Here is a 57,671-nt window from a genome sequence, read left to right as displayed (position 1 = left end):
AGCTTTTGGAGCTTTACCGTCAGCTGTTTTTGTGATTTTATAGTAAAGACCTGATTCAGTTTTTTGCATACCAGCTTTTAGGTTTTCCACCATTTTCTCCTGGTTAGCTTTGAATTCTTCTTCTCTTTTCTTCTTTTCAGCCTCTTCTTTAGCGATAAAAGCTTTATTATTTTCTGCGATTTTAGCTTTTCCTTCATTGAAAGTTTTAGCTGCATCGTAGTGTTTGTATTCATCACCTTTGCTGAAAACAGAAACTTTTTCTAAAACGATATCAGTTTTAGGTTTATCCTGGGCTCCTTTTTCAACGTTAGCAATAGCATCAATTACATCGTTTCCTTTTACTACTTTTCCGAAAATTGTGTGTCTTCCGTCTAACCAAGGTGTAGCAACTTCAGTGATGAAGAACTGAGAACCGTTGGTATTTGGTCCTGAGTTTGCCATAGAAAGAACACCTTTCCCTGTGTGTTTAAGGTCGTTTCTTTCGTCTTCGAATTTATACCCAGGATCTCCCATTCCAGTTCCCTGAGGATCACCTCCCTGGATCATGAAATCTTTGATTACTCTGTGGAAAATAGTTCCGTCATAGTAAGGAACTCCTTTAGCCTTAGCTTTGTTGTCGATTTTCCCTTCTGCAAGACCGATAAAGTTGGCTACAGTTACTGGTGCTTTCTTGTCCTCAAACTTTACAATTAAGTTACCTTTTGTAGTTTGAAGATTGGCATAAAGTCCGTCATTAAGACCTTCGTAAGTTTCTTTGTCTACGTTCATTTTTTTATAAATTGGGGTACAACTCATCAGCGAAATACTTGCCGCTGCCAGAATTATATTCTTGTTAAACAATTTCATGTATTTATAAAGCTTTTAATTTTATGATTAATGGAATGTCGTTGTCTATTTTTTTTTCGTCTCCGTAAGTTCCGTAGGCTAAAGAAGACGGTACCAAAAGAGTTACTTCCTCTCCATCATGTATAAAACGCAAAGCGTTCTCCACTGCTCTCAGTTCATCAAAGTGCCCGAATCTGGCATCTCTTCTCTCAAATGGCTGATCATAGATTTTAGTCTGGTCAAAATCATACAGATCATAAGAATAAGAAATCAAAGTCTCATCTTTCCTTTTTTCTCTCTGATCATAGCCTTCCACCGTTACCCAATAATTAAGCTGCGTAGGATAATACTTCACAGACTGACCGCTGATCCAATCCTGAATCTGCCCTCTTTCTATGACATTCAAATTTTTCATCCTGTTCTTAGAAACATCCAGATCTTTTTGGCTTAAAACACCGCCTACAGGAGGATGGGCCGTCTGTGCATTTCTGTTGCAGCTCAACAGGCTTATGGCTGATATGAAGAGTATTTTTCTCATAAACTTTTGCGAAAATACACATTTCGTGAATCAATTACAAAACTTGACACAGAAATATGTGAATGTTGTAAGGTATTGATCTCCGCCGAAACGCTTCGTATATTTTACACAAATACATAGATACGAAAAAGCCGGGGAAAACCCGGCTTTCATATCGTTATATCAACACTATTATACTGTTTCCAAAGCGTGATCTACCATCACTCTCCATCCGAACGGATCTTCAGAAAGGTTGTTTTGAAGGTCTACCAGATCTTTCTTAAGAAGAGCTGCATAGCTTTCTTCATCAGATAATCTTGGAAGCTCAAGTTTTTCACCTTGATATCCTAACGCCTGGAATTGAGTGGTTACTACAGCTGTACCTACTCCCCATACTTCTTTAAGCTCACCGTTCTTTAAAGCTTCAATAACTGTTTTCACAGGAATCGGCTCTACTTTTACTTCAATACCTCTTTTCTTAGCTAGCTGGATAAAGCTGTCTCTTGTTACTCCGTCAAGGATCTTTTCAGATGTTGGAGGGGTATAAATGGTATCGTTAATTCTTACAAATACATTCATTGTACCACTCTCTTCGAAATATTCGTGAGTAGCATCATCTGTCCAGATGATTTGCTCATATCCTTCTTCAATTGCTAACTGAGTTGGATAGAAAGAAGCAGCATAGTTCCCTGCAGCTTTTGCAGAACCTACTCCTCCGTTTGCAGCTCTCGAATAGTGATCGGAGATTTTCACAGATACCGGCTCAGAATAATAGCTCTTTGCAGGTGTTGCAACAATGGCAAACATATATTTATTAGATACTCTTGCTTTCAAAGCTTCTTCAGTAGCAAAAATCAAAGGTCTGATATAAAGCGACATTCCTTCCCCCTGTGGAATCCACTCTCTGTCAATATCTACCAAAGCTTTCAATCCGTCTAAAAACATTTCTTCAGTCACTTCCGGCATGGCAAGACGCTTCGCTGACTTGTTGATACGTTCAAAATTCTTTTCAGGCCTGAAAAGGAAAACCTGCCCGTCTTTGTCTTTATAGGCTTTCATACCTTCAAAACAAGCTTGTCCATAGTTTACTCCCATCATGGCTGGGGTAAATGGAATCGGACCGTAAGGAACTAATTTTACATCACCCCATTTTCCGTTTTCGTACTCACAAATGATCATATGATCAATAAAAGTACCACCAAATGAAAAATTGTTAGGGTCAAATGTAGAAATTCTGGAGTTTTCAGTTTTTTGAATTATCATTTTTTAAAATTTTTACGATGTTCTACAAATTTAACATAATTTTCTAAATATAAAAATTTTAGAGTAAATTTGACAAAAAAATAGCTTGAAAAGAGAAATAAAGACCACCAACGACGGTAGCAAAACATTGTTTATCAATGATTTAAATGAAAACTACCATTCTCATCACGGAGCCCTGCAGGAAGCCGAACACGTGTTTATTAAAAATGGACTAAATTTAATAAATGATTGCGAAATTAATATTTTAGAACTCGGTTTTGGAACAGGTTTGAATGTTTTGGTAACAATTAATGAATATTTAAAAACTGACAAAAATCATGTCATCAATTATTTTTCGCTCGAAAAATACCCCATAAATGAATCCGAAGTTAAGGATTTGGCTTACTTTGAACTTTTCGATAACCCTGAGTTTAAAAATATTTATCAGAAAATTCATCTGGCAGATTGGGAAAAGTCAGTAGAAATCATTAGTGGATTCAATCTAAAAAAGATAGAATGTGACTTTTTCGACCTGAAAGACATTGACTTGCCAAAAATCAACCTTGTTTATTTCGACTGTTTTGGAGCCCGAGTACAGCCAGACTTATGGGAAAAGCCATTATTTGAACTCGTTTCTGACAAAATGGCCATTAATGGATTATTAACCACCTACTCTTCTAAAGGCAGCGTAAGGAGAATTCTTCAGGAATTAAATTTCCAGGTGGAGAAAAAACAGGGACCTCCGGGAAAAAGAGAGATGATTAATGCAATTAAATTGTAACATGGAAGCTTGAGGACAGAAGCTGAATGGTTAGAACCAGCTGCTTAATTAATTTTGATTTTTTATTTTAATAATAATCAATTAAGATACGTTGAGCAGTATTATTAAAAATAGATCGTATTAACTTCCAGCTCCATACTTCCTGCTTCCAGCTTTTTCTCAACAAAATTCCTTACATTAGCTATACAAAATATTATACATTATATATATGATAGATAAGATCAACATTAGAGTGTATGCGTGTGCGGTAAAAGACAAACAAGTTCTGACCCTATTTGAAGAATATGCCGGCGAACCTTTAATGAAATTTCCGGGCGGCGGATTGGAATACGGTGAAGGAGTACTGGAATGTCTGCATCGTGAGTTTGATGAAGAACTGAATGTAAAGATCAATATTCTGGAACATTTCTATACTCAGGAAAACTTTCTGGTATCCCGTTTCAAAGAAAATGAGCAGCTTCTTACCATATATTATATAGTAGACATCCTCAACGAGGAAGACTTTATTATTTTGGATCCCTGCATTGAAAAAACAGAATGGATTGATATCGACAGGCCAGACAATCCTTTTCCTCTGCCAATAGATAAAATTGTATTCGATAAATTAAAAGAAAAATTCCTGTAAGATGACTTACAGGAATTTATATTATTTCTTTACTTTAAAATCATTGGCTCCGGGATAAGGTTGCAGATAGCCTGAGTTCCAGTTAGATTGCAGTAATGATTCTATAAATTCATCACTTCTGTTAGTGTGAGGATCATAACGTTCTTTCAGATCAATATCAGCCATTTTTCCCTTTACATTCCACCAGAAAGCACTCCATCCTCCTCTTAATTCTTTGATAATTTCAAATACATTTTTTCCGGTTGCCCTGTTCATCAGCTTTGCAAAAACCTGTCCTTCGGTAGTAGTAAGATCTCTTAGTTGCTTTTCATATTGATCTGCAAGCATATTCTGTCTTTCTCTTACAAACTTTCTTTTGGCCTTGCTGTCCAGATCAGTCATATCTTTCTGGATATCCCTGTACTGCTGCAATGCGGTAACAAATAACGGATATACCCTGTAAAGTTTTTTATTCAGAAAATAATAGTAATTCTTATCCAGCTGGTTATTAAATCTCGGTTTATTCACTAAAACCAACTCATCCAATACAACTACAGGCTCCCCATTGATTTCATACACCTTAATCTTCTGCTGTTCGTCATAATAATACTTATTGCCAAATTCATCCACTTTCAGGGATTCAGGCGGATATTGGTTGAGTGGTTTTGCCACTATACCATCCTTCTGGCCAAAAACACTGACCCCAAAAAAGAAAACAAAAAGGCAGATAATCTTACTAAAATTCATTATTTTTACACTTATAAGAAGAAAAATTAAACGCAAAAATCATTCCTTTTTATGAAATTTGAAAAGAAATCTTTGAAATTTTTAGAGAAATATTTAAACACTTCATCACCAACAGGTTACGAACATAAAGGACAGGAAGTCTGGATGGACTACATCAGACCCTATGTGGACAAAATAGAAGTAGATCATTACGGGACCTGCTATGGGATCATCAATCCGGAAGCTGAATTCAAAGTAGTGATTGAAGCCCATGCTGATGAAATTTCGTGGTATGTCAATTATATTACGGATGACGGATTGATCTACGTGATCAGAAACGGAGGCTCTGATCAGACGATTGCTCCTTCAAAAGTTGTGCATATCCATGGTGAAAACGGAATTGTAAAAGGAGTATTCGGATGGCCGGCTATTCATACAAGAACCAATCAAAATGAGCCTACTCCAAAAATCGAAAATATCTTTATCGACTGTGGTGCTACTTCTAAAAAAGAGGTGGAAGAAATGGGGATCTATGTAGGATGTATGATTACTTACCCGGATGAATTCTTTGAAATGAACGACAGATATTTTGTCTGCAGAGCCCTGGACAACAGAATCGGGGGTTTCATGATTGCTGAAGTTGCGAGACTTTTAAAAGAAAATAAGAAATCTATCCCGTTCGGACTTTATATTACAAACTCTGTACAGGAAGAGGTAGGTTTATATGGAGCAGATATGATCGCTGATACCATCAAACCGAATATTGCTATTGTAACCGATGTTACCCACGATACTACCACTCCGATGATTGAAAAGAAAAAAGAAGGAGATCAGAAATGTGGAGCCGGGCCGGTTGTATTCTTCGCACCAAGTGTTCATCATACCATCAGAGAACTAATTATTGACACTGCAAAAACCAAGAAAATTCCTTTCCAGAGAGCTGCAGCCAGCAGAGCTACCGGAACTGACACAGATGCCTTTGCCCATTCTAACGGCGGCGTACCAAGTGCTTTAATTTCCTTACCTTTGCGTTATATGCATACTACAGTTGAAATGGTATCTAAAGAAGATGTAGGTAATGTGATCAAACTTATCTATGAAACAGTTCTTAAGATCAAACCGGAAATGAAACTGAAGTATCATTAATAAAAATGAGAAACGTCTTTTATCATCTGATCCGGAAACCAACTTTTATATCGGTTTTAACAGCTGTCTTTTTTAGTTACATCATTTTTTTAGCTGTATATAAAATATTTGATCCTCCCAAAATAGGGTCGGCATATAATATGATCCTTGAGATGTTGGTAATTGTCAGTATTGTGCCTTTAGGATTATTTATAATTGACAGATTATTAGTTATTAAAATTAACAATATCAAATTAACAATCATGGAGGCTATTGTATTGGGAGGTATTTCCCTGTATTATTTTTTGGTTGTTAATCCATTTTAAAGAAAGAAATCTAAGTAAAAGTATAAAAAGTAAAAATGAAAACGAAGCTTATTGCTCCATCCCTATTATCGGCAGACTTTGGGAATCTGCAAAGAGACATTGAAATGCTGAACAATTCTCAGGCCGACTGGTTCCACATTGATGTCATGGACGGAAGATTTGTTCCTAACATTTCTTTTGGTTTTCCGGTAATGAAAACCGTTCAGCAGCATGCTAAAAAATTTGTAGATGTTCACCTGATGATCGTGGAGCCTGAAAAATATGTTGATGAATTCATCAATCATGGTGCTGATCTTGTTTCTGTACATTATGAGGCATGTACTCATCTTCACAGAACCATTCACCACATTCAGAGTAAAGGAGCAAAAGCTGGTGTTGTTTTAAACCCTTCTACTCCGGTATTAATGCTTGAAGACATTATTGCAGATGTGGATCTTGTATTGTTAATGAGTGTAAATCCAGGATTTGGAGGACAGAAGTTCATTGAAAATACCTACAAAAAGATTGCAGAAACGAAAGATCTGATCTTGAGCAATAATTCAACAGCGCTTATCGAGATAGATGGTGGAGTAAATCTTGACAACGCTTCTAAATTATTTGAAGCCGGTGCTGATGTTCTTGTTGCAGGAAATGCTGTTTTCTCAGCTGAAAGTCCGGAAAGAACAATTGAACTTTTAAAGATATAAAAGAATCAAAATACTAAACAAAAGGCAGCCAATGGCTGCCTTTTCTCTTGTTTGGAAATTTAAGTCGTCCTGGTTATAATCTTTTTTCAATGTATTGAAAATGCTTAAAATTGTCTTACTAACTACACAAAGATCCGAATAAAACCATACGTACACATCCGTAGAAATACTTAATTTATTAGTAAGTATTTTCACTTAATCCATTATATTTTCATACTTCTCTGTTCCAGATACAGGCGCAGACCACAAAAATGATAGAAACTACTGAAAATACAGTTCTTATATTATTCAAAAAATTCCATCTGTTTTCAAAATTATCCCGCAACTGCCTGATGGCTTCTGCTGTAGAGCCGGATATATCAAACTTATCCAAAGCATCATTCATCGGAACATTTCCGGCAACGGTTACTCCAAAAACACCAATCAGATAAGCTAGAGTAGCCAACAGGAGAAAAATAAAGACAGGCTGCTGCCCCCGGAACAAAAACGTAGATAAAGGAAGAAGAATAACTGTTCCCATAAAGCTCATAAAGAAAACAGGGTTCAGAATTTCGCGGTTGATATTCTGCATCGCTTTGAGATATTCTGTATCAGAAAGTTTTCCCAGGCCGAGAACAACGGAACACGAATAAGCATAGAAAAGTCCTCCTATCAGAGCAGTAAGGACGGCGGTAATGATCAATATTAATGTTGTCATTTTCATATATTTTGATTTTGGTTATCAGAGAATAGAATTAATAAGGATTCCATTTTTTAATAATATTCTGGGCTGTAAGGATCATTTCGGAGTCCCAGTTTTCTGTTTTAAAATAATGAAAATCCTGATCTTTGACAGTTTCCACTTCTGCATTATTATAAAGAAGCCTTGTAAGTTTCGACTGTTCTTCATACAAAAGCAGGTCTTCCAAAGGTTTCTCCGGAAGTTTCATTTCCTTTTTACACCAATTGCTTTTTTCTTTCAATTTCAAATCTGAAGTTTCAATTATTGTTCTCACTTTATTAAAATCTTCCAGAAAATTATTTCTTTCTTCTTCCGTTTTTAAAGTATGCCCGAGTCTTTCAATAATAATATATTCCAGATTTGGACATTGCGCCATGACTGAGGGAAAAACTGAAAGAATTTCTTCAGGAATAATATCATCATGAGTATCCCTCCTCACCTGCTTCTTTCCATATACACTCTCTTGCCAGCTTCCTCCTGAAAGATGAATTTCTTTTACCTTATCCAAAGGATATAAGTCAATTATCTCCTGCATTCCTGCTTCGAAATTACAGGATTGGCAGTAAATATTATGAAGATCAAGAATCAGAAAGCCGTTTGTATCTTCCGTCAGCTGATCAAGAAATATTCCCTGTTCTTTAACATCTTCTATGGAAAATGAAAATGCCAGATTTTCTATTCCTACAGGAATATTTACAGTTTCCTGAAGTCTGTATAATCTGTCTTTTCCTATTTGTAAAGTTTTGGAATGTAAAGATACCGGCAACGGCACTCCCTGATGGAAATTCTCAGTATTCATGAAGCCAAAATGTTCCGTTATATGGTTGTATTTGCGCAGACTGACTTCTTCTTTAAGTTGTTTCAGCCATTCTTCCTGTCTTTCCGTCCATCTCGCATCAAACAAAGAATAATAAACACCATGTCCTATTAAGCGGCTATTTTCAGCGTAGAAATTCAACAGATCCCGAAGCCACTCCGGTTCATGGGTATGATAAAGAGTATCAAAAGACCATTCCATCACTTCGATAGAATTATTCTGCAACAATGGCAAAATAGCAGAAACAAAATCTGCCTCTGCCATCATTGATACTCCTAACATTGGCTTTCTCATCTTCTACCCCATTCCGCAAGCCGGACAGCCATGCCCACGGAGTACAAGTGTATCTTTTTTAACAACAGGCTTGGGTGTTCCTGGTTTTTTCTTATCCACCGTATCTGTAGAAGTGGCTTTCTTTACTTTTTTAACTGGCTTTCCGGTTTTACCTTCCGGCTTAGTAGTCTGTGCGGAAACACCTACCGCTAATAAACTCGCCATTAATATTGCTGGAATTTTCATAATTTCTCTTTCAGATGAATTTTACAATAAACGTTCCATTTATAAAAATACAATAATAAGAAACGTTTTGATAACAATTATCAGTAAATATTAGAAACTATTCTATACTATAATGCTTTCTTTATCTATATTTAATGGTAAAATAAATCTATATATGAAAAGTAGTCTGATTAAAGCTGTTTTCCTTGGATTAATATTATCTGCACATAGTATTGATGCACAGGTTCAGACAGTTGACAACAGCAAAAAAATGGAATGGTTTAAAAATGCAAAACTGGGTGTTTTTATTCATTGGGGAATCTATTCCGTCAATGGAATCTCGGAATCATGGTCCTTCTTCAATAATTATATTAATCACGAAAATTATATGAAGCAGCTGAATGGTTTTTCAGCTTCAAAATATCAACCGGAACAATGGGTCAATCTTATTAAGGAATCCGGAGCAAAATATGCTGTCATTACAACCAAACACCATGACGGAGTTTCATTGTGGGACTCAAGAGCAGAAAAGGCCACAACCATTCCTAAAAATTCTCTTGCCAAAAAAGATGTTTTAAGTCCATTTGTTTCTGCGCTTAAAAAATCGGGATTGAAAACAGGCCTTTATTTCTCATTGCCGGATTGGAGCCATCCTTATTATGACATCAATACCAGGACAAAAAAACGCTACGAACTTAAAAATGATCCAAAGCGCTGGCAGAATTTTATAAGCTATTATCAAGGTCAACTCAATGAGCTTTCTACCCAATATTCTCCGGATCTTCTTTGGTTTGATGGCGACTGGGAACATACTGCTGAAGAATGGAAAGCTTCTCAAACCCTGGATTTACTCAAGAAATACAATTCCAATATCATCATTAATTCAAGGCTTAACAATCACGGAGATTACGATACTCCTGAACAGGGTATTCCCGTAGTTCCGCCACAAAATCCATATTGGGAGCTTTGTTACACCATGAATGATTCGTGGGGATATCAGCCTTTTGACAAAAGTTATAAGACACCCAATATGATTGTAAGAACACTGGCAGACGTTATCAGCATGGGAGGAAATCTTCTTCTTGATATAGGTCCCAAACCAGACGGTACCATTCCCGAAGAACAAATTGAGATTTTAAAAAACCTGGGGAGATGGACCTCCAAAAATGAACATGCCATCTATGAAACCACCCGTGGAATTCCTTTTGATAATTATAAAGGGAAATCTTCTTTGTCAACCTCTAAAAAATCTTTATTCCTATATCTGGAAGAAACAAAAAATTTTGCGAAAATTTACGGATTGGCAACCAGACCTCTTTCAGTAAAAATAATCGGAGAGCCATCTGCTGTTGTCAAAAGGGATTATAACGCTGAAAAAACACTGACACTGAATTTCACCCATGTAAAATTTGACAAAGATGTCACTGTGGCAGAAATTACTTTCGACACACCTCCTGTATTTCTAAAAGATTTTAAGAAAGAGGAGCATCCGCTTCCCGAAATACTGGAAAACAAAAATACTCAGGAAGCAGCCTATGATATTGCCAATGCGCTGAACTATGATCAAAATTTACTTACACAGGACGGCCTTACCAGTGATGGCCTTGAGATGAAAATAAAAAAAACGTCTAAAACAAATCCGGAAACTATAGAATGGATAAGCAAACATGCAGAGGCTTTATTTGAAACAGGAAAAGGTCTTCCGTCTGGTCATTACTCAGGAATGAGCGCTCTGTCAAAAGACCAACAGACTCTTTACCTTTTTGTGGAAGGAGTACCTACCGGCCCTGTTGCTCTGAAAGGGATAAAAAATAACATTGCCAGAATAAGAATCGTAGGAGAAGGCAGCATGCTTAATCATACGATCTATAATAAACTTTACTGGAGTGACCGCCCAGGAATTATTTATATTGATATTCCCAAAGAAAGACTGGATAAACAAATGACGGTGATTGCAGTTTTGCTTAATAAACCTGTTGAACTGTACAGAGAAAATGTGGGAGCCATTGAAAATAACCTTTAATCCATATAAAAACAAAATCCGGAGAAATTCTCCGGATTTCTTATTTTGTAAGATGATTTTCTTAGAAAATCTCTCTTCCTGAAAAATGGAACTGAGCTTCGATTAATGCATTCTCGTCAGAATCTGAACCATGAACAGCATTTTCTCCGATACTTCTTGCAAACATTTTTCTGATAGTACCTTCTGCAGCTTCTGCAGGGTTAGTAGCACCAATTAATGTTCTGAAGTCTTCAACTGCATTGTCTTTTTCTAAAACTGCTGCAACGATAGGACCAGAGCTCATGAATTCTACCAATTCTCCATAAAATGGTCTCTCAGCATGTACTTCATAGAATTTTTTTGCATCAGCAACTGTAAGCTGAGTTAATTTTAAAGCTTTGATCTTAAAACCTCCTTCAGCAATCTTACCCAATATAGCACCGATATGTCCGTCAGCAACAGCATCAGGCTTAATCATAGTGAATGTAATGTTAGACATAAATGTATATTTTTTTAATGGCGCAAAATTACAAAAAATATCTTTGATTTTTATTTTAATTTTTTTTTAACATAAAAATAACTTTTATTAAGAAATTGTAACACAAACTTTGGCACAGTAATTGTTTATTCTATTGCGATTCTCATGTTTAATTTGAGTTTTCATGGTTATTAGTTTTTACCCAGCTTCGGCTGGGTTTTTTATTTTCAAAAAATAGCATTATTTTTTATTAATTATATAATTTTACAATTAATATTGGATCATATTTAATGATTTTCTCCATTTTGTTTCAATTGGTGAAATAATTTCATTTTCTGAAAATCCAATTATTTGATGGCCCAAAATGTGACAAAAGTGGAGTTATCTGCCAAAACTGTAAAAGTGAAAAGTAGAGTTATCTAAAAACGAATATTTTTTTATTTAAAAATCAAAAAAAATAATTACTAGAAATAAAACATCCAGAATACATTAAATTAATCTTTAAAAAAATAATAACAGTAAATATTATCCTGTAATAGTAAGAAAGCACCTTTGCCAAGGTTTAACATCTTGATAAGGGTATCATTTTCAGTAATTTTTAAAACAGAAAAGAGACCATCCGCAGACAGCCTCTGTATTTCTAACAAAATATGTACTAAAAAGGTTTTATTAATTATTTTTGGGAGGCTTCTTCTGCTTCATCCATCAATTTAATATAAGTTGCATAGCGGGAATGTTGAATCTCGCCTGTTTCAAGAGCATCGATAACGGCACATTTCGGTTCATTGATATGAAGACAGTTGTGAAATTTGCACTCTTCTCTCTTTTTGAAAATTTCAGGGAAATAATGCTGCACTTCTTCTTTTTCAATATCAATCATTGCAAATTCACGGACTCCCGGAGTATCAATAACGTTTCCGCCAAAATGCCAAAAGTGCATCTGGGCAAAAGTTGTTGTGTGCTTTCCTTTCAGATGCGTATCAGAAATCTCAGACGTCTTCAAATTCAGTCCTGGCTGCAAAGCATTCACTAAAGTAGATTTTCCACAGCCTGAATGGCCAAAAAACACCGAGGTTTTATCTTTAAGAATTTCCTGAAGCTGATCCAGATTCAATTTCGAATAGGAAGAAATTTCCAGGGTATCATATCCAATTTCCTGATATAAGAATTCAATGTCTTTTACAATTTCAATTTCTTCTTCGTGTAAAACATCAATTTTATTAAAAAGAATCAGTGGGGTAATGTTATAGGCTTCACAGCACGCCAGGAACCTGTCCAGAAATCCTAAAGATGTTTCAGGATGTTTCAGGGTAAAGATAAAGCATGCCAAATCAATATTGGAAGCAATAATATGAGCTTCTTTTGAAAGGTTTACAGATTTTCTGATCAGATAATTGGAGCGTGGTTCTATTTTTGTGATCCAGGCTATATCATCCTGCTCCAGTTGAAACTCAACAAAATCTCCTACAGCAAGTGGATTGGTAAGTCTGGTTTTTATTAATTTGAATTTCCCCCTGATTCTGGCCTCGAAAATTTTATTTGTTTCCAATTCCAAAACCTGGTACCAACTGCCTGTAGATTTAATGATTTTTCCTTTCATAGATAATGCTGGTGCAAATATACGCAATTAGGGCTTAGCATTCAGGAAATAGGTTTAAAAACACATGTTTCAATTGCCCTACATACTGATGACTAAGCCCTGATTTATTTTTTTTCTGAATATATAGTAAAAATGATGCTTCTCTTACTATTATCCATAATTTATCTTTCGATCATAATATTATTCTGAACTTCAATAGATTCTTCGTGAATCGCTTTGAATACTTTTTCAATAAACTCCTGAGACATTCCTGTTTCTTTTGCTTTTTGAGTTGCATATTCCGTGATTACTTTCCAACGCTCAGGCTGGAAGATCGCGATGTCATTCTCTTTTTTAAGCTTACCGATTTTCTCAGAAATTTTCATTCTTTGAGAAAGAAGTTCAATTAACTGGAAGTCAAGATCTGAGATCAAAGTTCTGTGTCTTCCCATCTCTCCTTCAAAACCTGCAAGATTAGAGCTTCTCACTTTCAGATTTCCGATAAGGTCTGCAAGAACTTCAGGGGTAATCTGCTGGGAAGCATCACTCCACGCTTCATCAGGATTGCAGTGAGATTCAATGATTGCTCCCTGGTATCCTACGTTAAGGGCTTCCTGTGTAATATCTGCAAGACCGGTTCTGTTTCCGCAGATGTGAGAAGGGTCGATTAACATTGGAATATTTGGGAACTGGCTCTTGAAATCAAGGGCAATCTGCCAGTTTGGATTGTTTCTGTATTTTGTTTTCTGGTAGGTTGAAAATCCTCTGTGAATGACTCCCAGGTTTTTAATATCCTGTCCTAAAAGTCTCTCCAACGCTCCGATCCATAATGCAAGATCCGGATTCACGGGGTTTTTCACGAATACAGGTTTATCAGTCCCTCTTAAAGCCATTGCAATTTCCTGTACTGTAAATGGATTCACTGTAGAACGCGCTCCGATCCAAAGAACATCAACGTCTGCTTCTAAAGCTGCAAACACGTGGTGTGCATTAGCTACCTCAGTTGCTGTTTTAAAACCATATTCTTCTTTTACCTTTTTCAGCCAGTTCAAACCGATCACTCCTACTCCTTCAAAACCGTTGGGTTTGGTACGGGGCTTCCAGATGCCGGCACGGAAAACTGATACATTAGCATTGGATTCTTTAATTCTCCTGGCCGTTTCAAGCATTTGAGCTTCACTTTCCGCGCTGCATGGTCCTGCAATCATTAGAGGCTGTGTAAGCCCATCGATCCACTCATTTTTTAAATCATTTAAATTCATTATTCTAAATTTTTATTGTTTTTTTATATTAATTATTCATTGACAGCAATAGCCCTTTGGATTATAAAATTTAATTTATAATTCTTTTCAAAAAATGCCGTTCAAAATTGTTTAAAGGAATCAGGAAAATAATAGGGCTCTACTTCTCCTGTATTTTTTGGAAAGAAATTCAGTTAACAGTACCAATAAAATCGGTAATACGTTCTGAAATTTCTATAATAAGAAGCAGAAAAACTAAAATAACCGCTAAAAAAGTAATTAGCGGGTGCAAAGAAAGACTGATATGTTTTAGTCAATTTTTCCATTTTATTCTGGAAATGTCTTTATTTAGCGTTTCTGGTTGTAATTTGTTTTTGTCAAAAATTTATTTTCGACAGAAATATTTGACAAATATATAAAAATTATGTCAAATCAAACTTCATTAAATCATCAAGATCTTTCAAAAGTGGATTTTTTTCTATAAATTTTTCAAACATCTTTCTTTTCGTCACCACCTCAATCTTCAGATTTTCAACGTCTCTGACGTATTCTACCTCGATACTATGATTCTGAATTTTTCTTTTAAAATGATTAAAAAATTCTCCACTTATTTTATCAAATTCTACTTTTGCAGAATCTGAAGGGAATAAAACTTTGATTTTATGCTCTTCAGCTTTTACCAGTTTGAAGGTCTTTACGGCATTAAATACAAAATTATTTTTTACCTGAAGCTGTTTAAGCATAATTTTCCATTCCATCTGCAGGTCTGTGTCTGTAAAATGGTTCTGCGGAAGATGATCAGTTCTTACCACAACATCTTCTGTGGTTTCTACTTTATCTTCTTTATTCAAAAAGGAATTGATGCTGAAACCGGAAGAAATTCCCGGTCTTGATAACGGTTTGTTTGTTTTTGTCACTGAAACTTCCTGAACTATCTGGGAAGCTGCAGGTTGTGATTCTGCTTTAACTTCTTTCTTTTCCGGAGCTTTTTCCGGCATCTTTACCTCCTGTTTCTCACTGAGAAACGGGGCCAGTATCAGGAATTTTTTTTTTTAGTATCGCCTAAATTAGCTGTCAGTGAAGCCAGCTGCATTAATGCAATTTCAACCGTAAGTCTTGGGTTTTTTGAATTCTTATAATTAATATCCGCATGATTACAGATTTCAATACCGTCGATAAGCTGCTGGGCGGCCCATTTTTGGCCTTGCTCTACAAATTTGGCCTTGGTTTTCTCTCCTACTTCAATGAGTTCCATGGTGGAAGCATTCTGCGCCATCATCAGATCTCTGAAATGATTTCCTAATCCGGCAATGAAAATATGAGGATCAAAACCTTTCTTTACAATCTCATTGAAGGCGAAAAGCACGTCAGGAATTTTGTTTTCCTTGGCGAGATCCACGATGTTCAGATACTGATCATAGTCCAGAATATTGAGTACTTCAGCGGCTTTTGCCAGGGTAATATTTTTCTGGGAGAAGGTAGAAAGTCTGTCGAAGATAGAGAGCGCATCTCTTAATGCACCGTCGGCTTTCTGAGCGATCAGGTACAATGCATCATCTTCATACTGGATATTTTCTTTTTGGGCAATGTTTCTAAGATGATTCTGAATGTCTTCAATGACAATTCTTTTAAAGTCATAGATCTGACAACGGGATAAAATTGTTGGAATAATTTTATGTTTCTCCGTTGTTGCCAAAATAAAAATAGCGTGAGCAGGCGGTTCTTCCAGCGTTTTAAGGAAAGCATTGAAAGCGGCAGAAGACAGCATATGAACCTCATCAATGATATATACTTTGTATTTACCAACCTGAGGTGCAAAACGTACCTGATCTATAAGTTCTCTGATATCATCTACAGAGTTATTGGATGCAGCATCCAATTCATAGATATTGTAAGCAAAGCCGTCTTCTGAAACCGAGCCATCTTTCTCATTGATCTTTCTTGCAAGAATTCTGGCACAAGTAGTTTTACCCACACCACGAGGACCGCAAAAAAGTAATGCCTGAGCTAATTGACTTTCTTCAATTGCATGTTCTAAAGTATCCGTAATATGGGATTGTCCTACAACCGTATCAAACTCCTGAGGACGATATTTTCTTGCAGATACTATAAAATTTTCCATTGGTCAAAAATAAGAAATATAGTTTTAATTTGAAAATTAAAAGTTTTCAAATATCAACAAAAACATATTTCTGTTCAAATCGGAAAACTTTTAACCCTTACTTTTTTTTACTGTATGCAAAGTCAATCAACTCAACGATAGCGCCTTCAATCTCTTTTCTACCTTCTTCAGTTTTCAGGTCAATACCGCAGAACTTGTTTGCGTTATATCCTGTATAAAGGTTAAGATAGTAAGCACCGGAAACAATAAGAGCCATAATTGCTCTATGTCTTGTTGCTACTCCTTCACCAAAGTAAGGATCTGAGATGTTTCCAAATAAAACTTCTCCTACTTCTTCACGTTGTTCAACTAATTTCTTAAGAATAGGCTTACTTTCTGAAAGTTCCCAAAGGATAATCTTCTGAAGTTCTTTATTTTTCTTCAGGTTTTCGAACTGGTTTAATACCACCATTTTAGTAAGTTCGTGCCCACCGTCTGAGAAATCCATATCAACGTCCTGGTTGACCTGGCTCCAGTAATCCTGAGATTTGATATACTCATCGATCAGTTTATCAGTACTTCCAAAGTACTCGTAGATCAATTTTTTATCAAATCCGGCAACGGCAGCTATCTTGCTTACTTTTAGTCCGGAATATCCTTTTACTCTTAAAATTTTACCAACTGCAGCAAGCAGTTTCTGCTTTGTTTTTTCTTTGTCCCTAATGGGGCCCTGCACTACTTTTCTAGGCATAATTATTATTTTTTCGCAATATGCAATTTTTTATTAATATCATCAAACGCATTAAGCGTTTTGTCGAGATGTTCTTTTTCGTGTCTTGCCGTTACACTCATCCTGATACGTGCATCTTTTCTTGGTACAGCCGGGTAAAGAATCGGATTGGTATAGATTCCTTTTTCTATTAGTAGTTTTCCGGCTTCTCCTGTTACATAGGGATCTCCAATTTTTACGGGAATAATTGCAGAGCATGTAACGCCTGTATCTAATCCTAAGTCGTCAAGTCCTTTTTTGAAATAATTGATATTATCCCAGAGTTTTTCTCTCCAGATAGGTTCTTCGTCAATTAAATCAATGGCTTTAACGATTCCGGCGGATGATGGTGGAGCTGTAGCTGAGAAGATCTGCTGGCGGGAATGGAATCTGATGAATGCAGCTATTTTTTTATCTGCAATGACATATCCTCCCAGATTTCCAAATGTTTTGCTGAATGTACCTGTGATGATGTCTACTTTATCCAATAACCCAGCCTGTTCCAAAGTACCTCTTCCGGTTTCCCCAAGGATGCCGACACCATGTACGTCGTCTACCATCAGAAAGGCATTATACTTTTTCACAAGGTCATAGATCTCATTAATACGGGAGGTATCACCATCCTGGGAATACACTCCGTCCACAATAACGAGTTTCGTACGGTACAGATTTTCAGATACCTTCAAAATGTGTTCCAAAGATTCCAAATTATTGTGAGGAAATGTTTTTTTATTGGTAAAAGCACATCCTTCATGCACACTGGCGTGTACAGCCATATCTAAAATAGCAAGATCTTCTTTCTGCATTAAACATTGTAAACTCGCACTATTGGCGGTGTAACCTGTTGTAAATACTACAGCCTCATCTTCTGTTCTTTTAAAGAAGCTTGAAATTTTCTTTTCTAAAGCATTGTGGTAGTCAAAATATCCACCGATAAGAGGAGTTGCTCCTGTACCGGTACCATATTTTTCTATTCCCTCAATAGCAGCTTGTTTTACTTTAGGGTGCTGCGTAAACCCTAAATAATCACTGGATACAAAACTAACAAATTCTCTGTTGTGGTTTGCAATATTTACATTCAGTATTGCATTGGTCCCTGAAGTATTCTTCAGTCTGTAATTCATGTGTCCATTAGACTTTACATAGTCCAAATATTCATAAAAAATTTCAGCCCTTTGAGCCATATCATTGTCTGGTATATTCTCAAAGTCTTTGATAGTTGCTGTTGTGAAATTGATGCTCATCCTTAATCTTGTTTGTTGTGGTTTAAAAAAAACAAATATATAACTATTTAAAGGGCTTAAGCTCCCATATTAAGATTAAATATTATTAAAGGCACAATAATTTATTCTTATTCTCTGGAAACCAAACTTAATGCTCTATATAGGTTTCTTTTTAACATTTATCCTTTTTGAATTAATTAGTTTTTTCTTACCTAAATTTAATAAAAAAAGTAAACAATAAAGAAATATTAATAGAAAAATAATAAAAAAAGGCAATTATTTTTTACAACCATCTCATTTATAAAAGATTATTTTGCAGTAATTTTAACATTTTAATTCACTAAATTACCTTTTACAGCAGGTATTTCAGCACGATTAAATCCCTACCCAGAGACGAAAATTCTCTCCAACTTCCTTCAGTAGCAATTTTAAAGAAAAAAAATAGTCAGTTTAAAGCGTATGGAAATTTCTGAATTTTCCCGGAGTAAAACCGGTCATTTTTTTGAAAAATTTTGAAAAATTAGATGGGTCATAAGTAAAAATACGCGCAATTTCTGCTACCGATCTATCGGTAATAATAAGCATCTGTTTTGCCTGTTCAATAATTTTTTCATCATAAAAAAAGCAAGGGTGCTGCCCTGTTTCTTTTTTGATCGTATCAGTAAGATGTTTATGGGAAACCGCAAGTTCTCTGGCGATTTCATTGAGCTCCAGAAATTCAGGGACATTTCCTGAAATAATCTCATGGATATGTTGATCTAAAAAGGCAAAATACTGATGGGTAATTTCTTCACTTCTTTTCATCATGTAGGGTTCTTGCTAATCTGTATTCAAGTTATAAAATTAATCATAAGATACAAAATAACACGGTGAACTTTCCGGATGTTTCAAGATGAATATTTACGAAAAACTGTCTTTAAAAGCCTGGGTAGAATTTTTCACTTTTAACTTTTCCAAAATATTCTGACGGTGTCTGTTTACTGTATTGATGCTGATAGAAAGAAGACCTGCAATTTCTTTACTGGCATATCCCTCCCCGATAAATTTTAAAACTTCCCATTCTCTTGGGCTTAAAATATTTTTATAATCAAGTTTATCTTTTACCACCACTTCCCCTTTTATTACATTAACAATCATAAAATCAGGAACACCAGGTGAAGTAAGAGCCATATTATAAAGACAGAGAGCTAATCTCAATCGGCCGTTATCAGGTGAATACACATAAAACATACGATGTTTTACCCATCTGTAGGTATCATTTTTATCTTTCATCCTGATTTTTGAAACCACACTATATGCCTTACGTTCCTGGATTTCCAGCGTATCCAGTAATCTGAAAAAGCGGAGCTCATGAATGTATTTTTTCAAACGGTCATCAGGATGTATTTTTTTCAGCATCTCTTCTTCCCAGATGGAGTTTATTTCTGCCGGATTTCCATCTATCTTTAAGCCAAGTTCGTCTGCCGCTGCCGATTTATAAATAAAACTCTTGTTCTCCTGCATATCACTCAGCACAACTATTGCACCTTCCATCTGAGCATATGCCAATGCGCTCTGTTTATAGATCTCTATATTAAGCTGGCATTTTTTCGAGACATTATCGAGTAATTTATCACTAAGCTGTTCACGGATTTCCATAATGGTTATTTATCAGTATTGACGCAAATAAAGTTTAATAATACTTTTGCTAAAATAATAATTTACCCTTAGAACTTACCCCAAAGAAAATGAAGAAACTGATTTTCGGCTTTTGCACCTTATTCCTGGTTCAAAAGTTTTCCGCCCAGAGTCTTGAAAAAATGACCTGGTTTAATGAACCTGAAAAATGGGAAATCAAAAACAATAGCCTTTCTATGTTTGTAACGCCACAGAGCGATTACTGGAGGATTTCACATTATGGATTCACCGTAGATGACGCTCCTTTCTATTACGCTACCTATGGTGGTGAATTTGAGGCAAAAGTAAAAATAACCGGCAGTTACAAAACAAGGTTTGACCAGATGGGCCTTATGCTGAGAACAGATCAGGAAAACTATATCAAAGCCGGAGTAGAATTTGTAGATGGCATATACAATCTCAGCACTGTGGTGACCCACCATAAAAGCGACTGGAGTGTCATTACACTGGAAAAAACACCATCTGCTATCTGGATAAAAGCAGTGAGAAGACTGGATGCTGTTGAGATTTTTTATTCTTTTGATGATAAAAATTATATCATGATGAGAAATGCTCCTCTTCAGGACAACACCCCCGTAATGGTTGGATTAATGGCAGCCTGCCCGGACGGAAAAGGTTTCAATGCTGTATTTGAAAACTTCACGGTAAAACATCTTCCGGATCAGCGCAGACTGAAGTGGCTTGAAAGCCATCAATAACGATTGAATTACACTTCAATATACAGTCAATTTTATTTCACCTCCCCTCATTTCCGGGAGTTTTTTTTGCTTAAAAGGATATTCCGGAATTGGGTAATAAAAAAGAGACTGTTTACTTTAGTACAGTCTCTTTTGTGGTTGAGATAAAAACCGTTTGTGTTCTTAGAATCATTATTTTAACAATAAATCTTCTTTACTTGTTATGAAAATATTTTTGCAAAAATATGAATATCCATAGGCACAGACAAAGTTATCATGTAGAATAAACCGTCATTTTTTTGTCAAACTTTTACTACAAAATCAATAATTGAATAAAACTTCAACCATTAATTAAAGAAATAATAAAATTATTCAGGCATAACAATATTTCTCATTGATAACAGTTCTAATACAAACCACAAATCCAGTACAATACAGATATCTGTAAAAGATAATTTAAAATGAATGCTATATAAATTTATCACTTATTATTGAAATATGATAATATTTTGAAAAATTTCGAATGACTTATGGTCCGCAATACATGATAAAACTTAGGCAAAACAAAATACGCAATACTAATTTATCGTTATAATTTCACTATTTTTACGCAATCAAAAAATATAAAACACAAAAGACCAGAAAACTTCAATGATAAAAATTTATTTGCAATCGTTCCTGCCCTTTAAAAAAACTTTGACTTGTACAAATACTATTATTAACCGTCTATTGCATTAGCAGCAGATATAGATCAGTTTTGCACATATATGAGAGTTTGGGCATTTATTTTTGCTTGCATCTATCTAAACATTTCCGGGCAGCACTATACCTCTACATGGTACAATATAGACAATGGACTTCCACAAAGCAGTGCAAAAGCTATTGTGAAAGACAAATATGGCTTCATCTGGATTTCTACCGAAAACGGACTGGTAAGGTATGACGGAAGTTCTTTTATTACCTTTAATAATTTCAGGGTAAATAATCTGCATTTTGGTGAATTCATCGGAGATCCGTGCCTTGACAGCATAACGGTTCTAAATAATTTCCAGGAAAATAAAATCATTATTAAAAACAGATTTCCAAAAATCGCAAGTCTTACTGCCGGTGACAAAATGACCTACTCTAATGGTACCGATATTCTGCACCGTATTGCGAATAACATTATTACGTCGGATTTCTATAATGACGTTCAATATTTTATTCAGCTTAGAAATTCTGTTTATCATTTTACAGAAAAGAATGCCATCATTTACAAGGAAGGGAAAAAGGAAATAAAAATTGATCTCCCTTTTACCAATAAAGATCTGAACTACATTTTTGTACTGAATAATCATCTGTTCATCAATGATCTGAAAAAAAGAAAAACCTACTCAATCTACAAGGGACACCTTTCTGTTTCTGAGAAACCTACTCTTTTTAATCACCCGGACACTAAAATCTATTGGCAACAGATTACCAATCAGACTTTTATTATCAACCATGACAACATTTACCTTTTAGAAGGAAATGAAAAGGATCTCCGCCTGAAATTTCTTGTCAATTTTGAAGAAATCGGTAATCACTCTTATTGCTCTATGTATTATGATGAGAGTTTCAACAAATTGTATCTGGGGACTCTCAATAATGGACTGAACGTACTTCAGTTTTCCAATTTCTATGTTTCAAGAAAAGAGGCTGATTTTTCCAGCAATGTATATTTCGCCTCCCTTCCTTTCAGCCGAAACACAATCATCACCGAGGATGGAACAGAATTCGGGAGAAACGGGATTGTCAACAACCATCTTTTCGGAAATAATGATAATTATCTGATGACGTACGATAATTCCGGAAATATTCTGATCAAAAAAAGAAACAGTATCATCAGGTTTTATAAAAATTCAGGATATAAAAAGAAGGACTCCACTTTTGTAAAAAAAGGACTTGAAACATTTATGAAAAGCGGAACTCTTTATGGGACCACTTTTACAGATCTTTCGGGCACCCAGTTCCATTTATACAAAAAAGATATATTCAGCCAGCCGGATTACACCTATACTTTTAAAAGTTTTATTAATACTTTTTATCAATACAACAGGAATGAAATTCTGACTGGAAACAGCGATGGTCTTTATTCCATAGCACTGGGAAGCAATACCATAACGCCTTTAATCAAAAACATTCATGTCAAAAGTATTATCAGAACAAAAGATAACCTGATATGGATAACTACGGAGAAAAACGGCTTCTATCTTTTCAGGAATCATAAGCTTATCAAGATGCCCAATGACATCAATGATTATTTACAGTCTGCTCATTACATTCTTGAAGATCAAAAGGGATATTATTGGATTTCTTCGAATAATGGAATGTTTAAGGTCTCCAAAAAACAATTACTTCAGTATGCAGAAAACAAAAATACTCCGGTTTTTTATTACCGCTTTACCAAAAAAGACGGTTTTCTGACCAATGAATTTAATGGAAGTTCAGAACCTAATGCTTACGCTCTTGAGAATGGGGATTTTGTGTTTCCTTCAATGGACGGTTTTGTATTTTTTAATCCTGAGAATATTCATACTTATTATCCGGGGAGAAATAAAATTTACATTGAGCGGGTAAAAATCGGAAATTCCGAGCCTCAGTATTTTCATCAGATTCTTGATCTGAAAAACAATTACAAAACAGCGGATGTCTTTATTGATATTCCTTATTTTTCCAATCCTGAAAACCTTTATATTGAGGCCAAAATATCAGGAAAAGAAAACACTGAGTGGGAAAAGATCACAGCAGGGAAAGAATTAAAGTACACCATCAGCAATCTTTCTCCCGGTGATTATACCCTGAGTGTAAGAGTATTGATCTCTGCAGATGGGAAATATGAAGAGAAGACAGTACGTTTCAAAATCCAGCCTCTTTTTTATCAGACATTGCTATTCAGGGTGTCTGCATCCATTATTATCCTTACCATCATTATCGTGATCGTTCAGTTAACGACCAATTTTCTGAGGATTAAGAATAAGGCTTTAAAACAGATTGTTCATAATAAAAATTCTGAACTGAAGGAAACCTCCCTTCACCTGGAGGTCGTAAAAAATAACCTGCAGAAAGAAACTGAATATCAAAAAAAGCTGGTGGAAACCATCAGCCATGATATCACCACGCCGATCAGATTTATTGCCATGCTTTCCCAGAAGCTACACGAGTCTGATGATGTGGAGCTTCAGAAAAAGTATTTTGACAGTATTTATAAATCTTCAGAACAGCTGTATCAGTTTACTCTGAATTTGAAAGAGTATACTGAACTTTATAAGGCTGAAAATATTTTTGAAGAAAAGGAATATCCTATCAATAGAATCCTTGAAATCAAGAATAAATTATTCTGTGAAATTGCAAAAGAAAAAGGAACCACAATTACCAATCTTACTGAAGGGATCATCTATTCTAAGGTAAGTGAAAGTATTTTAACCGCTATTATTCATAACATTCTTGATAATGCGGTGAAAAATACTTTTGAAGGAAATATAACCCTTACAGTTAAGGAAAATCTGCAAAAAACCACCATAATAATTACTGATACAGGAACAGGAATGTCTGAAGAGCAAATTTCTGTTTATATGAACCTGTTCAGAAATCCTAAACTGGAAACCCCTAGTTTTAAAGGAAAAGGGTTGGGTCTTCATATGGTTATACATCTTGTAAAAAAGATCAATGCTGAAATGAATTTCAGACAAAATCATCCTAAAGGAACTGTTGTGGAAATAACACTCAATAAAAACTACTCTCTATGAATGAAAGAATTTTAATCGCTGATGATCATTATGTGGTAAGGGCAGGAACCTCTTTGGTTCTTGAAACAGCTTATCCCGCACTGAATATAGATTTTGCTGAAAATTATGATCAGGTGAAAAAGAAGCTGGAAAATCAACGGTATGACCTTATTATTTTAGATATTGATATGCCGGGAACCCAGTATAAGAAAATGGTTCCTGAACTTAAAGATATACAGAATGACCTTAAGATTCTAATCTTCTCAGGGTATGACAAAGATGTAGCGATCCAGTACATCAGAGAAGGAGCTGAAGGCTACCTGAATAAACAAAGCAGTGAAGAAGAAATAAAAAATGCCGTGAAAACTGTCATTGAAAAGGGATATTTCTACCCTGCAGAACTAATTGGTCTTATCATTCAGAATAAAAGAAATAATCCCGTAGAAAAGTTATCATCCAGGGAATACGAAATTTTCAAACTTCTGGCGGATGGTAACGGTAATCTGGAAATTGCCAACAGGCTCAATATTCAGATGTCTACTGTAAGCACTTACAAAAAAAGGATTTTTCAAAAACTTAATGTCGGTAATATTGCAGAACTGATTAAAGTCTATGAAATGATGCATTAAGAAAACGGGGCCGGAATTTAATAGTATTCCTGCCCCGGAAAAAACACAAATCTCCTGAGATTTTAAATAGCTAACCCCGTTGATTTTGTAAACTTTTATATCATTGTATTTTTAGAATCATAAGACGGTTTATTAGTACAACCTCTGTACGGAAAGGAACAGTTCTCTTGTGTTATCAGATGTATTGGAATCTGTGGTTGTGGCATCACTGCTTCCCATTGCAGATTTATTATCAACACGGAATGCATAATACACTCTGTACCATCTTGGCTCCGGTTCCTGTATAGTAATATCAAAGGTTACCGTCTCATTATGGGTCTGAGTAAGGTAAACACCGTCATCAAACTGCCTGTAGGCTCCGGGGGATAGTTTAATATTTCCATTATCAGAATCACCGGTATGGGTAGACATTTCCGAAACCCATATTTTCACATCTGAAGTTCCCACATTATAAAGTCTTGGATTAAAAGTGGTAGCCGCTCCGGTTCCTGCTGAACTACTGTTAAATTGGGCATCAAGTCTCAGGAAACCACCTAAAACAGGAAGATCGGTAAGATAAGTACTGGCTAAGGTGTTTGCACCGGAAGTACCAGCAGGAATGCTTCCGTGATAGTAAATCAGGTCTCCAATGGTAATGTCGTCATCTTTTCCTCCGAAAGCAAATTTCCAGGTAGTTCCGTTGAACATATAATAACCGGCTTTGTCTACTTTTGCTGTTTTTACTGAAGGAGCAGTTACAGCCTGAGTGACATAAACCAAAGCTCCGGTCTGTGCTGCCAGGTAGACATCATCTTTAGCTCTTAACTGATCTCCTGTCATTCTGGGAGCCATCACTCCATCAGCCACAGTAGTCACGTCCGGTTTTCCTTCTACATGCAATGTTACCTTAGGAGAATCTGTATTGATCCCAACCTGGGAATATGCCGCTAGTGAAAAACACATCATTATGCTGGCAAGAGGTAATTTTATTTTTTTCATTTTAGTATATTTGTTTAAAATTTTGTTGATTTATTTAAGAATTGAATAAATCATGCGGGGTCAATTGACTTATCATCAATCAGCCTTTGTTGAGCTAGCTGGTGCAAAGTTATCCGCATTGATAAATCAAATTCATCCATAATCAATGAAAAACAGGAAACCACTCACAAAACACAAACAATTAACAATCAAACATTTAACCCAGTCATTTTCTAAAATATGACTGTTATGCGAACAAATTGGAATGATTTAAAATTACTTTCTGCCACAAATGACCACCGAAAAAGACATAAAAATTGAACAGTACAAAAGACAGCTGGTGTATTATTATAATATTCTGATGTCTGTTATTCTTGCCCTATTTGGTTTGATATTTACTTTTATCATTCCGGATAAAATAATGGCGTGGTATCTTTTCGGAGGGCTTTTTTTACTGGATTATACTTACCTGATTGTCCGTAAAACCTATTCGGTGAATGTAATGGTGCATTCCTATATCATTATTGCAACACTTTATAATTTTTATATCATGCTGGCATTCTGGAACAACTCTATAGCGAGTTTTGTCTGGCTTATTCCGATCCCGCTGGCAGCCTATGTTTTCTTTCAGAGGAAGTATGTTTATATTTACAGTGTATTTGCTTTACTGAATATTGTTGCAGGATACCTTATTTCCAAATCCTTCAGCTTTAACTTTCCAATACACAGGCCGGAAGATGTAAGACTTACAGATACCATCCTGATGATCTCCAATGTAGCTGTGATTGCACTCCTGCTCTATTTTAAGGATAAAATAAAGCGTGTTGAAATTTACCATGAAATTGAGGAGAAGGCTCAGAGTACAATAATACAGCCGGTTCCTACACCAGAAAAAGCACCTTTTGCAGATGAACTGTTTGATAAAATTGAATCTGTGATGAGAGAAAAACAGCTGTATAAAGATGTTAATTTCAATATTTCTAAGCTTTCTACAGAAATGGAAATCAACAGTAGTTATATCTCGAAATCAATTCGTGCAAAAGGATATCCCAACTTCAATAATTACCTGAATATGCACAGGATTGCATGGGTAAAAAAACTGCTTAATGAAAATGACCTTGAAAAAGTAACCCTCATGTATATTTATACTGAGGCAGGATTTTCTAACCAATCTACCTTCAACAGGGTTTTCAAGCAGATGGAGAATATTACCCCTTCCGAATATATCAGCAGCCTACAATTTCACTGATTTGTTTCACCAATTAATATCATTGAGATTATGATTTTTTAATTCGGAAAATAATCAGGAAATTTACAGCGCTTAAATTTTCTGTACAACCACTGCATTGTAATTGCAAAAAATCATGGAATCATCTGAAAAAGCCATTCAGGGAAGCTCACGTTTCCGATATATAAAACTTTGTATTTTCTTTTCAGGACTTTCGGTTTTTGCACAACTCTATCTTTTCCAGCCGATGCTGCCTATGGCCGCAGAACAGTTTGGGGTATCTGTAGGCGACACGTCCCTTTTGGTATCATCATCCACGATAGGTATGGCATTGGGATTACTGTTTTTTGCCTTTAAAGCTGACAGCTATTCCAGGAAAAATCTCATGGCGTTTTCGTTGATTTCATCTGCCATCCTTACTATTATTTCTACCTGGATTCCCAGCTTAAGCCTTCTGATTGCGATTGGAATACTGAAAGGTTTTGTTGTATCCGGCGTTTCCGCAGTGGCCCTTGCCTATCTTACGGAGGAAGTGGATGCTCTGGCAGTACCTGCTGCCATCAGTATGTATCTCAGTGGAAATACAATTGGAGGGATGAGCGGAAGAATAATGGCCACTTTGTTTGCAGGTGAATTCGGATGGCGTAATGCTGTTCTTCTGATTGGCATAGAAAGTTTCATTCTCGGCGCTGTATTCTGGAAACTGTTTCCGGAATCAAAGTTTTTTAATCCTCAGAAAACAGATTACCACCTTAAGGTAAAACAGATGAAGTTTTTTCTTACCAATCCTTATATGCTCCGTTTATACTGTACTGCTGCATTGCTGATGGGCGTTTTTGTGAGTGTTTATAATTACCTTACATTCAGATTGGAAGCAGCACCTTTTTCATTAAGCCATTTTATCATTGCCTTTATCTTTCTGATGTATATTTTCGGTGTTTTCGGAACGATGATCGTTGGCCGTCTTTCCAGAAGGTTTCCGATGAATACTATTTTGAAAGGCTCTATCCTGTTTATGCTTACCGGAGCAGCCCTGTTATTATCTGAAAATATTTATATTCTTATTTTTGGGCTTGGCCTTTTCACTCTTTCATTCTTTGCTGCCCACACTATGGCCAGCCAGATGACTGCGTTGTATGCCAAGCGTGGAAAATCTTCAGCCACTTCCATTTACTGGCTGTTTTACTATTTCGGTTCAAGTATTCTGGGAAGTGGTACCGGATATCTGCTTCATGCTTTTTCATGGAATATTTTCATCGCAGTTCTTCTCCTATCGGTTATTTTAGCTCTACTTCTGACTACTTTTAATACAGTTCCAAAAGCAAGAGTAAAAAACTAGTACCACATACATACCACATCCTATATTTCATGATCATGTGACAAACCCTTTGCAGACGTACTATTTTAACATATCATTAATTTTTTATAGTAAAAATTTAACCTAATCTTTCCCAAAACTAGGCTTGATACTACAATGCCGGGCATACTATTTGCTGTTTATCTGAGACCATATCATCAACTAAAAACCAAAATATTATGAACGTAGCAGATCTAAAAATCAAGAACTTAGTCGAGTATAAAAATCAGATTTATACGATTACTGAGATCTTTCAAAATCCTGAGCAGGCTTATTTTGTTAAAATTGAAAATGATATTCAAAGTATTTCAGTTCCGGCAGCGTCCATCAAACCTATTAAGATAACTGAAGAGTGGCTTGAAAAGCTAGGCTTCTCACGAACTTACAGTTCAGAGCAGAGCATCCGATATGAAAGACCGGAATCGTTTATAAAATATGATATAGACCTGAGTTCCAGAAAAATACTGGAAGGTCTGAAAATATACGGGAACGCCATAAAGTGTAAATACATCCATGAGTTTCAGAATATTTTCTCAAGCTTATTTGGAAAAGAAACTGTTTTACATTATGGTTATTTGAAAACAGAATCGTAGTTAAATAGTTCTTAGTTGAGGAAGACCACAATTTAGCCCGTAAATTGTGGTCTTCCTATGTTTGGATGGGAAGAGATTATTTTATTTTCTTAAACTCTATTTGAGTAAAATTAGCTCCTGAAAGCACAAACCCAGAAATACTTTTGTTGTTGCCATAGGTAAAACCCAGCCTTCCAAAAATTGATTTATAAGAATACATTTCCGATTCACTCAGGAAACACAAAGGAATATCAGGATTGATAGCATGTCTGGCAACCAACTTATCATTCTCGATAACCAACTGGTAAATGGTATTAAATTCTTCATTTCTATAGAATCCCACATATTTATTAAGATCAACTTTGTCTTCCTTCAAGGGCTTTAATATTACTTTTTTACAGATAAATGTAAAGTCACCAATCCTGTACGTTAAATTCCCGGGATGAAATGTGAAGCTTCCGGTGGGAAGAAAAGAAATGTCAAATTTATAATCTCCTGCGGCCTTTAAAGGCGTTTTATTATTGTCCCAGTACAGGTTTCTGCCATCTGTTTTAATATCCAGATAATTTCCGGGATTAATTTCATAAGTTCCTTCAAATGATTGTAGTTCAGCTGCAGTGTAAGCTAATTTCTTTGGAGATGCCGGGAGAATCTGGTGGTCTTTCAGAAGCACATCTACCAATCCGTAGGCAACCAGCAATCCGTCAAAAGTACTCTTATTTCCAGCTAATACAACAGACAGGTTATAAGCAGGAATATGCAGAATATAGGATCTGTAACTGGCTGTTCCTCCTCCGTGAAAAACAATATCCAGCCCTTTATACTTTCCGGTTTGCAGTCCCAACCCGTATCCTATCTGTTCTCCATTATTTAATAGCGTATTTTGCTGCATCTTATCATACATCTCACGGCTTCCCACCAAGGGTTTCTGGAAATTGGCAGCCCAAATGCAAAGATCATTCAAGGGCATAAAAATATTGGAAGACCCATTTTCCATTTGGCCAAGGGGAGTTTTTATAAAACCGGAATGGGCTTCCTGATAAGATTCTGCTCTGTTAGGAATAATTTTCACCGGATCATCTACCGCCATCGAGTGATTCATACGCAGTGGATCGAAAATATACGCTTTGAGCAGCTCTGCAAAATCTTTTTTATAAACTCTGCGGAGAATTTCAGCTAACAGCATATAGCCTGTATTATTGTATCTGTATTGATCTCCAGGTTTAAAATTAGTCCTTTTAATAGCCAAAACTGTTTTTACAGCATCTGTATTAGTCACGCGAAACTCGTCTCCGAATCCCTGAAGTCTTTTGATAGTTGTAAAATCCGGTAATCCATGGGTATGATTGGCCAGCTGTCTGAGGGTAATTTTATAAGGCAGATGCTTAAGTTCCGGCAGATAAGTTCTGATATCATCTTCCAACGAAAGTTTACCTTCTTTTTCAGCCATAAGCGTTACCAAAGCCGTAAACTGTTTTGATACGGATGCAATATCAAAAGCTGTAGAATCCGTTACAGGAATCCTGTCTTCGAGATTCGCCAGCCCATAAGTTTTTTTATAAATTATTTTTCCTTCCTGTATAATACCTACAGCCATGCCCGGAGCATGGGATCTGGAATAACTGCTCACTAAAGAATCTGCTTTTAGGATTTTTTCCTGCTGAATCAATTGTCCGAAAAAGAATCCGGAATTCAGGATTGTAAAAAGAAACAATACCCATCTGATTTGTGGTTTCATCTGTTTAAATTTTAATGATGAAGCAAATCTGAAACTTTACATGGATTTAAATATCCGACTACCGGAAACCGGACTCTTTTTATCTGAAAAATCAGTCCGACTTAAAATCGGACACTTTTTAAACTATTGATTTTCTGTAATCTGTGGGAGTAACCCCTGTTTCTTTTTTGAAGGCTGTATAGAATGATGATCTGGAATTGAAACCCACTTCATACAGAACTTCAAGCACTGTAAGTTGAGGCTGCTCTTTAAGAATAGTCTTGGCTTGATTAATTCTGAACTCATTAATAAAATCAAAAAAATGTTTACCGGTATGCTGATTGATCAATACTGACAGGGGCTTTTCCTGCATACCGATCAGCTTTGCCAGTTTTTGTAAGGTAAGTTTATCATCCAGATAAGGTTTTTCGGTTTCCATATAATTCAGAAGGGTTTTTAACTGCTCCGGATCTTCTTTCTGAAGCTTTTCTACAGATTGTACAGGAATCAGGTCTTTATTGATTCCAGCCAGAAGATTGGGACGATATAAAGCATTTAATACAAACGAACTGATAACAAATAATACAAATACTGAGTTCAGTGTATATAAATATAAAAATGCAGTTTCATTATCTTTCAAAAACTCCCTGATCAACACAAAAGTGTTCCCGATCAGGAAGAGAATCGTTGTCTGCATCAGCCATTTATAAGTAAGGTGATGATTACTGGAATAGTTTTCCTGATACAGTTTTCTGAATGTTCTCAAAACCAGAAATATGGCAACAATATAAAAATAATACTGTACAGTGGAAACGACATCAAATGCCTGATCTTTTTGCTCAGAATCCCCTGAAATACCAAACCATACCAGAAAGAACAAAAACGGTACTGCGTGCAGAAGATGTTTGGTACGAAGGGTAAAATTATAATAACAGGCCGCATTGACATACAAATAATATAAAGGCATCTGCAGCAGGACACTGGCCAGTTTGAATCCTTTGATTATTTTGTTATCTGGCGGTGGCAGAAAAAACCCGGAAAGATCAATGACAGAAATCAACAGAAAGGCTGCAAATAAATAATTCGGTAGTTTTCTTTCAGATTTTGCTGTAAGAAGGAAAACACTTAACAGCAGAAACAGGAAAAAAATAATTTTACCCAAGTCGTTGATGAATGACATATTCTCTATTTTCATGATATTCACAAAACTACAAATAATAGTTTCTTGTTGAGTATTTTAAACCAATAGATGGATATTTTTTCAAAATTACATTGTTCCGCTCTGCAATAGTCTCATCTTGTTATAATCAAAAGGTTTTTAATCTTATATTTTTTATTATTTAAGTAAATTTGCAGCTTATATACTTTCCCTGATCATCATCCCAGGAACAACCCTATTTCACCATGGAAACAGATCCAATTCTTTTACAGCTGATAGAACATTTTAAAGAAATAGTTACTTTAGAAGATCACGATATTGACCGTATTACTTCCAAATTGGAAATCATTCAGCTTAAAAAGAAAGATTTTCTGCTTCACGAAGGACAGACTTCAAGACACATGAGATTCATTGCAAAGGGAAGCCTGTTTGCTTATCATATTGATGAAAAAGGAAAGGAAAATACCACTCAGCTTGGTATTGAAAACTGGTGGGTAAATGATCTTTACAGCTATCTTAGCGAATTGCCTTCAAGAATGTTTATCCAGGCTAATGAAGATACAACGATTGTACAGATCAGTAAAAATAATCTGGAATTATTGTACAAAGAAGTTCCGGCTGTGTCTGAGTTCTGGCGTCTGAAAATGCAGTCGGCCTATGTTACTTTACAGGAAAGAACCTTTGAACATTCCCGTGTGGATGCCTACACCAAATACAGAACATTTGTCACCACCTACCGCAATATCGAACAGCGTTTCCCTCAATACATGATTGCATCCTACCTTGGAATAACGGTAGAATATCTGAGCTATCTGAGAAAAAAACACCTGTCTGACGTTTCTTAAGATTTCTTAAGTTTATTCCATTCCCGCCTGAATAATTTTGCTTACAGAATTTTAATGAGTGAAATATGAAGGCCAGATTCATCGCCATAACAGCCCTTGCATCAGTTTCTCTGAATGCGCAGAAACTTTCCTATACCCCGGATATTGTTTTAGGGCATCGTTCCTATACTTATATGCACAATGTCAATTATCAGCTGAATGAACGGTTGAAATTGAACAATCTTACCTTATTTGATACAGAATATACCAAAGACAAAGAAAATATATTCTTCATCAGAAATACCCTATCCTATATGCTTACCAAAAGGTTTAGTGCCAATGCGGCATTTGGAATGAAAAATCCCGGAGCATTTTTCAGTGCTTACCTGCAATATAAAATTATTCAGCCCGCTTACTCTCTGTCTTACTCTATAGGAACCACTTATCAGAAAGGATTTTCTCTTGAACAGTCCATTTCATTTGAATATACTCCTTATCTGACAGAAAACTTTAAGGGATACTTCAGTGTATTGGCAATTGGAAACCTTGATGACAGTGGATATCCCAGAGGTTTGCAGTTTATCAGACTAGGCGTAAAAAGGGATAAAATGATGTACGGACTTGCTTCCAATTTTGATCAGTTTAATAACGGAAAAAAGACCCTGGAAAATATCGGGGCATTTGTAAAATATAATTTTTAAATAATGATAAGAAATGAAAAAGAACATTGATTTAGGAATGCTGATTACAAGAATAGCAATCGGGTTTCCCATGTCTGTTTATGGAATCAGTAAGTTGATTCACGGGATTGGGTTTATTCAAGACATGATGACCATGCACGGTTTACCATCATTTTTTGCCTACGGTGTATTTGCGGGAGAAATTATAGCTCCTGTACTGCTGATCATAGGATTCCGGGCTCGTCTGGCAGGACTAATCTTTGCTGCCAATTGCTTTACGGCTACCATATTGGCACAAACAGCCAATATTTTCAAGCTTAATGAATTCGGAGGCTGGGCATTGGAACTGCTTGTGATTTATATGCTTGTAAGCCTCAGTTTTTTCTTTACCGGTGCCGGAAAATATGCCGTTTCAACCCAAAATAAGTGGGATTAAATCCTCAGAATTTTCTATTCCCTATTGATAAATCAGAGTCTCAGGATTCTGGTTTATTTTTTTTATGAATAAAAAATTCTTTATCTTTCCTACTCATTATATTCTGAGCTTACTATTCATCTTTTACAACAACGAAAGTGGAAGATAAATAAAATACCTCCCGATCAATAACCGGAAGGCTTTTTTAATTATTAATCATCTACCATATTGAGACAAACATCTGCTTTTCCCATAAGGTAAATATTAATCAGTGCATGCCTGTTGATCTCGATATGAGCACCATTGGTAATTTTATATTTCTTCTGCAACAGCTTTTGATTAAAATAAACCGCATCTGAACCAAGCAATAGGTTCAATTTAGAGGAAGAGAGACCTAAGCAGGTCCGGAGTACTGTTGAAACTCTCATATTAAAATCAAACAGAGACTGTATTTGAAACGAGATTGTTTCATTCTTCATATTGATAAGATCTTCTACCGTCAGGTCCGGATATATAATTTCATAGTGTACACTTTCCCAGTCGGCTTCCACATTATTTTTTCCCATCATTTCCCGCGAAAAGGCATATTGCCATGCAATTTCCGTATCATTTTCTGAGAATTTGTTGAATATTTCTTTACTGACAGATTCTGTTCTGATTCTTGAAAATACCGTCATATTATAGGTGTTGTTACATTTTACACATCGGTAAATCAGCCATATATCAATATTCTTTTTCTGAGCATTCAGTCTGAATTTATCGCTGCATTGAAATCTGTCGCTGTTACATTGATTGCATTTCTTTTTGAGTAAGGGAGTATTTTTCGCTTTTATCTCCCAGATATGTTGGGTATTCATTACTTATAATTGTGCTTAGTATTCTTTGTTGGATTTTTTCCATACTATTCACGCATTACAAGGGTTATATATATCCGGATTATGGCTTAAAGATTATTTCTTAAGCCATGGTCTTGCTGTATATTTCGGTTTTGATCAATACTCAAAGGAAAAACAGCAGATAAAGTCACCTTTAGCAGGTAATACGATAAATAATATGATGAAATAAAAACCTGTTCGGGTAGAATTACCCAAACGAAAGAACGATCAGCCTGTGGTTACTGAGACTGATACTAAGCGAAAATAAGTTTAAGAGTCGTTCTCAAAACGATTTATTTACTTGGTTATGATAAAAGTAGTCAATTTTATCGAAGAAGAGAACCTTTTGACATTTAAATTCAAAAAAATAAAAATTCACAGCCTTTAAAATGAACCATACAACAAAGAAAAATTGAACTGTACAACAAACCTGTCTTTTCTCTTTCTGCCGAACTTTGTGGTATTAAAATCATCAAAATGATACAGATTAATAAAATTTACATCAACGGCGAATTTGTTACGCCAAAAGGAACAGAAACTTTTGATCTTATAAGCCCTGTTACCAATCAAAAAACAGGAGAAGTAATTCTGGGAAATGAAGAAGATACCCGAATAGCCATTGCAGCAGCGAAAAAAGCTTTCAAAACATTTTCAAAAACAACAAAAGAGGAACGAACCAGTCTACTTAAGAAACTACACGAAGCCGTAAGCAAAAGAGAAACTGAACTGGTTTCTGCTATGGTGAATGAATATGGCGGAACATTGCAATTCTGCAGAATGAGTGTTCAAAATGCAATTTCTGCTTTTACAGCCACTATCAATACTTTAGAATCTTATGATTTCGAAAGAACAGTGGGACATTCTAAAGTACGTTTTGAATCTTTAGGGGTCGTTGGAATTATCACTCCATGGAATGCCAGCAACAGCTTCATCTGTAATAAACTTGCCACAGCTATTGCTGCCGGATGTACGGCTGTCATCAAACCCAGTGAAATGAGTGCAGTACAAACCCAACTGCTTACCGAATGCTTTCATGAGGCAGGTCTGCCGGAAGGTGTTTTCAATATCGTTAACGGATTAGGAAGTGTAGTGGGAAACGAAATTACGCTGCATTCTGATATTGCTAAAATATCCTTCACCGGATCTACACTGACAGGAAAAGCAATTGCCAAAGGAGCGGTAGACACCATGAAAAGAGTAACCTTAGAGCTCGGAGGAAAATCTCCCAATATTATTCTCGAAGATGCTGATCTTGATAAAGCAATTCCTATGGCTGTTTTCGGGGCTTATATGAACAATGGCCAGGCATGCATTGCTCCTACCCGATTGCTGGTTCCTCAAAGCAGACTGGAGGAAGTAAATGAACTTGCCAGAAAGGCAGCCGGACAGGTAAAAGTAGGAAACCCCAATGAAGAAGATACCCTTGTAGGCCCTATGGTAAGTGCCAGACAATTTGAAAGAGTACAAAGTTATATCCGTCTGGGACAGGAAGAAGGTGCTGTTCTGCTGGCAGGGGGTGAAGGCAAACCGGAAGGTCTTGAAAGTGGCAATTTTGTAAAGGCAACCATCTTTACCAATGTCCGTAATGATATGCGTATTGCGCAGGAAGAAATTTTCGGGCCTGTATTGTCTATTATTCCTTATGTTGATGAAGAAGAAGCCATTGCCATTGCCAATGACACTACGTATGGTCTTGCAGCTTATATCAGCTCTGCTGATCAGGAACATGCGGAACGTGTGGCCGCACAGATTGATGCCGGAAGAATCTGTATTAACGGGTTTGCCCACGATCCTTATGCTCCTTTCGGAGGCTTTAAACAAAGCGGTATCGGGCGTGAGTTTGGAGTATTCGGATTGGAAGCGTATCTGGAACCCAAAGCAATTCTGGCTTAATATGATATTCTTCACAGCAAAATATTCTCATGATTGTTTTGCTGTGAAGATTCTATGATCCTAAAAAAGTTTTGTAAGTTTGAATAAGAATTGATCAAGAAATACCTGCCTGAGCTATGAACGAAAATAATATTCCTTTTCCCATCAATTATTCCTGTCATTTTTCAGAATTCAGGGAAGGAGAACAGTTTGCGCGAATTCACAGCCTCGGTCTTGTGCTTTCCGGGGAAATGGAACTGAATGACGGGATCACAAAAACGATATTTAAGGAAGGAGAACTGTATTCAGCAAGAAAAAACAGTTTATTGAAATTCGCAAAATATCCTCCTAAAAACGGAGAAATCAGAACCATATCCATCTACTTTGATGATGCCATGCTTCATGATTTCAGCCGCGAGTATGGCTATCAGGCGGAGAAGAAAGACAATGTTCCTGCCTATATAAAACCGGAGCAGAAAGCATTACATTCTTTTATGTACTCATTATTACCCTATGAAGATCTTCCTGCTTCCGAAGAAATCCTTCGGCTTAAGCAAAAAGAAGCTCTCCTCCTGCTGTTGAATTATGATCCGGGTCTTAAGGATATTTTATTTGATTTTTCTGAACCTTATAAAATAGATATTGAGACTTTTATGAATAAAAACTTTCATTTCAATGTCAATGTAGAGCGTTTTGCTTACTTAACGGGGAGAAGCCTGTCTGCATTCAAAAGAGACTTTCAAAAAATATTCGGAGTTCCGCCAAGACAGTGGCTTCAGCTTCGCAGATTAAAGGAGGCCCATTTTCTGCTTACCCAAAAAGGAAAATCTGTTTCTGATATTTATCTGGATCTTGGGTTTGAAAATCTATCCCATTTTTCATTTGCATTTAAAAAACAGTTTGGCTACCCGCCAAGTGCTTTACAGGCAAAATAGCTTAGATCTCCTCTAAAAAGAAGTATCTAAAAGCAAGAATCACCAGAATAACGACTGCTATTGTAATGATTTTCACTTTCATATCATTCTTTAGATTTTCCGGAGCATAACGCATTGTTTTTTCATCAAGATAAAAGTCTTTGTATACTTCAGGATTGATTTTCAGATCCGGACGAAACACGTGCACCCCTTTCAGGAAATGTCCAATAAGATCATATCGGTTTTTAAGCGGAATCACATCCAGACTGACCATTTTCTTCTGAGGGTTTCTGTTTTCATCTTTTTCATGAACATACAGATTCTTTCTGAAATCGCTGTACTTTCCGGAAGCTCGGGATTCTGAAAATATATCTTTTGTATAAGGATTGTCACTTTTTACCAAATCATAGTATTTGATTGCTGACAGCACTTTATCATTCCTGTTGAGAAACAGAATTCCCTGATGATTGATAAGGAGACCACTGATTTTTTCGTCCTGATTCTTCATCATTTCATACACCAGCCAACCTGACAGCGAACCAGCAATAAGAAACAGCAAAAAGAAGATCATATCAGAAGCTGTATCCATAGCAGGATCTGAAAGGGCATCGATAAAAAACTTCAGTAAAACAACAGCAATGGCAGCAAAAAGAACCACCATACTCCACCTCAATCCGGCGATGTATTGAGGGTTATAGGTTTCCGATCTCATTTCAGGAAATGCTTCTTTCATGGTTTGAATGTATAGTTTATTAGTTTGATAAGCTTTTAACATGTATTTAAAAGATAACATGTCAAAATTTGCCGAGCAGCAAAAATAGAATATAAAAATGAATAGAATATTATTTTTTTATGTTTTAATCCTTTGAAAATAACAGATCGTGCCATGAAAATCATAACACGATCTGAATTATTGAATCTAATTATTTTAAAAGTTTTCTAAAGTGCATATTCTACTGAAGCTTCTTTTGCTGCTGCAACCATTGCGATTAAAGCTTTTTCAGTTTCTTCCCAGTGTCTTGTCTTCAGTCCGCAATCCGGATTTACCCAAAGCTGGCTGGCAGGAATGACATTCTGAGCCTTTCTCAGCAGTTCAATCATTTCTTCTTTCGATGGTACTCTTGGTGAATGGATGTCATATACTCCGGGGCCAATTTCATTCGGATATCTGAAATCTGCAAAAGCATTCAGCAGTTCCATCTGAGAGCGTGAGCATTCTATGGTAATCACGTCAGCATCCATATCGGCAATGTTTTCGATAATATCATTGAACTCAGAATAACACATATGAGTATGTATTTGGGTAGCATCTTCCACTCCGCTTGCTGAAATTCTGAAAGCTTCTACGGCCCATTTCAGATAGTTCTGCCAGTCTGTCTTTCTTAGTGGAAGCCCTTCTCTGATCGCAGGCTCATCAATCTGAATAATTCTGATTCCTGCTTTTTCCAGATCCACCACCTCATCACGGATCGCCAACGCAATCTGCTTACACGTTTCTGAGCGAGGCTGATCATCACGTACAAAAGACCACTGTAAAATGGTAACCGGACCTGTCAACATTCCTTTTACCCATTTTTCAGTCTGGGATTGGGCATATTGAGACCAGTAAACCGTCATTGGAGTTGGGCGGGAAACATCACCGAAAATCACAGGAGGTTTCACACAGCGGCTTCCGTAGCTCTGTACCCATCCGTTTTTGGTGAATACAAATCCTTCCAGTTGTTCTCCAAAGTATTCTACCATGTCATTACGCTCAAATTCACCGTGAACTAATACATCAATTCCAATGTCTTCCTGCCAGCGGATTGTTCTCTGCGTTTCCTCTTTCAGCAAGGCATCATACTGTTCTGCTGTAAGTTCTCCTTTTTTGAATTTGGCTCTCCAGCTTCTGACCTCTGTGGTTTGTGGGAATGACCCGATTGTGGTGGTTGGGAATAATGGAAGCTGCAATACTTCCTGCTGTTCTTCTTTACGGATCTTGAATTTATTTATTCTTTGGGCATCCTTTTCAGTGACAGCATTTGCTCTTTGCTTTACCTGGTTATTATGAATAAGAGGAGAAGTTTTTCTGCTCTCAATTGCTTTTTTATTTTCTTCGAACTCTTTAAGAATCTGTTCATTTTCTGTTCCGGAAGCAAGTTCTTTAAGTGTTACGACTTCTTTTACTTTTTGTTTAGCAAAAGCCAGCCAGTTTTTAATTTCCGGATTAAGATTGGTTTCAAAATCAAGGTCACAAGGTGAATGAAGCAATGAACATGATGGTGCAATCAGAATCCTTTCAGATCCTAATTTTTCAACTGCTTTTCTGATGAAAGACAATGATTTTTCATAATCATTTTTCCAGATATTCCTACCATCAATTACACCTAATGAAAGGCTTAAATTTTCCGGAATACCATTCAGAATTTCATCCAGCTGTTCAGGATTTCTCACCAGATCAACATGCAATATATTTACAGGAAGGGAAACGGCAAGTGATGTATTATCCTTTAATCCGTCGAAATACGTAGCCACAATAAATTTCAGTTTTGGAAAACGTTTTCTTATTTCCGCATACACAGAAAGGTAGGTTTCTTTGGCTTTCTCATTTAAATCCAATGCCAGAAAAGGTTCATCAAACTGAATCCATTCCGCACCCTGATCCTGAAGTTTGGTTAAAATCTCTGTATAGACTGGAAGAAGATTTCCAGCCAGATCCAGCTTATCAAATCCTTCTTCTTTTTCTTTTCCTAATAACAGATAAGAGACCAGCCCAATAATAACCGGTTTCGCATTGATTCCAGCCTGTTTTGCTCCGGCAAATTCATTGAAAATTTTATCTGAACTCAGTTTAAACTGTTGATTTTTATAAAATTCCGGAACGATATAATGATAGTTGGTATCGAACCATTTGGTCATTTCCATGGCGGTAATGTCCAGTCCGTCTTTCTGATATCCTCTTGCCATCGCAAAATAAAGGTCCAGCTCCGTATTGTTCTTTTTCAGTACCACTTCATGGTAACGTGTTGGAATGGCTCCTACGACAAGGCTCATATCCAATACCTGATCATAGTATGAAAAATCATTACATGGGATAAGATCTATCCCTGCTTCTTTCTGAATAGTCCAGTTTTGGTTGCAGAGCGTTCTTCCGGTATTCAGAAGTTCTTCCAAAAGGATTTTACCTGACCAATACTGTTCGCAGGCTTTTTTGAGTTCTCTTTTGCTACCAATACGCGGATAGCCAAGGATGTGAGTTTGCATTTTTTTAAACTTTTTAATTAAACTTATTGGGAAAGTCCTTTAAAATGCTTCGTTATGTTTTACGGAAGAAGTTTCAGGAAAGTAGTGATATAGCAGACAGTGCATTTCCTTTCAGGAGAAAACACAAAAATCTGATATACCATCTGTATGACCTAAAGCTTCAGCCCGCGAAAGCATTGTCAATTCAGTAAAGGCAGGTCTCCTGACTTGTAACAGTTTCCGTCATCCTTCCCGCTTGTGGCAGTGGATCTGCAAGGACAAAAACCTTTGGTGTGTTACTTACAGTTGCGCGACAGCTCGTGATTTGCACACGATTCCCTATTAATCTACCTTAAGTAAAACCTTTCCTGTCTGATGAAGTATTTGTAAAGAACTGTACTTTTACCTTTAACTATTGTCATCAGTAAAAGTTTTTAATTTTGTGTAAAATTAACAATACAGAATAAAAATACAATTAATGTTTAAAAATTAAGCAAATTAAACTTTATAAAACACCAATAAAAGCATATAATTCTGTACATTTGATCGTTTTAATCATTTAAAAGAATAATATTCTGTGGAACAACTCGATGATAAGGATTTACAGCTGCTAAGGCTGCTCCAGAAAAATGCTAAACTCACTGTTAAGGAACTTGCGAAAGAAGTAAACCTTTCTACCTCACCGGTTTTTGAAAGGGTAAAAAGGCTTGAACAGGAAGGTTTTGTTAAAAAGTATGCAGCTGTTCTTGATGCTGAAAAACTGAATCGCGGATTTACGGTTTTCTGCCAGATCAAGCTCAAAATTCACGACAGATCGGTGGGTTATGATTTTGTAAAGGAGATTTTAGAAATTGAAGAAGTTGCCGAATGTTACAATATTTCCGGGGATTTTGATTTCCTCTTGAAAGTTCAGGTACGGGATATGAAACATTACCAGGATTTTGTATTCAATAAGCTGGGATCTGTGGATTCTATAGGGAGTACCCACAGTACTTTTGTGATGGCTGAGGTAAAAAATAACCATGGGCTTACCATTTAAAGGAATAAAACCGGAGAACCTGTTTATTCTTCAATCCATTTTCTGAAAGCAGCTGTATTGCTCTGGCTTGTGACAAGATGATCTTTCTGCCCTTTTATCTGAACGGAAAGTGTATTTTTATTGTAACGTTCTATCCTTTCAATATGATTTTTCTGAACAAGCTCACTCCGGTTGATCCTGAAAAAATCTGAAGAATTGAGTTGGGTTTCAATTTCTTTTAAAGTAGATTCATTTAACAGGTGTTTTTTTCCTGCTGTATCAAAAGCAAAGACAACTCCTTCTTCTGCCCCAAAGAAAGAGATCTCTTCCGTATTGATAAAATAGAGCCCCTGATGTGAGCCGACGGTGAATCTTTTCTTATAATTTTTCTCTGCAAGTCCGTTATTGATCATTTGTTGAAGTTTTTCCAAAACCTGCTGAGATTCTGAAGGTGCTTTTCTCAATAAAAGAAATTTGTCCCATGCTTTTTGGAAACGACTCTGTGAAAATGGTTTTAAAAGATATTCAATTCCATTGCTTTCAAAAGCATTCATCCAGAATTGATCATATGCTGTGGTAAAAATAACCGGACATGAAATATTCACCTGATCATAGATTTCAAAGGCATTTCCATCCAGTAATTCAATATCGGAAAAGATCAGATCAACTGTTGAGCTTTTTAAAAAAGTAATGGCTTCTTCTACAGTGCCTGTTTCCGCAACAATTTCAACAGGACTTTCCAGTTCACTGATGAAACGCTTTAATTTGCTTCTTGCAGGAATTTCGTCTTCGATGATGACAACTTTTATCATATTTTATGTGGGAATTACGGGAATAATAACTGAAAACTCAGTTTCTGTTTTTATAATTTCTACCTGCTGATCCGTTAACAGGTTATATTGCTCTTTAAGGTTGTTCAGCGCCCTTCCTGAAGTTTTTTTTCGGTTTCGTTTAGGGATTACATTATTCGAAACGGTTATTGCCTTATCTATTTTTATTGTGATCAGGACAGGTTTATCAATAATACCGAGGTTATGCTGAACTGCATTTTCAAGCATCAGCTGTAATGAAAGAGGAATGATACGACCGGATGATTTGACAGGATTTATTTTTAATGAATAAGCATTTCCGTATTTGTATTGTATCAGCTTAAAATATTTCTCTGCAAAGGCCAGTTCTTCTTCCACAGACACTAATTTTTTATCAGAAACATCCAAAACATAACGGTATATTTCGGCAAATTCATTCAGGAAATCTGAAGCCTTATGTTTGTCTTCTTCTATCAACTGATCAAGGACATTGAGATTATTGAATAAAAAATGAGGATTAAGCTGTGTTTTCAACTGATTAATTTTACTTTCAGACAACGCATGATCATACAGAGCCAATTGCTTCTGATATTCTGTATTTCTTTTGTAATAACGGTAGGCCAGAAAAAAACTTCCATAAATAAAACCTCCTATCAAATCTGAAAAAGTAGAAAGAATAACAACTTCCTGATTAAAATTTTTCTCAACTTTTCCAAAAATAAAAGCAATTACAAAACCTATTATTTTCATTACCAAAAGGTAGGTCAGCAATGAAACACTGAATATTTTTAGAACTTCTGATACGCTGAACGTTGATGATCTCTGCCAGTTTTTAATAAAAAAATCGATAACAAAAAACAGGATGCACGCACTGATGAGGGTAACAACCGCTGCTTCAGGTGTAAAAATATACCAATCCAGCGTTCTTCTGATACCTATTCGCGTATGAATAGACTGTACATAGGCAAACAAGAGGATAAACAGCAGAAAATATCTGTTTTGATTAATCTGTTTTAAAATGGTATTCATCAGCTTTTATGAAGGATCAGTTTTTTACAAAAATAGCCCTATATTTTTACAGGGCTGTTTTTTGCAGTATTATTTTTTATTATCAGGAAATGATGCGGTAACAGTTCCGTTATCATCTAAAAAGTCCAGTTTTGCATCATTATTTTTATCTACACAGAATCTGGCTCTTGGCTTTCCTTTACTGTCAAATAAAAACAGTCCGTTATATTCATCTTTGGTTTTTCCAAGCATCATTCTTGGTGCTCCTCCAATGAGGCCCTGCTGTTCATATTCTTTATATTTTTTCTGTGCCGCTACAGGATCTTTTATCTGATTCAGTTCCGCAAAGATTTCTCCTGTTTTGATTTGCGATTCTTTGGAAGGACGGTCATTAAAATAAAGCCCGCTGGACACTACTCTTTTATCTCCTTTCTTATAATCCTGCGTTAAAAGCTGCATCACCTGATCTCCGTCATACTGATCATACGTCAGAGATAAGCCTGAGCTATGACCGTTTTGATTTTTCTGTCCGTCATAAATAAAACCTCCGCATTCTATTCCTTCTTCATTGAAAAAGAGCATACCGGAACGTTTCTTTCTCGTTTTATTGGTGGGGCTTCCGTTTACTTTTTCTTCTCCCGTAGGAAATTTCCCGACATTGGTAATGATCATTTTAACAGTCCCGTCTTTTTCAACGATATTAATTCTTTCCACATCTATTTCTGTAAATCTCTGATTTCCGGTTGTTTTAAAGGCTGAAGCTGTTAAAAATATAATTCCAATAACTGCTGTAAAGGCAAATGTTCTTAAAAAAATGAGTTCCCTGTTCATAATATTATTGAGTTAATTGTTTTGACAGGTCAAAGCTATGATAACCCCATCTGCTATTCAATCAGAAAACAATGAACTAAGGAAATAAAGACATCAATGAAGGATTTTTGCCATTGAGCATTCTTTACCAGGTCTCTTTTCTTACTTTATCCGGTAAATAAAAACATCCATCAAGAAATGACGGATGTGATATGACGGTAATTTTTATCAATTAATTGGCGGCCGGATCAATAAGTGCCGTTGTTAAACCTAATAACTTTAAAAGGTTTTTGCTGTCGAAAAACAGTGTTGCATAATGTTTTCCTTTTTTAAAAACCAGTTTTGACCCACCTGGAAATTCACTGTCAGCTCCTAACTTTTGTATTTTAGCATGGTATTTACTGAACTTATTTTTGCTATCCTGTAATGTACTTTTATTCAGAACAAGGCCGAAAGGAAGCCCTTCCACCACTAAAGATTTATTGTCTGCAGTTGCGAAAAAAATTTCATTAACAGTATTATCTTTTTCAAGACCGCAATAAAGTTCCAGCCCTGTTTTCATTGGCCATTTTGCATATTTTTCTCCATTGGCATCTTCATAAAAAACGGTCTTTACATTCAGTGCTTTTGATATTTTATCAGGGGTTTGTGGGAATACAAATTCTGAGTTTTTGTCTAGTAAAGAATTTAAAGCGGCTGTTTTTTGTGAAAAAGCTGTCACATTTAATACAAGAAAAAAGAGGGCTGCAATAAAATTGAATGCTTTCGTCTTCATGGAATAATTTAAAATTTTAATGATTTAATAGCTAAGGTATTAAAATTATACAATTCGCTTACTATAATTTCATAAAGAGCCTACTCACCACATCTTACTTTTACTTCTTTTGCTGCAAATTGAACACTGTACCAGCAGGATCAGTAATCCAGTGCATATTTTCAGGTAGCTCTTCAATCTCATCACAGGTTTCCACACCGTTTGACTGCAAATATTGGGTAGCAATTTCTACATCGGGGACAGTAAGCTGTAACCAGGTTTCGGAATGAGTATAGTTGTCGACACAGTCCAGCCAAATAATATTATTTCCGAACTTTACCTCGTGAGTTCTTGAAACCGTAGGGTTATCAATTGGTTTTTCCTCAACTTCCAATTTTAAAATATCCCTATAAAAAGAAACGGTTTTTTCGTATGTACTTTTTGGAATTTTTATGGCAATATTTATTCCTGCTTCAAATTTTGTATTCATCATCAAGCTATTTTAAAAAGTTATTCAGATAGTTCAGAATCATTGCCGTCTGCATCATCAGACTTACATGGGTTTGCCCAGGAGCAATAGCCAGCTGGGATTTTGGTAATTCGCCCATATCGGCAAAAACGTCACCTCCCAATAATTTATAGGTTTTTGAAAGCTCTGTTTTATCCAATCCGTCATTATCCCCGGCAATGATTAAGACAGGTACCGGAATTTTAGAGATATTGTCTTCACCAAGGTCAAAAGGCTTTCGGGCAGAAGCCATCATGTGTTCCAGAAATGGTGTCCATTTTGTTTTATCCGGTGCAACGGCGTCGTAGGCAGTATGCATAGGGCTGTTTGTAAAGAATTCGGGTTTCATTCCTTCAATGGCTTTATTGACTTCAGGCAGCCAGCCTTTGCTCTTATAAGTTGAAGAAATAATAACCAGTCTGTTCACTCTTTCCGGACTTTGTATAGCCAGCTGATAAGCCACTTCTCCTCCAAAACTGTAGCCTGCAACATCTGCTTTATCAATTTTCAGATAGTCCATTACCTTTGTAACATCACTGGCCAAAGTAGCGTGTGATAATTTTCTTTCCGAAAACGGAGTATGCCCATGCCCCTGTAGTTCAAGTGCTATTACTTTCCTGTTTTTGGATAATTCCGGGATCAACTCACCCCAATTCATATCAATCGTCATGAAGGCACCATGTAACAGTACAATAGGTTTTCCTTTACCATAGACTTCGTAGTAAACTTTGATCCCATTTACGAGTGCATAACCACTTTCAGAAGGTTTTATTTTTTGTCCATATGCCTTCGATGCTGTAAGAAAAACAGCTAAGACCAATAATGCAGAGAATTTGAATAAACTTTTCATAATATTATCAGGTTTGGTGAATTAAACTTTTAATCAAAATTACCAAGTCAATCTGAAAACGGACTTGTCACAGGGCAAGATTTTATTAAAATGAAATCAACTCTTTAAGTACAGATTTCAAGGCTTTTTCTGTAAAACAATTTTACTTAATTCCATGAAATAATTACAAAACATCCTACAAGTAAATAATTAAAAAATAAATATTTTTACAATAATTCTACAATAGTTGATAAAATTTTATTAATTTCGAATTGAACTAAACGTAAAAATTATTATGAAAAATTTAAAGAAAATCGAAAGACAGGAATTGAAAACAATTAAGGGAGGCATTGACTGCAGAGGTGGTCAACTATGTTTAATCGGTGGTAAGTGGCAATGTATGCCTTACGACGGATGTGGTGGTGGAAACCAGCCTTAATCTTAAGTTTAACGCAATTACTTGACTATGAAAAATTCTAAAAAAATTTCAAGAGACCAATTGAAGAGCATTAATGGCGGAGCGGTAAGCTGCTCTGAAGCATGCTGTCCACCTCCGGGAATTAAAAGATGCCCGTGGGTAATCTGTATAGCACCATGTGAGATTTTAAGTTAAAAAGACTTTATGCTCAAAATAAACCCTGCAATTCACAAGATTGCAGGGCTTTTTATATTTTTAAATAAATAATTCAAATGGAAAAGATTCTAAACCTTCTTTTCCAGAATGGTAATTTTATTTCTTGAGAAAATCTTGCATTTTGTAATGCTCAATTGCTTTTTGTTTCAAAGGGTTTATACTCCATTCTTCCCATTCACCAGTATAAGGATTATAACCACATTTCAAAGGTTTAGATACATCCAGCCCTTCATTCTTTATGCTTGTTTGTTCAGTATAGGCTCTACAATCGGTACAGATATAACGGAATTCGCAATCTTTACAGACTTCAATACTATCTTTAGTTAAGTTCCAATATTTTTTAAATTCAGGATGATTGAGAGCAGTTTCTAATGTTGTTTCGTGTATGTTCCCAAAACTTTGAGACATGGAGGGACAGTTTTTAATGTTGCCTTCTATATCTATTGCTATTTTTTTATGAAGACAGGAATTATGCTGTTCTGCTTCTAGATAAAAGTTACGATTAAGATTGATATTTTTTAAATCAATCAGCCCACAACTTAATGGGATACTAATTTTATTTTTAATCACACTTAGATGAACATGATCTAAAGTTTGAAAAAACTGTTCCTTATAGGAATGCAATATAAAATCAATAAACTTATTTGAAATTTTGTAATGATTCTCTTTGATAAATGTAACTAATTGTAAGTCATAACTTACAACAACGGACACTTCATTAATACTGGAATCATTCAACAAATTTAATTTACCTATTACTTTTATTACATCATTTAATTCCAGTTCTGAAAATCTGATCTGTAAATATTTAATTTTCAAATCATAAATCTGTTGTATCAGTACATCATTTAAAACACCAGAATTGTTCACATCCAAAATCAAATAGTCAACATATGATGGAGTTTCTCTAAATTCTGAGGTACCCTGAAAAGTCAACAATTCTTTCAGAGAATTTACAATAATACCTAGTTTATTATCTAAGATAAAATGAAGATACTCTTCTAATGTTTGCAATCTCACACTATCTAATTGTTTTTTTAACACAGCATAGTTTTGATGTTCATTTGATAATAAATCAAAAAAAGCAATCGGAATGAATTGTAAAAATCCGCTGCTAGCATCTAAAATAATACAATTTTTTGCACCTCTAGTAATTTTAACTGAGTCAAATAGCTTTAAAAACATGTTTAATATAAAAGGGAATAATGTTTTTGTGAACGAAAAATCTTTGTCTTTCTACTTTGCTTATCTTTATTTTCGGAATATTTAACCAGAGACACACTGTTACTTTTCTTCCATTCTTGTAGAGAATGTTCAATTCCTTTTAAGTATAGCTCTTTTTTTTCTTTCATAGTAAATCTGCAATATGTTTTTCTATTTGATAATTTCCATAATAGCTCACTTGATGAAACTGTCCTAATGGATTCACTTCTAAAAAATAGTACTCTTCATCAGATTTTAATAAATCAACCGTTCCACACTTTAAGGCTAGTTTCTTTGCTAAGATTAAAATTTTCTTTTTTAGCTCTGGTGGTAGTATAAGAGGAAGATACCTTTTGTCTTTCTCCTTTATGTTCCTAATATCAACACTGCCTGAAAAATCAAATGTAGCTATTGCCCAAACCTGCTTCTCAAAAAAAAACACCCTTATTTCATAAAGACAATGAATTTTTCTCTGGATTAATGAAGGTATAATATTTTCTTTTTTATTATGTATATTATTTACATCTAGTTCATGTGTGTAGTTCAAGTACAAGCCATATTCAACAATAATAGGCTTCATTTCGGAGATTGCTTTGGTAATATAGGCCTGAGACATATCGATCTGTTTCAAGTCATTCATCTCTGATAAAATGTAAGTATCGGGAATTTTTAGGCCTAAAGATTTTGCTAGAAATAAAACTTCTAATTTATTAACTTCTTTTGTCAAAAGGTTTCCAAAGATACGAACCCCATTTACCCTGAAATAATAATAGATAAACTCCGATATGGATTTAAGTTCTGAATTATAAAAATCAACTAAAATACTATCAATATCCCCAGGTATTGTTTCATAATAAATTCCTCCATTTCTATAAAATACCGAAGTGAAGTCTCCTAATTCGTACTCAATGGCTCCAATAGAAATTTTGAAAATATTATTTTTAAAATCAAAACAGACCTTGTTGATATGTTGGCTCTCACTTAAGCGAACAAATTGTTTATTTTGATAAGACAACCAAGTACAAATTTCATCGGTAATGGTGTCATTGTCAACACTAATGATTAATATCATCTAACTTTAGCAAATACTTCTTAAATGACTCAGCATCATTATTATTCTTAAACTGAAAACCTTCTATAGTAATGCTTGTAAAAACATAATCTTTATTATTTAAAAAGAATATACTTTTTTGGATTTCTTCTTCAGTGGATGTCAAACCTATTAATTTTCTTTTTCTATTAATCTCTTTTATTTTAGTATTTACTTCTGCAGCTCTCTTTTCTGGTAAGATTGCTTCAGATATATAGCAACAGTCTGTTTTCTCACCCTTAACAAATTGATAAATTTTAAAAAATGAGTAATTCTTTGTTCCATTATTTAAATCAAACAGTTGCCCTGCTACATCCGGAGTAACCTTTCCATTATTTAAAGCCTTTACTATTTCATTGGAAAAATTAACTTTCTGGCTGCTATAAAGATTAGTTGCTAATTGATGCCAAATAATGTAATAAAATTTTTGATAAAACATCTTATTTGCAGAATTCAAACCTATATTATATTCATTAGGAAATCCTTTTTTTTGAATCAATTTGAGTAATTGTACAGATGCAGTACTGTCACTTTTAGTAAGTTCCTTTTTATAAGCACCATAATTTCCTCCCGATAATTTTCTGTAGTATTGGTCAATCTCATATAATGAATCCAGGCTTTTTTTATATTGTAAATCAATCTTATTCTCACAAGGTTTTACCTTATATAAATCTAAATTTTTAAAATTGTCAGCCGCAAAATCATTTTCAAATTCCTTTCCTAAACACTTCAAAGATTGATAGTAGTGATAGGCAGTTTGAAAATCTCCAATTTTTATAGCTATATTCATGCTGTTTTGTAAGTCTTTTGCATGGGGATACTTCAACTTTTGAAAAGCTTCTTTATATAGTTTGTTTGCAACGCTCAAATCATTGGTAATAATTTTATTCTCAGCTCCATTTGTTAACTCATAATACTTAATAAGATCCTGATTTATTAATTCATAATCTTGAGCATGAGCTAAAAAATTGATTATAATAAACAAAAAAACTAATATATTTTTCATTGATGTTCATTTATAATAAATGAGAAGCAATTTTACTTCCCATTTATTTTTAGTTCTAGGGATTACAAGACTTATCAATTGGATAGGTTCCATTGTATCCCATTCCTCCATTATGGAAATCCAAATCACTTGTGTACCCTGTACATACGCACGCACCTCCAGGACCAGAAGGCAATTCAACTTCCCCGCCACCTGTAACACTTGGCTCTATAGATAAAAATGATTTTACAGGTTTCCCCTCTCCCCCTAAAATTTTGCTTAGCATCTCATTTTGAAGCTGAAAATTTTCCAGTTTTTGTAATAATTTTGTTTTCATCAAATAATTTTTAAATTGTTTATATTTTTTATAAGATTCATCACCGATACAACAATCAACAAATGAATCACACAACAAACAAACAGATTCCTTGAGACAAAATCAAATTTTATTAGATCTTTTTAAAAATTATAGTTTTTCCAAATTATATAATATATTAACATAACCATTCACAATAGTTTAGATTTTATAAAAAAACAATGCGACTGCTATTTCATCAACTAACTGATCTGTTTTTTGATTTAAATTTTAAACTATTGTGAATGGTTATGTACAAACTGTTCTTATTAAAAATAAACTATTTAATCCGTAATAGTAAGAACTCCTTTCATGATAAATTCCTATTTCTAAAGAAAAATAGGATGTTATTTTTAAGGTATGATCAAAAGAGATTCAAAATAGAAAATAATAACAACTTATTAAAGCTTTCGAGATGATAACAGGGATAAGAATTTGGTTGTATTCAGAAAATTCTTTTTTAAGTAAGCACTTCTAATAATTATTTTGAATATTTAGAAGTGCAAACAGGAAGAAGGAAAAACAAAAAACCTACTGATATAATCAGTAGGTTTTGTTGATACTTGCGGAGAGTGAGGGATTCGAACCCCCGGACCTGTTACAGTCAACAGTTTTCAAGACTGCCGCAATCGACCACTCTGCCAACTCTCCTTCAACTCCGGTAGTACCGTTGTTTTCAGTGGTGCAAATATAGAAAGTTTTTTATTACTGACAAAATATTTTTTCAATAAAATTCGTATTTCTGGTGTTTTAAAGAGACAGCAATGCCCTTAACCAAATAAAATTTGAATATTAAGATCTCAACATCAGATATTTAAACTCAGGGATGAAATATTTACGGTTCAATATTTTTTCACTAATTTTTTAACCATAGTAATACTCGGTAGTCACGTCTCCGCTAAAAGTTGGGTACATATCCTGTTTCTCCATATGTAACTCAAATAATCTTTCGCCGTTTTTACTTCCTCCCCGTATTTTTAAAGAATGCCATCCGTTTTCCAATGATAGCGTAATACTATTTTCCTCATTAATTGTAGTAATATCTTTTAAATAGCCGATTCCTACAATTTTCACTTCATTATTAGCCGTCTGGAATACCCAGCCTCTTGATTCTACTTCCACTTCATCATCATTCAGGATTTTTTCCTCATTCACAGAAACCCTGAATGCATAATAGTCTTCCTCTACTCCTATGATTGGAATAGCAATTCCTGATTTTGTTATTTCATCCCCGTGTTCGTTTTCTACAAAATACTTTAAAATATTATTACCTGAAAGATGATTTTCTTCCAGATATTTTGCTAACAGCTGTGGACTAAACACCACGAAACCTTTAAGTTCTGAGAATATTTTCTTCATATATGGATTGGATTTGGATTAAATTTCGTCTACCTTTTTAAATTTGACAGGCGGATCCGTCATATCATTAAAATAGGAGGTTCGGTATTAGCTGATCATATTTTCCTCATTGAATGCTATAAAATCATTTTGCGAAATGTTGTCAATACTATCTATAAGTCTATCTTCTGCAGCTATTTCATTATCATAAAATTGTTCAAGATATTCTTCACTTTCTTCATCATCTCCATCAGGATTATCTGTAAAAAACTCTTCAGATTTCAGGTTATTGATTACATCTAAAGTATAATCTATTGTTGATTTTATCTTCGACTCCTCTCCTTTTACAATCTTTATGATATTGGTTGCAATCATGACAATATTCACTGCAATTGCGGCCTGATAACTACTGTATTCATCGTCTTCAGGAGCTAACTGATCCAGATTATTAAACCTCTCAATATCTGAATAATTTAGCTCATTACCCATAAAAACATGGTTGAAAACATAGTCTGAAAACTCAGTAAGCAGCGTACTCCCATTCTTAAAACGCTGAGCATAATCATAATCATCATCTTTAATTTCCTCTTCAAAAAGTTGATACAGGTCTTTAATTCTTATAAGTGATGACAGATTAAATTTGATTTTATTTTCTTTACTAAGGTTTAATGATTTTTCTTTAACTGAATTTTCGCTCATGTCTGTTTATTTATATTTTGGTTGATATTTTCCTTCAGGAATGTGGTACTTCCCTCCTTCCTGTCTATTTTTACTAAACTTACCTGTTGTACCTTCTTCAAATTTAACATTATTATTGTTCATGTGATGCTCACAATCAATACAAATTTTCGTGCTAGGTTCAATTTCCTTAATTCCTTTTTTAGCATTAATTAAAGCTTCCTCAGCGTGAACATTGTCTGCTTTACTTTGTATCACAGTAACTCCCATTTCTTTTGCCCATTCTTTTATCTGTCTTGGTACATATTTCTTACTTGAAGAAACATAGTAATTACCATTACCATCCGTTCCTACAGCCGTGACACTGAATCCTTTGGCATCACCAAGAGTACTGTGGGCATCCTTAACTAACTCCTGTAAAAAGTTAACAGGATCATTATGTAGACCAAAAACATCTACCCAAGTATTGCTGTCACTTACAAAAGCATACATGGTATCGTTATTACCCAGTAATCCAATAGGATCTTTTGATATATACGTTCCGGAAGAAGAATCATAATATCTCCATCTGTTATAATAAATCCCTTCCACTTCCTGATCTGCATACTGGCCAAGTTGACGGAATGGAATAAAATACAGGTCTCCTGTACAATCTCTGAGGTTTCCATAGATATCAAACTCAGCCTTCCAGATCAGCTCTCCTTTTTCATTATAGGACTGCATGGGTCTTCCAATATAATCTGAAACGATACTGAAGCGCTCTCCATTTATAATTTTTGCACAAGGACAAAATGCGCCTCTTTCGTATACCCACGTTACGATATTTTCTGTTACTTCATCTTCTTTTTCCCATTCACCTGCATCAGTGATGTGGGTTTTAGGAATTTCTTCTATATCATAACTCCATTCATGTAAAAGGACATTAGCATCCCATACAAATCGGGTTACTTTATTTTCTGTGATTTTTGAAATTCTCCGTCCAAGTGCATCATATTCAAAACGTACTTCTTTACTATTGGGACGTTTTACTTTTGCCAGCATTCCGTTGGCATTCCACGAATACGCCCAATCTCCGGATTCCCATTCTGGATTCTGGATTTCTTCTGAAAGGCCAGTATGTACATCAGGCAAATCGGTTTCTTTCAGTATTTTTTGATTACTAAACCAATCTGAAGCTATGGGTTTGTAATAAGGATGAATATTTTCCTGTTTTTCGGTAGGTTCAGGTTTAATATTATTGATCGGCCGCTTACTTTTTAAGAGTAAATTTCCCTCTTCATCATAATGATAAAACCAGTTTTTATCCCGCATAAGCTTTCCACCTTTGTCGTAAATACGGTCATTTCTTCTGGCACTTTCATACAGACAACCTGTTTCATCAGGGTTTTTATACTGTACTTCGCCGTTGGAATATTCTGCTGCCACCAGGCTTCCGAAAGCATCATAGTCGAATCTTGTTCTTCCTCCCGTAACTCTGTCCAATACATGTAGCAGACGGCTTCCAGCACTCCAGTCATAATCTTTATGGACTTTGGTACTGGTTTTATTCACCACTACTTTCTGACTTACAGGCATTCCGATGTGATCAAATTCAAAGGTACTTTCTACCCCACCAGTCATTTCGCGGGAATACATCTGTCCGTTACGGCTAATTTCAAGATTCATATTCCAGGGTAGATCCGAATTTTGACTGGACGCTGCTACTGTTATTAGCTGATCAAAATCATTATAAGAATAATCGATTTCTGCACCCAAACTGCTTTGTAAGCTGATCAGATTACCATGATTGTCGTATTCATACTGAATGGAATGCTCACCTTGCTGCTCACTGGTAACCAATCCCAGTTTATTTCTCCGGAAGAGAACGCTGCTGCTTTCATTATCTGCCCTTATCAATAATCCTGAAGTATCATACTGATAAGCTTCCCAGGTTCCATCCGCATAATGTGCCTGGGTCAATCGGCCAGCCAGATCATATTCATAAAACACATTTTTTCCAAGAGGTGTCCGGCTTTGGCTCACCAGGCCGTCTTTATCCCTTATATAGAATTTCTTCTGACCGTCAAAGCCTGTTTCGCCAATGATGTCATTGTTATTATTTCTTTCAAAAGAATAGCTTTCTCCTTTTTCATTGGTAATGCTCATTAAATTTTCATACGCATCATATCCGAAGACTAAAGTTTCTTCTTTTTTATGGGTCTGTGCATTGCGTCGCACCTGACGTTTCAGGCTTCCCATCGGCGTATAACTCATCAGCCATTCTGCATGCCCGTCTGTAGCATATACAGGAAGGTCATAAGCATCATAACTGACTTTTAACGGCAATTGCCCCTGTTCATTCATTTCTATAACCCTTCCTATTTTATCTCTGTTCCAAAGAGTTTTGTTCAAAGGTTTTGGACTATAAATCAGAAGTCTGCCATAAGCATCATACTTCCAGTACTGCTCTGCTCCGACATTATTCGTCAGCTGGATTAGCTGGCCTCGGTCATTATATCCATAGTGGGTAATTATATCTCTTTTAAAACTTCTTTCAGGCACTTTCCCTCCGTCAGGATATTCATAGCTGATAGTTTCTTCTGTAGGATCGGTGTAACTTAACAACTTTCCATCCTGATCATAATGCCATATTTCTGAAGCTCCTGAAGGGGAAAAGCGAGCCGTAACCTGTCCGTACTCATTGTAATGGTAATGATATTCTTCTCCATCTGGAGTATGGTAAATTTTGATATTTCCCATCTCATCATAAGTATATCCGTGAACGCGTCCTTCCGGAGTTCCCATCATCTTCAGTTCATTGTGGGCTGTGTAATCATACCAGGTTTCGCCTCCTTCTCCATCTACCTTTTTGTAAACCAAAAAGTTTTCATCATAATGATATTCTTCTGTTTTATTATTTTGCTTTGGGTATATAACTTCTGTGAATCCCTCGTCATCATGGTAATGAATTTTTCCTTCCATATACCCATCCAAACCTTTGGTATGCACTACTCTTCCCTTTTTGTCATATTCCCACTGATAGCTCATCCCGTTTCGGTTGGTTCTTCTCACTACTTCGTTTTTTCCATTATATTCAAAAGCAATTGCTTTTTTGTGAATATCCCAGACATGAGTAAGATTTCCATGCTCATCATAATCATAACGAACCTGCAGATCTTTCTGCTTTTTATAACAATAATAAACTTCCGTTATTTTTTTATATTCAGGATGGATTACAGTTTCTATACTGAATCCGCTATTAACGTCTTTGATAGTTTTCAGGACAATATTGCGATCTTCATAATCATATTCCCGAATTGTTCCGTCACCAAATTCAATACGAGTTACTTTATATATGGCTCCTTCCGAAATATGATGAAAACGTCTATAAGTATAGACATCAATCCCTTTGCGTATCACCCAGATACTGCTGTTTGGTCTGTACTGCCATATTTTCTGATCTCTGAAATAAGCCATTTCTTCTCCAATCTCAGGTGCAGGAATCAGCATGGCTATATTTTCATCAGGATGCATCCAGCCAGCCAGCTTATTATCTTCTTCAGGCAGAATAAACAGATCATGATTATTGAAAACGCCATTTCCAAGAGGTCCAAAGTCATAAGGCCGGTCGCTGTGCCAGATATTTTTCCAACTTAAGGGTGTACTGCCCTGAATAATAAAATCATCCCATTCGAAAACCATGGCGCCAGTTGCAAAATTCACAGGTTCAAGTCCGAAATGACATAATTTTTTGGATAAGGCGTTTGCAAATTTGAATTTATTGAACGGAGCTTTTTTAAGGACACTGTTATTGAGTTTTTTTAAACCGTTAGCTCCCAGTTTTCCAATTTTCTTCGTTAAACTTCTCATTAAAAACATCCCTGCAAGACGCATCAGCATTTCTCCAGGGGTATAGGTATGCGGCACAAAGGCTCCTCCCACCAATACAGGCCCTCCCGTATTGATCTGGATATACATACTCGAAAAGTTATTATAGAAAGCAAAATAGGCCAATGGATTTTTCTTTGGTTTATTTGGCATTGCAGGCAGCATGGTCATTCCGAAAGGGAATCCCATACAGGTTAATACCTGCTGGGGCTGGTTTCCACTCATTTTACTTCCCTGTGCTAAAACAGTCTGTGAGCCATAATAAACCTCTCCTTCGTGTGGAGCTTCCTGAGGAAAAGGAATGATATACACAGGAATAAGTGATGTAACGTGTCTGAATGGAATAACAACTCCCATTACACTGGTTGTGGTAGTAGCTTTATGTCTTCCATGAACATATATTGAACCTCCCATCGGAATACTTTCCGGAAGAGAGGGCATCAGATTTCTTGCAAATTGCGGAACTGGAATTTTGATCGTAATATAATCCATAATATCAAAAACAATTCCGATAAAAGGATGTGGCAATGGCAACGGAATAAGCATGAATGAAGGTGGCGGCGGAATGAGAGTCCAGTGGATATCAATGGCCAGTACAATATCAAAATGCTTACTCGTATGCTGAATAGCAGTAGAAGGCATTGCAGGATTATTGACTTTAATCAGTTTCACTTTGCTTTCCGGAGCCGCTATTTCTGCAGTCACAGCACTGTCTCCACCTCCGCCTCCACTACTTTTAGCTGGCTGATCAGCATCTCCTCCTGCTATGGATTTAACCATGGAAACAGGATTCAGGGAATCAAAATTATTTTTCATTCCGTTCTTCCATCCCTGTGTAGTTTTATCCCAACTTACCGAAGTAACGTCTGTGTTTACCTTCAAAGAGCGATCCGGGTTCATGTCCGGATTCGTTACCTTGATTGGTTTTACTGTTTTCTTATTCAGATCTGCCATGATTCTTTTAATTTGAGATTACCCTGCTTTTGGTTTTTCTACACTCACC

The 57,671-nt window shown here is 35.6% G+C and carries 55 protein-coding genes, 1 tRNA gene and 1 riboswitch (2 of these 57 only partly in view); of the genes, 19 read left to right on the top strand and 37 right to left on the bottom strand.

Going from position 1 to position 57,671, the window contains the following annotated elements:
- The 3 genes from J2786_RS03355 to J2786_RS03345 all read right to left on the bottom strand — a co-directional run.
- On the bottom strand, positions 1-768 hold the 5' portion of the coding sequence (locus J2786_RS03355) for a peptidylprolyl isomerase (RefSeq protein WP_238594424.1). Its footprint begins 270 nt before the window's first position; 768 of the gene's 1,038 nt are visible here — the first part of the coding sequence; its start codon is at positions 766-768; its stop codon lies beyond the left edge, outside the window.
- Between the two features lie 82 nt (positions 769-850).
- Positions 851-1,363: an FKBP-type peptidyl-prolyl cis-trans isomerase gene (locus tag J2786_RS03350; RefSeq protein WP_047431418.1), complete on the bottom strand. Its 513-nt coding sequence runs from the start codon at positions 1,361-1,363 to the stop codon at positions 851-853.
- Positions 1,364-1,534: 171 nt separating this feature from the next.
- A complete protein-coding gene (locus J2786_RS03345) occupies positions 1,535-2,605 on the bottom strand; it encodes a branched-chain amino acid aminotransferase (protein WP_047431422.1) in 1,071 nt (356 codons plus the stop codon).
- An 85-nt stretch (positions 2,606-2,690) separates the two neighbouring features.
- Between J2786_RS03345 and mnmC2 the strand changes: the two genes are divergently transcribed.
- Together mnmC2 and J2786_RS03335 are read left to right on the top strand one after the other, a co-directional pair.
- Positions 2,691-3,365, top strand: a complete 675-nt coding sequence (gene mnmC2, locus J2786_RS03340; protein ID WP_047431425.1) for a tRNA (5-methylaminomethyl-2-thiouridine)(34)-methyltransferase MnmC2 — start codon at positions 2,691-2,693, stop codon at positions 3,363-3,365.
- A 208-nt stretch (positions 3,366-3,573) separates the two neighbouring features.
- Positions 3,574-3,990, top strand: a complete 417-nt coding sequence (locus tag J2786_RS03335; protein ID WP_047431428.1) for an NUDIX hydrolase — start codon at positions 3,574-3,576, stop codon at positions 3,988-3,990.
- 21 nt (positions 3,991-4,011) lie between these two features.
- Here J2786_RS03335 and J2786_RS03330 read toward each other — a convergent pair whose 3' ends face one another.
- The gene (locus J2786_RS03330) at positions 4,012-4,716 is read right to left on the bottom strand and encodes a DUF4294 domain-containing protein (protein WP_047431430.1); all 705 of its coding nucleotides are present in this window, start codon (positions 4,714-4,716) and stop codon (positions 4,012-4,014) included.
- Between the two features lie 51 nt (positions 4,717-4,767).
- On the opposite strand from J2786_RS03330, the gene chrP reads away from it, so the two are divergent.
- Positions 4,768-5,841: a chryseobasin maturation metalloprotease ChrP gene (chrP, locus tag J2786_RS03325; RefSeq protein ID WP_047431432.1), complete on the top strand. Its 1,074-nt coding sequence runs from the start codon at positions 4,768-4,770 to the stop codon at positions 5,839-5,841.
- Positions 5,842-6,181: 340 nt separating this feature from the next.
- Entirely contained in the window at positions 6,182-6,832 is a 651-nt protein-coding gene (gene rpe, locus J2786_RS03320; RefSeq protein WP_047431435.1) for a ribulose-phosphate 3-epimerase, read from the top strand.
- Positions 6,833-7,043: 211 nt separating this feature from the next.
- Here the strand turns inward: rpe and chrI are convergent, their stop codons facing one another.
- The 3 genes from chrI to chrA are packed head-to-tail and all read right to left on the bottom strand — an operon-like array spanning position 7,044 to position 8,889.
- Positions 7,044-7,529 carry a chryseobasin maturation helper ChrI gene (gene chrI, locus J2786_RS03315; RefSeq protein WP_310023971.1) on the bottom strand — a complete coding sequence of 162 codons (486 nt, stop codon included), beginning with the start codon at positions 7,527-7,529 and terminating at the stop codon, positions 7,044-7,046.
- A 37-nt stretch (positions 7,530-7,566) separates the two neighbouring features.
- On the bottom strand, positions 7,567-8,664 hold the full coding sequence (gene chrH, locus J2786_RS03310; protein ID WP_047431441.1) for an MNIO family chryseobactin maturase: 1,098 nt from the start codon (positions 8,662-8,664) through the stop codon (positions 7,567-7,569).
- A gap of 3 nt (positions 8,665-8,667) precedes the next feature.
- Positions 8,668-8,889 carry an MNIO class RiPP chryseobasin precursor ChrA gene (gene chrA / locus J2786_RS03305; RefSeq protein WP_047431444.1) on the bottom strand — a complete coding sequence of 74 codons (222 nt, stop codon included), beginning with the start codon at positions 8,887-8,889 and terminating at the stop codon, positions 8,668-8,670.
- A gap of 154 nt (positions 8,890-9,043) precedes the next feature.
- On the opposite strand from chrA, the gene J2786_RS03300 reads away from it, so the two are divergent.
- Positions 9,044-10,891: an alpha-L-fucosidase gene (locus J2786_RS03300; protein WP_047431447.1), complete on the top strand. Its 1,848-nt coding sequence runs from the start codon at positions 9,044-9,046 to the stop codon at positions 10,889-10,891.
- Between the two features lie 61 nt (positions 10,892-10,952).
- Here J2786_RS03300 and J2786_RS03295 read toward each other — a convergent pair whose 3' ends face one another.
- The 9 genes from J2786_RS03295 to J2786_RS03255 form a co-directional block, all read right to left on the bottom strand.
- Positions 10,953-11,369, bottom strand: a complete 417-nt coding sequence (locus J2786_RS03295) for a nucleoside-diphosphate kinase (protein WP_034687444.1) — start codon at positions 11,367-11,369, stop codon at positions 10,953-10,955.
- Between the two features lie 652 nt (positions 11,370-12,021).
- Positions 12,022-12,948, bottom strand: a complete 927-nt coding sequence (gene rsgA, locus J2786_RS03290) for a ribosome small subunit-dependent GTPase A (protein WP_034698541.1) — start codon at positions 12,946-12,948, stop codon at positions 12,022-12,024.
- Between the two features lie 161 nt (positions 12,949-13,109).
- Positions 13,110-14,189, bottom strand: a complete 1,080-nt coding sequence (locus tag J2786_RS03285) for a chorismate mutase (RefSeq protein ID WP_047431451.1) — start codon at positions 14,187-14,189, stop codon at positions 13,110-13,112.
- A gap of 401 nt (positions 14,190-14,590) precedes the next feature.
- Positions 14,591-15,166 carry a DUF8439 domain-containing protein gene (locus tag J2786_RS03280; protein ID WP_310023964.1) on the bottom strand — a complete coding sequence of 192 codons (576 nt, stop codon included), beginning with the start codon at positions 15,164-15,166 and terminating at the stop codon, positions 14,591-14,593.
- A 38-nt stretch (positions 15,167-15,204) separates the two neighbouring features.
- Positions 15,205-16,290, bottom strand: coding sequence for a DNA polymerase III subunit gamma/tau (gene dnaX, locus J2786_RS03275; protein WP_142015281.1), 1,086 nt, complete (start codon positions 16,288-16,290; stop codon positions 15,205-15,207).
- A 97-nt stretch (positions 16,291-16,387) separates the two neighbouring features.
- Positions 16,388-17,020 (bottom strand): TetR/AcrR family transcriptional regulator, encoded by a 633-nt coding sequence (locus J2786_RS03270; protein WP_047375406.1) that lies wholly within the window; start codon positions 17,018-17,020, stop codon positions 16,388-16,390.
- Positions 17,021-17,025: 5 nt separating this feature from the next.
- Positions 17,026-18,282: an aminotransferase class I/II-fold pyridoxal phosphate-dependent enzyme gene (locus tag J2786_RS03265; RefSeq protein WP_047431456.1), complete on the bottom strand. Its 1,257-nt coding sequence runs from the start codon at positions 18,280-18,282 to the stop codon at positions 17,026-17,028.
- A gap of 429 nt (positions 18,283-18,711) precedes the next feature.
- Entirely contained in the window at positions 18,712-19,068 is a 357-nt protein-coding gene (locus tag J2786_RS03260) for a helix-turn-helix domain-containing protein (RefSeq protein WP_047431460.1), read from the bottom strand.
- 93 nt (positions 19,069-19,161) lie between these two features.
- Positions 19,162-19,899, bottom strand: a complete 738-nt coding sequence (locus J2786_RS03255) for a LuxR C-terminal-related transcriptional regulator (protein WP_047431463.1) — start codon at positions 19,897-19,899, stop codon at positions 19,162-19,164.
- An 89-nt stretch (positions 19,900-19,988) separates the two neighbouring features.
- On the opposite strand from J2786_RS03255, the gene J2786_RS03250 reads away from it, so the two are divergent.
- The 3 genes from J2786_RS03250 (at position 19,989) to J2786_RS03240 (ending at position 24,990) form a co-directional block, all read left to right on the top strand.
- Entirely contained in the window at positions 19,989-20,636 is a 648-nt protein-coding gene (locus J2786_RS03250; RefSeq protein WP_047431466.1) for a DUF1349 domain-containing protein, read from the top strand.
- 746 nt (positions 20,637-21,382) lie between these two features.
- Positions 21,383-24,382: a ligand-binding sensor domain-containing protein gene (locus J2786_RS03245; RefSeq protein WP_047431468.1), complete on the top strand. Its 3,000-nt coding sequence runs from the start codon at positions 21,383-21,385 to the stop codon at positions 24,380-24,382.
- Positions 24,379-24,990: a response regulator gene (locus tag J2786_RS03240; protein ID WP_047431472.1), complete on the top strand. Its 612-nt coding sequence runs from the start codon at positions 24,379-24,381 to the stop codon at positions 24,988-24,990. The genes J2786_RS03245 and J2786_RS03240 overlap by 4 nt, the downstream gene beginning before the upstream one ends.
- 132 nt (positions 24,991-25,122) lie before the next feature.
- On the opposite strand, the gene J2786_RS03235 is transcribed toward J2786_RS03240, so the two are convergent.
- On the bottom strand, positions 25,123-25,968 hold the full coding sequence (locus J2786_RS03235) for a phage tail-like protein (RefSeq protein ID WP_052186980.1): 846 nt from the start codon (positions 25,966-25,968) through the stop codon (positions 25,123-25,125).
- A gap of 271 nt (positions 25,969-26,239) precedes the next feature.
- Here J2786_RS03235 and J2786_RS03230 point away from each other — a divergent pair, with 271 nt between their 5' ends.
- The 3 genes from J2786_RS03230 (at position 26,240) to J2786_RS03220 (ending at position 29,125) form a co-directional block, all read left to right on the top strand.
- Positions 26,240-27,196: a helix-turn-helix domain-containing protein gene (locus J2786_RS03230; protein ID WP_047431475.1), complete on the top strand. Its 957-nt coding sequence runs from the start codon at positions 26,240-26,242 to the stop codon at positions 27,194-27,196.
- A gap of 115 nt (positions 27,197-27,311) precedes the next feature.
- Complete coding sequence (locus tag J2786_RS03225; RefSeq protein WP_047431477.1) at positions 27,312-28,514, top strand: MFS transporter; 1,203 nt, start codon at positions 27,312-27,314, stop codon at positions 28,512-28,514.
- A gap of 197 nt (positions 28,515-28,711) precedes the next feature.
- Positions 28,712-29,125: a hypothetical protein gene (locus J2786_RS03220; protein ID WP_047431480.1), complete on the top strand. Its 414-nt coding sequence runs from the start codon at positions 28,712-28,714 to the stop codon at positions 29,123-29,125.
- Positions 29,126-29,201: 76 nt separating this feature from the next.
- On the opposite strand, the gene J2786_RS03215 is transcribed toward J2786_RS03220, so the two are convergent.
- Both J2786_RS03215 and J2786_RS03210 read right to left on the bottom strand, forming a co-directional pair.
- On the bottom strand, positions 29,202-30,842 hold the full coding sequence (locus J2786_RS03215; RefSeq protein WP_047431483.1) for a serine hydrolase domain-containing protein: 1,641 nt from the start codon (positions 30,840-30,842) through the stop codon (positions 29,202-29,204).
- A 118-nt stretch (positions 30,843-30,960) separates the two neighbouring features.
- Positions 30,961-32,016 carry a helix-turn-helix domain-containing protein gene (locus tag J2786_RS03210; RefSeq protein WP_310023959.1) on the bottom strand — a complete coding sequence of 352 codons (1,056 nt, stop codon included), beginning with the start codon at positions 32,014-32,016 and terminating at the stop codon, positions 30,961-30,963.
- A gap of 209 nt (positions 32,017-32,225) precedes the next feature.
- On the opposite strand from J2786_RS03210, the gene J2786_RS03205 reads away from it, so the two are divergent.
- The 3 genes from J2786_RS03205 to J2786_RS03195 all read left to right on the top strand — a co-directional run bounded on the left by J2786_RS03205 (position 32,226) and on the right by J2786_RS03195 (position 33,920).
- Complete coding sequence (locus J2786_RS03205) at positions 32,226-32,825, top strand: Crp/Fnr family transcriptional regulator (RefSeq protein ID WP_047431487.1); 600 nt, start codon at positions 32,226-32,228, stop codon at positions 32,823-32,825.
- Positions 32,826-32,890: 65 nt separating this feature from the next.
- The gene (locus tag J2786_RS03200; protein WP_047431489.1) at positions 32,891-33,505 is read left to right on the top strand and encodes a hypothetical protein; all 615 of its coding nucleotides are present in this window, start codon (positions 32,891-32,893) and stop codon (positions 33,503-33,505) included.
- Between the two features lie 13 nt (positions 33,506-33,518).
- A complete protein-coding gene (locus J2786_RS03195; RefSeq protein ID WP_047431492.1) occupies positions 33,519-33,920 on the top strand; it encodes a DoxX family protein in 402 nt (133 codons plus the stop codon).
- A gap of 191 nt (positions 33,921-34,111) precedes the next feature.
- Here the strand turns inward: J2786_RS03195 and J2786_RS03190 are convergent, their stop codons facing one another.
- The gene (locus tag J2786_RS03190; RefSeq protein WP_047431495.1) at positions 34,112-34,756 is read right to left on the bottom strand and encodes a DUF1062 domain-containing protein; all 645 of its coding nucleotides are present in this window, start codon (positions 34,754-34,756) and stop codon (positions 34,112-34,114) included.
- A gap of 495 nt (positions 34,757-35,251) precedes the next feature.
- Here J2786_RS03190 and J2786_RS03185 point away from each other — a divergent pair, with 495 nt between their 5' ends.
- Complete coding sequence (locus tag J2786_RS03185; protein WP_047431498.1) at positions 35,252-36,667, top strand: aldehyde dehydrogenase family protein; 1,416 nt, start codon at positions 35,252-35,254, stop codon at positions 36,665-36,667.
- 116 nt (positions 36,668-36,783) lie between these two features.
- Positions 36,784-37,581, top strand: coding sequence for a helix-turn-helix domain-containing protein (locus J2786_RS03180; RefSeq protein ID WP_047431501.1), 798 nt, complete (start codon positions 36,784-36,786; stop codon positions 37,579-37,581).
- A 1-nt stretch (position 37,582) separates the two neighbouring features.
- Here J2786_RS03180 and J2786_RS03175 read toward each other — a convergent pair whose 3' ends face one another.
- Positions 37,583-38,293 carry a hypothetical protein gene (locus tag J2786_RS03175; RefSeq protein ID WP_156121435.1) on the bottom strand — a complete coding sequence of 237 codons (711 nt, stop codon included), beginning with the start codon at positions 38,291-38,293 and terminating at the stop codon, positions 37,583-37,585.
- 206 nt (positions 38,294-38,499) lie between these two features.
- Positions 38,500-40,803 carry a 5-methyltetrahydropteroyltriglutamate--homocysteine S-methyltransferase gene (gene metE / locus J2786_RS03170; protein WP_047431504.1) on the bottom strand — a complete coding sequence of 768 codons (2,304 nt, stop codon included), beginning with the start codon at positions 40,801-40,803 and terminating at the stop codon, positions 38,500-38,502.
- A gap of 175 nt (positions 40,804-40,978) precedes the next feature.
- Positions 40,979-41,164: riboswitch (cobalamin riboswitch) on the bottom strand.
- A gap of 195 nt (positions 41,165-41,359) precedes the next feature.
- Between metE and J2786_RS03165 the strand changes: the two genes are divergently transcribed.
- Positions 41,360-41,821 carry an Lrp/AsnC family transcriptional regulator gene (locus J2786_RS03165; RefSeq protein WP_047431506.1) on the top strand — a complete coding sequence of 154 codons (462 nt, stop codon included), beginning with the start codon at positions 41,360-41,362 and terminating at the stop codon, positions 41,819-41,821.
- Between the two features lie 23 nt (positions 41,822-41,844).
- On the opposite strand, the gene J2786_RS03160 is transcribed toward J2786_RS03165, so the two are convergent.
- The 6 genes from J2786_RS03160 to J2786_RS03135 all read right to left on the bottom strand — a co-directional run bounded on the left by J2786_RS03160 (position 41,845) and on the right by J2786_RS03135 (position 46,539).
- On the bottom strand, positions 41,845-42,612 hold the full coding sequence (locus tag J2786_RS03160; protein ID WP_047431509.1) for a LytR/AlgR family response regulator transcription factor: 768 nt from the start codon (positions 42,610-42,612) through the stop codon (positions 41,845-41,847).
- Positions 42,613-42,615: 3 nt separating this feature from the next.
- A complete protein-coding gene (locus J2786_RS03155; protein WP_047431512.1) occupies positions 42,616-43,638 on the bottom strand; it encodes a sensor histidine kinase in 1,023 nt (340 codons plus the stop codon).
- 69 nt (positions 43,639-43,707) lie between these two features.
- Complete coding sequence (locus tag J2786_RS03150; RefSeq protein WP_047431515.1) at positions 43,708-44,448, bottom strand: hypothetical protein; 741 nt, start codon at positions 44,446-44,448, stop codon at positions 43,708-43,710.
- A 211-nt stretch (positions 44,449-44,659) separates the two neighbouring features.
- On the bottom strand, positions 44,660-45,202 hold the full coding sequence (locus J2786_RS03145) for a hypothetical protein (protein WP_047431518.1): 543 nt from the start codon (positions 45,200-45,202) through the stop codon (positions 44,660-44,662).
- A gap of 100 nt (positions 45,203-45,302) precedes the next feature.
- A complete protein-coding gene (locus J2786_RS03140) occupies positions 45,303-45,674 on the bottom strand; it encodes a VOC family protein (protein WP_310023945.1) in 372 nt (123 codons plus the stop codon).
- A 4-nt stretch (positions 45,675-45,678) separates the two neighbouring features.
- The gene (locus J2786_RS03135; protein WP_047431520.1) at positions 45,679-46,539 is read right to left on the bottom strand and encodes an alpha/beta fold hydrolase; all 861 of its coding nucleotides are present in this window, start codon (positions 46,537-46,539) and stop codon (positions 45,679-45,681) included.
- 274 nt (positions 46,540-46,813) lie between these two features.
- Between J2786_RS03135 and J2786_RS23075 the strand changes: the two genes are divergently transcribed.
- Positions 46,814-46,957, top strand: a complete 144-nt coding sequence (locus J2786_RS23075) for a bacteriocin-like protein (RefSeq protein WP_002980068.1) — start codon at positions 46,814-46,816, stop codon at positions 46,955-46,957.
- Between the two features lie 27 nt (positions 46,958-46,984).
- On the top strand, positions 46,985-47,131 hold the full coding sequence (locus J2786_RS03130; RefSeq protein ID WP_165835290.1) for a bacteriocin-like protein: 147 nt from the start codon (positions 46,985-46,987) through the stop codon (positions 47,129-47,131).
- A gap of 117 nt (positions 47,132-47,248) precedes the next feature.
- On the opposite strand, the gene gwsS is transcribed toward J2786_RS03130, so the two are convergent.
- The 9 genes from gwsS to J2786_RS03085 form a co-directional block, all read right to left on the bottom strand.
- The gene (gene gwsS, locus J2786_RS03125; RefSeq protein ID WP_310023943.1) at positions 47,249-48,337 is read right to left on the bottom strand and encodes a grasp-with-spasm system SPASM domain peptide maturase; all 1,089 of its coding nucleotides are present in this window, start codon (positions 48,335-48,337) and stop codon (positions 47,249-47,251) included.
- Positions 48,338-48,500: 163 nt separating this feature from the next.
- Complete coding sequence (locus J2786_RS03120; RefSeq protein ID WP_047431525.1) at positions 48,501-49,427, bottom strand: ATP-grasp domain-containing protein; 927 nt, start codon at positions 49,425-49,427, stop codon at positions 48,501-48,503.
- Positions 49,411-50,451, bottom strand: a complete 1,041-nt coding sequence (locus J2786_RS03115; protein WP_047431528.1) for a hypothetical protein — start codon at positions 50,449-50,451, stop codon at positions 49,411-49,413. Before J2786_RS03115 ends, J2786_RS03120 begins: the two co-directional genes overlap by 17 nt.
- Before the next feature lie 55 nt (positions 50,452-50,506).
- The gene (locus tag J2786_RS03110) at positions 50,507-50,767 is read right to left on the bottom strand and encodes a hypothetical protein (protein ID WP_156121437.1); all 261 of its coding nucleotides are present in this window, start codon (positions 50,765-50,767) and stop codon (positions 50,507-50,509) included.
- A gap of 584 nt (positions 50,768-51,351) precedes the next feature.
- Positions 51,352-51,436: transfer RNA gene (locus J2786_RS03105), tRNA-Ser, on the bottom strand.
- A 213-nt stretch (positions 51,437-51,649) separates the two neighbouring features.
- The gene (locus tag J2786_RS03100) at positions 51,650-52,144 is read right to left on the bottom strand and encodes a hypothetical protein (protein ID WP_047431534.1); all 495 of its coding nucleotides are present in this window, start codon (positions 52,142-52,144) and stop codon (positions 51,650-51,652) included.
- Positions 52,145-52,231: 87 nt separating this feature from the next.
- Positions 52,232-52,822, bottom strand: a complete 591-nt coding sequence (locus J2786_RS03095) for a hypothetical protein (RefSeq protein WP_047431536.1) — start codon at positions 52,820-52,822, stop codon at positions 52,232-52,234.
- Between the two features lie 6 nt (positions 52,823-52,828).
- The gene (locus J2786_RS03090; RefSeq protein ID WP_047431539.1) at positions 52,829-57,622 is read right to left on the bottom strand and encodes an RHS repeat-associated core domain-containing protein; all 4,794 of its coding nucleotides are present in this window, start codon (positions 57,620-57,622) and stop codon (positions 52,829-52,831) included.
- Positions 57,623-57,640: 18 nt separating this feature from the next.
- Positions 57,641-57,671, bottom strand: the end of a protein-coding gene (locus J2786_RS03085; protein ID WP_047431541.1) for a tetratricopeptide repeat protein. Its footprint extends 1,229 nt past the window's final position; the window shows 31 of its 1,260 coding nt (coding positions 1,230-1,260); the start codon falls outside the window, past its right edge; it ends in the stop codon at positions 57,641-57,643.

The sequence above is a fragment of the Chryseobacterium vietnamense genome (assembly GCF_031454475.1).
Classification (GTDB): Bacteria; Bacteroidota; Bacteroidia; order Flavobacteriales; family Weeksellaceae; genus Chryseobacterium; species Chryseobacterium vietnamense.
The sequence above is the reverse complement of the archived record's forward strand: the minus strand, read 5'-3'. Positions and strand labels throughout refer to the sequence as shown.

Bases quoted from the DNA above. Each gene is read 5' to 3' on its own strand.
- J2786_RS03120 (WP_047431525.1), bottom strand. From the start codon at position 49,427: ATGATATTAATCATTAGTGTTGACAATGACACCATTACCGATGAAATT.
- J2786_RS03245 (WP_047431468.1), top strand. From the start codon at position 21,383: ATGAGAGTTTGGGCATTTATTTTTGCTTGCATCTATCTAAACATTTCC.
- chrI (WP_310023971.1), bottom strand. From the start codon at position 7,529: ATGACAACATTAATATTGATCATTACCGCCGTCCTTACTGCTCTGATA.
- J2786_RS03190 (WP_047431495.1), bottom strand. From the start codon at position 34,756: ATGAATACCCAACATATCTGGGAGATAAAAGCGAAAAATACTCCCTTA.
- J2786_RS03090 (WP_047431539.1), bottom strand. From the start codon at position 57,622: ATGGCAGATCTGAATAAGAAAACAGTAAAACCAATCAAGGTAACGAAT.
- J2786_RS03220 (WP_047431480.1), top strand. From the start codon at position 28,712: ATGAACGTAGCAGATCTAAAAATCAAGAACTTAGTCGAGTATAAAAAT.
- J2786_RS03210 (WP_310023959.1), bottom strand. From the start codon at position 32,016: ATGAAAATAGAGAATATGTCATTCATCAACGACTTGGGTAAAATTATT.
- dnaX (WP_142015281.1), bottom strand. From the start codon at position 16,290: ATGGAAAATTTTATAGTATCTGCAAGAAAATATCGTCCTCAGGAGTTT.
- chrA (WP_047431444.1), bottom strand. From the start codon at position 8,889: ATGAAAATTCCAGCAATATTAATGGCGAGTTTATTAGCGGTAGGTGTT.
- J2786_RS03150 (WP_047431515.1), bottom strand. From the start codon at position 44,448: ATGAACAGGGAACTCATTTTTTTAAGAACATTTGCCTTTACAGCAGTT.
- J2786_RS03185 (WP_047431498.1), top strand. From the start codon at position 35,252: ATGATACAGATTAATAAAATTTACATCAACGGCGAATTTGTTACGCCA.
- J2786_RS03200 (WP_047431489.1), top strand. From the start codon at position 32,891: ATGAAGGCCAGATTCATCGCCATAACAGCCCTTGCATCAGTTTCTCTG.
- J2786_RS03265 (WP_047431456.1), bottom strand. From the start codon at position 18,282: ATGAGCATCAATTTCACAACAGCAACTATCAAAGACTTTGAGAATATA.
- J2786_RS03240 (WP_047431472.1), top strand. From the start codon at position 24,379: ATGAATGAAAGAATTTTAATCGCTGATGATCATTATGTGGTAAGGGCA.
- J2786_RS03345 (WP_047431422.1), bottom strand. From the start codon at position 2,605: ATGATAATTCAAAAAACTGAAAACTCCAGAATTTCTACATTTGACCCT.
- J2786_RS03205 (WP_047431487.1), top strand. From the start codon at position 32,226: ATGGAAACAGATCCAATTCTTTTACAGCTGATAGAACATTTTAAAGAA.
- J2786_RS03235 (WP_052186980.1), bottom strand. From the start codon at position 25,968: ATGAAAAAAATAAAATTACCTCTTGCCAGCATAATGATGTGTTTTTCA.
- J2786_RS03145 (WP_047431518.1), bottom strand. From the start codon at position 45,202: ATGAAGACGAAAGCATTCAATTTTATTGCAGCCCTCTTTTTTCTTGTA.
- metE (WP_047431504.1), bottom strand. From the start codon at position 40,803: ATGCAAACTCACATCCTTGGCTATCCGCGTATTGGTAGCAAAAGAGAA.
- J2786_RS03110 (WP_156121437.1), bottom strand. From the start codon at position 50,767: ATGAAAACAAAATTATTACAAAAACTGGAAAATTTTCAGCTTCAAAAT.
- J2786_RS03350 (WP_047431418.1), bottom strand. From the start codon at position 1,363: ATGAGAAAAATACTCTTCATATCAGCCATAAGCCTGTTGAGCTGCAAC.
- J2786_RS03335 (WP_047431428.1), top strand. From the start codon at position 3,574: ATGATAGATAAGATCAACATTAGAGTGTATGCGTGTGCGGTAAAAGAC.
- J2786_RS03180 (WP_047431501.1), top strand. From the start codon at position 36,784: ATGAACGAAAATAATATTCCTTTTCCCATCAATTATTCCTGTCATTTT.
- J2786_RS03250 (WP_047431466.1), top strand. From the start codon at position 19,989: ATGAAGAAACTGATTTTCGGCTTTTGCACCTTATTCCTGGTTCAAAAG.
- J2786_RS03330 (WP_047431430.1), bottom strand. From the start codon at position 4,716: ATGAATTTTAGTAAGATTATCTGCCTTTTTGTTTTCTTTTTTGGGGTC.
- J2786_RS03115 (WP_047431528.1), bottom strand. From the start codon at position 50,451: ATGAAAAATATATTAGTTTTTTTGTTTATTATAATCAATTTTTTAGCT.
- J2786_RS03175 (WP_156121435.1), bottom strand. From the start codon at position 38,293: ATGAAAGAAGCATTTCCTGAAATGAGATCGGAAACCTATAACCCTCAA.
- chrP (WP_047431432.1), top strand. From the start codon at position 4,768: ATGAAATTTGAAAAGAAATCTTTGAAATTTTTAGAGAAATATTTAAAC.
- chrH (WP_047431441.1), bottom strand. From the start codon at position 8,664: ATGAGAAAGCCAATGTTAGGAGTATCAATGATGGCAGAGGCAGATTTT.
- J2786_RS03195 (WP_047431492.1), top strand. From the start codon at position 33,519: ATGAAAAAGAACATTGATTTAGGAATGCTGATTACAAGAATAGCAATC.
- J2786_RS03280 (WP_310023964.1), bottom strand. From the start codon at position 15,166: ATGCCGGAAAAAGCTCCGGAAAAGAAAGAAGTTAAAGCAGAATCACAA.
- J2786_RS03300 (WP_047431447.1), top strand. From the start codon at position 9,044: ATGAAAAGTAGTCTGATTAAAGCTGTTTTCCTTGGATTAATATTATCT.
- J2786_RS03140 (WP_310023945.1), bottom strand. From the start codon at position 45,674: ATGATGAATACAAAATTTGAAGCAGGAATAAATATTGCCATAAAAATT.
- J2786_RS03225 (WP_047431477.1), top strand. From the start codon at position 27,312: ATGGAATCATCTGAAAAAGCCATTCAGGGAAGCTCACGTTTCCGATAT.
- rsgA (WP_034698541.1), bottom strand. From the start codon at position 12,948: ATGAAAGGAAAAATCATTAAATCTACAGGCAGTTGGTACCAGGTTTTG.
- J2786_RS03230 (WP_047431475.1), top strand. From the start codon at position 26,240: ATGACCACCGAAAAAGACATAAAAATTGAACAGTACAAAAGACAGCTG.
- gwsS (WP_310023943.1), bottom strand. From the start codon at position 48,337: ATGTTTTTAAAGCTATTTGACTCAGTTAAAATTACTAGAGGTGCAAAA.
- J2786_RS03255 (WP_047431463.1), bottom strand. From the start codon at position 19,899: ATGGAAATCCGTGAACAGCTTAGTGATAAATTACTCGATAATGTCTCG.
- J2786_RS03135 (WP_047431520.1), bottom strand. From the start codon at position 46,539: ATGAAAAGTTTATTCAAATTCTCTGCATTATTGGTCTTAGCTGTTTTT.
- J2786_RS03285 (WP_047431451.1), bottom strand. From the start codon at position 14,189: ATGAATTTAAATGATTTAAAAAATGAGTGGATCGATGGGCTTACACAG.
- J2786_RS03270 (WP_047375406.1), bottom strand. From the start codon at position 17,020: ATGCCTAGAAAAGTAGTGCAGGGCCCCATTAGGGACAAAGAAAAAACA.
- rpe (WP_047431435.1), top strand. From the start codon at position 6,182: ATGAAAACGAAGCTTATTGCTCCATCCCTATTATCGGCAGACTTTGGG.
- J2786_RS03260 (WP_047431460.1), bottom strand. From the start codon at position 19,068: ATGATGAAAAGAAGTGAAGAAATTACCCATCAGTATTTTGCCTTTTTA.
- J2786_RS03295 (WP_034687444.1), bottom strand. From the start codon at position 11,369: ATGTCTAACATTACATTCACTATGATTAAGCCTGATGCTGTTGCTGAC.
- J2786_RS03160 (WP_047431509.1), bottom strand. From the start codon at position 42,612: ATGATAAAAGTTGTCATCATCGAAGACGAAATTCCTGCAAGAAGCAAA.
- J2786_RS03095 (WP_047431536.1), bottom strand. From the start codon at position 52,822: ATGAGCGAAAATTCAGTTAAAGAAAAATCATTAAACCTTAGTAAAGAA.
- J2786_RS23075 (WP_002980068.1), top strand. From the start codon at position 46,814: ATGAAAAATTTAAAGAAAATCGAAAGACAGGAATTGAAAACAATTAAG.
- J2786_RS03130 (WP_165835290.1), top strand. From the start codon at position 46,985: ATGAAAAATTCTAAAAAAATTTCAAGAGACCAATTGAAGAGCATTAAT.
- J2786_RS03215 (WP_047431483.1), bottom strand. From the start codon at position 30,842: ATGAAACCACAAATCAGATGGGTATTGTTTCTTTTTACAATCCTGAAT.
- J2786_RS03155 (WP_047431512.1), bottom strand. From the start codon at position 43,638: ATGAATACCATTTTAAAACAGATTAATCAAAACAGATATTTTCTGCTG.
- J2786_RS03100 (WP_047431534.1), bottom strand. From the start codon at position 52,144: ATGAAGAAAATATTCTCAGAACTTAAAGGTTTCGTGGTGTTTAGTCCA.